The following is a 57,085-nucleotide window of genomic DNA, read 5'->3' on the forward strand; positions in this document are numbered from 1 at the left end:
GATGTGTATAAGAGACAGCCCCCGATGCACTCGGGCCCGTCGGCCGGCGCGCCCCCGCCGCCACGACTGGCGCCGCCGCCCGCTCCGGAGCAGGCGCCCCGGCACGGCGGTGACCCGCAGCAAGAGGACCCCGATGGCACGGGAGAAGGCACCTCCACGGGCGGCCAGTCAGTGGCCGACCTGTTGGCCCGCCTGCAGGTGCAGCCCTCCGAGGGCGGCCGGCGACGCCGCCGCGAAGGCTGAGCTGGGAGCTTCCTCACATTGGGTAACGCCTGGTAATCGACTACAGTCGTAGTGACCGAACGGTACCCACGAAGTGGGACCGGAACGAAACAAGATATCTGTGAGGTCGTCTGCGATGGTGCAGTTCGACGGTCTGCGCCCCGCTCGGCTCAAGGTGGGAATCATCTCGGCCGGCCGGGTCGGCACCGCCCTCGGTGTCGCGCTGGAGCGTGCGGACCATGTCGTGGTGGCGTGTAGCGCCATCTCCCACTCGTCGCGGCAGCGCGCACAACGCCGGCTGCCCGATACGCCGGTGGCGACACCGCCGGACGTGGCGGCCGGTGCCGAGCTGTTGCTGCTCGCGGTCCCCGACAGCGAACTCGCCGGCCTGGTGTCCGGGTTGGCCGCGACGTCGGCCGTGCGGCCCGGAACCATCGTGGTCCACACGTCCGGCGCGAACGGCATCGGCATTCTCGAGCCACTGGCCCAGGACGGCTGCATCCCGCTGGCGATTCACCCGGCGATGACGTTCACCGGCTCTGACGAGGACATCAGCCGGCTGTCGGATTCCTGCTTCGGCGTCACAGCCGCCGACGAAATCGGCTACGCGATCGGGCAATCGCTGGTCCTGGAGATGGGCGGCGAACCGTTCTGCGTGGCTGAGGACGCCCGCGTGCTGTACCACGCCGCGCTGGCCCACGCCGGCAACCACATCGTGACCGTGCTCGCCGACGCGCTCGACGCGTTGCGCGCCGCGCTGCGCGGCAGCGAACTGCTCGGCCAACAGTCCGTCGACGACCAGCCGGGCGGCATCGCCGAACGGATCATCGGGCCGCTGGCCAGGGCCGCGCTGGAGAACACCCTGCAACGCGGGCAGGCCGCGCTCACCGGTCCGGTCGCGCGCGGCGATGCGGCCGCGGTCGCGGGGCATCTGGCCGCGCTGGGTCAGGTCGGGCCGGAGTTGGCCCAGGCGTACCGGGTGAACGCCCTGCGGACCGCCCAGCGCGCACACGCCCCCAAGGACGTCGTGGAGGTTCTGGCGCCATGAGACCTGGCAAGCCACCTGCCTTCAGGGCGGGCGACCTCAATGTCTACTCCGCACCGCGCGATGTCGCCGACGTCAGCCGCGCCCTGCGCCACACCGGGCGCCGGGTGATGTTGGTGCCCACCATGGGCGCGCTGCACGACGGGCACCTCTCGTTGGTGCGCGCGGCCAAGCGGGTGCCCGGCGCGGTGGTGGTGGTGTCGATCTTCGTCAACCCGCTGCAGTTCGGCGCCGGTGAGGACCTCGACGCCTACCCGCGGACCCTGGACGACGACGTCGCACTGTTGCGCTCCGAGGGCGTCGAGATCGTCTTCACGCCAACGGCCGCCGCGATGTATCCCGACGGTCTGCGCACCACCGTGCAGCCGGGGCCGCTGGCGGCCGAGCTGGAGGGCGCCGTCCGGCCGACCCATTTCGCCGGGATGCTCACCGTCGTGTGCAAGCTGCTGCAGATCGTGCGACCGGACCGGATCTTCTTCGGCGAGAAGGATTATCAGCAGCTGGTGATGGTCCGCCAGATGGTCGCCGACCTCAACATCGACGCGCAGGTGATCGGGGTGCCGACGGTCCGGGAATCCGACGGCTTGGCGATGTCGTCGCGCAACCGCTACCTGGACCCCACGCAACGCGAGCTGGCCGTGACACTTTCGGCCGCGCTCACGGCCGGCGCGCACGCCGCGCACCACGGGGGCACGGCCGCGCTGGCCGCGGCGCGCGCGGTGCTCGACGCCGTGCCCGACCTCACCGTGGACTACCTCGAGTTGCGCGACGCCGGGCTCGGCCCGGCGCCCGCCCACGGTTCGGCCCGGCTGCTGGTTGCGGCCCGGCTGGGCACCACCAGGCTGCTGGACAACATCGAAATGCAGATCGAAACACCCGCCGGCACCGCTGGGCCGGACGGACACCACGAATACGCCCAATCACAGTGGAGGAATTGATGTTACGGACGATGCTCAGGTCGAAGATCCACCGCGCCACCGTCACGCAGGCCGACCTGCACTACGTCGGCTCGGTGACCATCGACGCCGATCTGATGGATGCCGCGGACCTGCTCGAGGGCGAACAGGTCACCATCGTCGACATCGACAACGGCGCCCGGCTGGTCACCTACGCGATCACCGGCGAGCGCGGCAGCGGTGTGATCGGAATTAACGGTGCGGCAGCACATCTCGTCCACCCGGGCGACCTGGTGATCCTGATCGCCTACGGGACCATGGAAGAGGCGGAGGCGCGGGCGTACCAGCCGCGGATCGTCTTCGTCGACGCCGACAACAAGCCGATCGACCTCGGCCACGATCCGGCATTCGTGCCCGCCGACGCGGCCGAACTACTGGATCCCCGGATCGTTGCGCGGTAGCCGTGCTGCTCGCGATCGACGTCCGTAACACCCACACCGTCGTCGGGCTGATTTCGGGATCCAAGGAGCACGCAAACGTCGTGCAGCAATGGCGGATTCGCACCGAAGCGGAGATCACGGCCGACGAATTGGCGCTCACCATCGACGGTCTCATCGGCGACGACTCCGAGCGGCTCACCGGCGCCGCGGCGCTGTCCACCGTCCCGTCGGTGCTGCACGAGGTGCGGCTGATGCTCGACCAGTACTGGCCGTCGGTGCCTCACGTGCTGATCGAGCCCGGGGTGCGGACCGGCATCCCGCTGCTCGTCGACAACCCCAAGGAAGTGGGCGCCGACCGAATCGTCAACTGCCTGGCGGCCTTCCATCGGTTCAACAGCCCCGCCATCGTCATCGACTTCGGATCCTCGATCTGCGTGGACGTCGTGTCGGCCAAGGGCGAATTCCTCGGCGGGGCGATCGCGCCCGGATTGCAGGTGTCCTCCGACGCCGCCGCGGCCCGCTCGGCCGCGCTGCGCCGGGTGGAGCTGACCCGCCCCCGTTCGGTGGTCGGCAAGAACACCGTCGAATGCATGCAGGCGGGCGCGGTGTTCGGTTTCGCCGGGCTGGTCGACGGCTTGGTCGGGCGCATCCGCGAGGACGTGGACGGCTTTGCCGGCGATGACGTCGCGATCATCGCCACCGGCCACACCGCGCCGCTGCTGCTGCCCGAGCTGCAGACCGTCAGCCATTACGACCAGCACCTGACCCTGCACGGGCTGCGGCTGATCTTCGAGCGCAACCGCGACGCCCAGCGCGGACGGCTGAAGACGGCGCGCTGACACACCGGCTATTCGCCGCAGCGTGCAGGCAAAGCCGTCGGCGCGGCCTCAAAGCCCAGTCCTTTAAGCTGGCACGTCGTGAGTGCCGACGATCTGGATATTCCCGAGCAGTACCGAATTCGCCGCGATAAGCGCGCTCGGCTGCTCGCCGAGGGGCACGACCCCTACCCGGTCGCCGTCGAACGCACCCACACGCTGGCCCAGGTCCGTGCCGCCCATCCCGATTTGCCGGTCGACACCGCGACCGACGACCTCGTCGGCGTCGCCGGCCGGGTGATCTTTGCCCGCAACTCCGGCAAACTCTGCTTCGCCACGCTCCAGGAGGGTGACGGCACCAGCCTGCAGGTGATGATCAGCCTCGACAAGGTCGGCCAGGAATCCCTCGACGCGTGGAAGGCCGACGTCGACCTCGGCGACATCGTCTACGTGCACGGCAACGTGATCAGCTCACGGCGCGGCGAATTGTCCGTGCTGGCCGACTCCTGGCAGATGGCGTCCAAGTCGCTGCGTCCGCTGCCCGTCGCGCACAAGGACATGAGCGAAGAGGCGCGGGTGCGGCAGCGCTACGTCGACCTGATCGTGCGCCCGCAGGCGCGCACCGTGGCGCGGCAGCGGATCGCCGTCATCCGCGCCATCCGCAACGCATTGGAACGGCGCGGGTTTCTCGAAGTCGAAACCCCGATGTTGCAGACGCTGGCCGGTGGCGCGGCGGCGCGGCCGTTCATCACGCATTCCAATGCACTAGACATCGATCTCTACTTGAGGATCGCACCGGAACTGTTCCTCAAGCGGTGCGTGGTCGGTGGTTTCGACCGGGTTTTCGAACTAAATCGAGTGTTCCGAAACGAAGGTGCGGATTCGACCCATTCTCCGGAATTTTCCATGCTGGAGACCTACCAGGCGTACGGAACCTATGATGATTCGGCAGTAGTGACGCGCGAGCTTATTCAAGAGGTGGCCGACGAGGCGATCGGAAGCCGACAACTACCGCTGCCCGACGGCGGTGTCTACGACATAGACGGCGAATGGGCTTCGATACAAATGTACCCGTCACTGTCGTCGGCACTCGGTGAAGAGATCACGCCCGAGACGTCTGTCGAACAACTGCTCGCAATCGCCGATCGGCTCGGCGTCGAGATTCCCGCCGACCGGGGCTATGGACACGGAAAAATCGTCGAGGAACTGTGGGAGCACACGGTGGGCAACGCGCTTGCCGCTCCCACGTTCGTAAGGGATTTCCCGGTCGAGACAACGCCTTTGACGCGTCAGCACCGCAGCATCGCGGGTGTCACCGAGAAGTGGGACCTGTATGTGCGTGGTGTCGAACTCGCCACCGGGTATTCCGAATTGAATGATCCCGTGGTGCAGCGCGAGAGGTTTGCCGCGCAAGCGCGTGCCGCCGCCGCGGGCGACGACGAAGCTATGGTGCTCGACGAGGATTTCCTTGCCGCACTCGAGTATGCGATGCCGCCATGTACCGGAACGGGAATGGGTATCGACAGGTTGTTGATGACATTGACTGGACTGTCAATTCGAGAGACAGTTTTGTTCCCGATTGTTCGGCCGCAGTCGTAGTTGAAAGATTTCATCTGTGCGGCTTCCGTACAGATTGAGTATGCTTCGCTGTTATGGCAGATTGGTGACCGGGGAGGTCCGATCCAATCTGCTCAGTAACCGCTCAGGACGAAATGCGAGGGTAAGCCAATGGCAAAAAAAGTGACCGTCACCTTGGTCGATGATTTCGACGGTGCCGGCGCGGCCGACGAAACGGTGGAATTCGGGCTTGACGGGGTGACCTACGAGATTGATCTTTCGTCCAAGAATGCCGCGAAACTCCGCGGGGATCTGAAGCAATGGGTGGAAGCCGGTCGCCGCGTCGGCGGCCGTCGCCGTGGGCGTTCCGGCACGGGCCGCGGTCGTGGCGCGATCGACCGTGAGCAGAGCGCGGCCATCCGCGAATGGGCCCGCCGTAACGGGCACAACGTGTCGACCCGGGGGCGCATCCCGGCCGACGTGATCGACGCATTCCACGCGGCCACCTAGCAGACCTCAAACCGGCGTCCGGGGCTCCAAGCCCGGGCGCCGGTTTGTCATTTCGCTGGACGCGAAACAATCGACTGGCGGCTTGCGGAAACGAAATGGAAGTCCGCGACGTTTCTTCAGTTACGGCGCGCAACGCCGCTGGCAGTCGCAGGTGAGATTGGCCCCGGAAACACCGAGTGGGTCCGTAGCGGAGAACGCACGGCAAGGTTAGGCCCGCTGGCAAGCCGACCATTACAGTGGAGACAGGTACGCGATTCCGGCCACAGGGGACCGGCACTGGGCCGCCAACAGGTTTGTACCGATGTGAGGGAGAGCAGGTAACCCGATGTTTGAAAGATTTACCGACCGTGCACGGCGGGTGGTCGTCCTGGCGCAAGAAGAGGCCCGGATGCTCAACCACAACTACATCGGCACCGAGCACATCCTGCTGGGTTTGATTCACGAGGGCGAAGGCGTCGCGGCGAAGTCGCTGGAGTCGCTGGGCATCTCGCTCGAGGGCGTTCGCAGCCAGGTCGAGGAAATCATCGGCCAGGGCCAGCAGGCCCCGTCCGGACACATTCCGTTCACGCCCCGCGCCAAGAAGGTGCTCGAACTGAGCCTGCGCGAGGCGCTGCAGCTCGGCCACAACTACATCGGTACCGAGCACATTCTGCTGGGCCTGATCCGCGAGGGTGAGGGCGTGGCCGCGCAGGTGCTGGTGAAGCTGGGTGCTGAACTGACCCGGGTGCGCCAGCAGGTGATCCAGTTGCTGAGCGGCTACCAGGGCAAGGAGGCCGCGGAGGCCGGCACCGGTGGCCGCGGCGGCGAATCCGGCAGCCCGTCCACCTCGCTGGTGCTCGACCAGTTCGGCCGCAACCTGACGGCGGCCGCGATGGAAGGCAAGCTCGACCCGGTGATCGGCCGCGAGAAGGAAATCGAGCGGGTGATGCAGGTGTTGAGCCGGCGCACCAAGAACAACCCGGTGCTGATCGGCGAGCCCGGTGTCGGTAAGACCGCCGTGGTCGAGGGCCTGGCGCAGGCGATCGTGCACGGCCAGGTTCCCGAGACGCTGAAGGACAAGCAGCTCTACACGCTGGACCTGGGTTCGCTGGTGGCGGGCAGCCGCTACCGCGGTGACTTCGAGGAGCGCCTCAAGAAGGTGCTCAAGGAGATCAACACCCGCGGCGACATCATCCTGTTCATCGACGAGCTGCACACCCTGGTGGGTGCCGGCGCGGCCGAGGGCGCGATCGACGCCGCGAGCATCCTCAAGCCCAAGCTGGCCCGCGGCGAGCTGCAGACCATCGGCGCCACCACGCTCGACGAGTACCGCAAGTACATCGAGAAGGACGCCGCGCTGGAGCGCCGCTTCCAGCCGGTGCAGGTGGGCGAGCCGACGGTGGAGCACACCATCGAGATCCTCAAGGGTCTGCGCGACCGCTACGAGGCGCACCACCGCGTGTCGATCACCGACGGCGCGATGGTGGCCGCGGCCACCCTGGCCGACCGCTACATCAACGACCGGTTCCTGCCCGACAAGGCGATCGACCTGATCGACGAGGCGGGTGCCCGGATGCGCATCCGTCGGATGACCGCTCCGCCAGACCTGCGCGAGTTCGACGAGAAGATCGCCGAGGCGCGCCGGGAGAAGGAATCGGCGATCGACGCCCAGGACTTCGAGAAGGCGGCCAGCCTGCGCGACCGCGAGAAGCAACTCGTGGGCCAGCGCGCCGAGCGCGAAAAGCAGTGGCGCTCAGGCGATCTCGACGTCGTCGCCGAGGTTGACGACAACGAGATCGCCGAGGTGCTGGGCAACTGGACCGGCATCCCGGTGTTCAAGCTCACCGAAGCCGAAACGACCCGGCTGCTGCGCATGGAGGACGAGTTGCACAAGCGGATCATCGGCCAGGAGGACGCCGTCAAGGCCGTCTCCAAGGCGATCCGCCGCACCCGCGCGGGGTTGAAGGACCCCAAGCGCCCGTCGGGTTCGTTCATCTTCGCGGGCCCGTCGGGTGTCGGTAAGACTGAGCTGTCCAAGGCGCTGGCCAACTTCCTGTTCGGCGACGACGACGCGCTCATCCAGATCGACATGGGCGAGTTCCACGACCGGTTCACCGCGTCGCGGCTATTCGGCGCCCCGCCGGGATACGTCGGCTACGAGGAGGGCGGCCAGCTCACCGAGAAGGTGCGGCGCAAGCCGTTCAGCGTGGTGTTGTTCGACGAGATCGAGAAGGCGCACCAGGAGATCTACAACAGCCTGTTGCAGGTCCTCGAGGACGGCCGGCTCACCGACGGGCAGGGTCGCACGGTGGACTTCAAGAACACCGTGCTGATCTTCACGTCGAACCTCGGCACCTCCGACATCTCGAAGCCGGTGGGACTGGGCTTCACCCAGGGCGGCGGTGACAACAACTACGAGCGGATGAAGCAGAAGGTCAACGACGAGCTGAAGAAGCACTTCCGCCCGGAGTTCCTCAACCGCATCGACGACATCATCGTCTTCCACCAGCTGACCCGCGACGAGATCATCAAGATGGTCGACCTGATGATCGAGCGCGTCGGCAAGCAGCTCAAGGCCAAGGACATGGCGATGGAGCTGACCGACAAGGCCAAGGCTCTGCTGGCCAAGCGCGGCTTCGACCCAGTGCTGGGTGCCCGCCCGCTGCGGCGCACCATCCAGCGCGAGATCGAGGACCAGCTCTCCGAGAAGATCCTCTTCGAGGAGGTCGGTCCCGGCCAGGTCGTCAAGGTCGACGTGGACAACTGGGACGGCGAAAGCGCCGGCGAGGACGCGAAGTTCACCTTCACCGGAACCCGCAAGCCGCCGGCCGAGCCGGACCTGGCGAAGGCCGGAGCGCACAGCGCCGGCGACCCGGGCCCGGACGCGCAGTAGCGACCAACGGAAACGGGCGGTAGTCGATCTCGGACTACCGCCCGTTTTCGCTGCCCCCTACACTGACCGTTGTCATCGACGTGTAACGGAATCTGGTGAAAGTCCAGAACGGTCGCGCCACTGTCCAAAGTCAGACCCGAGACTCGTCATACCCAGCGGGGACGCGTTATCCCCAGAAGGAGTCGATTGTGTCCCACCCGCAGCTAACCGGCAGCCGCGCCCGATCCGTTGACCTGTCCGCGGCACGCACCGCGCTCTGGTTCGCCGCGACCGTCTTCGTCGCGTTGCTGGCGCTGTACTTCGTCGGCGTCGACCAGGGGGCGGTCTCGCTGTTCGGCAGCGACACGCACGTGCACGAGTTCGTGCACGATGCGCGGCACCTCCTCGGCTTCCCCTGCCACTGACCCGATCTCGTGGAGAAACGCCTGATCGGGGGCGGTCTTCTGGCGGGTGCTGTCGGTGCGGTGCTGGCGTTCGTCTTCGCCCGCCTGTGCGCCGAGCCCGTCATCGGCCGCGCAATCGCTTTTGAAGACGGCCGCACCGACGCCGAGAACGCGCACGGCGTGCACGAGCACGGCGCCGAGTTGTTCACCCGTGGCGTGCAGTCCGGCCCCGGGCTGGGATTCGGTGTGCTGATCTTCGGCCTCGCCATGGGCGCGCTGTTCGCCGTGCTGTTCGCCGTCGTCTATGCGCGGACGGAAACCGGTCAACCGCAAGCGCTTTCGCTGCTGTTGGCGGCCGGGGCCTTCGGGGCGGTGTACGTGGTGCCGTTCGTGAAGTATCCGCCGAACCCACCGGCGGTCGGACAGTCCGACACGATCGGTGCGCGCACCGGCTGGTACCTGGTGATGGTGCTGGTGTCGGTGGTGCTGGCGATCGGCGCGGTCTGGCTGGCGCGGCGCCTCGCCGCCCGGTTCGGCGCGTGGAACGCGCGGTTGCTGGCGGCGGGCGCGTATCTGGTGGCGATCGTTGTAATCGCGGTGTTGCTGCCGAGCGTGGACGAGACACCCGAACCGCTGCGCGACGCCGCGGGGACGATCATCTATCCGGGCTTTCCCGCCGACGTCCTCTACGAGTTCAGGTTGCTGTCGCTGGCCACCCAGCTGGTGCTGTGGGCCGGCATCGGCCTGGTGTTCGCGACGATCAGCGGGCGGCTGCTTTCGGCGCGGGCGCCGGGCGGGCAGGCATCGAGCCTTGCGGCGTGACCGAGGTCGCCCGGCTGACCCTGCTCTCGCATGGCATGACGGATGCCATGGCGGACGGGCGTTTTCCTGCCGACGAACCACTGAACGCGATCGGCCGCCGCCAGGCTGAGGCGATGGACGGCAGCGCCGGTGTCGCACAACGCCGGCTATGCGGGCCCGAGCAGCGCACCCGGCAGACCGCGAAACTGCTTGGCCTGCAAGCCGAAAGCGAGCCGCGGTTGGCCGACCTCGACTGCGGACGGTGGCGCGGCGAGGCGCCTGCGGACCTGCCGCCCGGCGAACTCGAGGCGTGGCTGGGTCAGCCGGGTGCCGCGCCACACGGCGGTGAGTCGATCACCGACCTGATCTCGCGGGCTTCGCGGTGGCTGGAGTCGTTGACCGCCAACCCAGTACGCACGGTGGCGGTGACGCACCCGGCGGTGATCCGCGCCGCGATCGTGGCGGCGCTGGACATCGACCCGGCGTCATTTTGGCGGATCGACGTCGAGCCGGCCACCCGGGTCGTCCTGTACTTCCGGGGCGGCCGTTGGACGCTGCGGTTGTGAGCCTCAGCGCGGGGCGATCAGCGCGAAGGCCTGCTTGGCGATCTTCAACATCCAGCTGGTCACCGTCGGCCCGTGATCGCGCGGCCAGTTCAGCTGAAAGCTGACCACCCATGGCTGCCGCGTCTTGTCGACGGCATACCAGCTGAACGTCAGATCACCGGGCAGGCCACCGGCTTTCGCGCCGATATACGGCCACACGTTGCGGTCCAGCTGGATGCCCGCGACCGCGGAGAGGATGTCGCGCACCGGTGCGGCCTTGCCGACCGCGTCGGCCTGCAGCGCGGCGTGGACCCGGCAGATGTCCTCGGCGTTGCCATACCACTCCACGCCGTAGGAGGATGCCGGCGAGTGGGCCCGCATCGGATCCGGGTCATACGAGGTCGAATTCGCCTGCTCCAGCAGCCGCTCGCGGACTTGCGGCGATCCGTGTTCCCACTGGTCACGCAGGTCGGGCCTGCCCCAGCCGACCGAGAACAACTCGTACATGGTGGGGAACGGGGTCATGCTGGCCGGGTCGTGGTGACCCGCGGTCGCCAGCGCTTCGGAGATGGCGTGCGTGCCCATCTTCCCGATCAGCAGGTCGGTCGCCATGTTGTCACTGGTCGCGATCATCTTCTCGGCGGCGGTGCGCACCGAAACGTGCGCTCCGGTGGGCAAAGCCAACCCCGACGAGCCGACGGCCCGGCTCTTGTCGGTGACCGTCAGCTGGTCGTCCCAGGACACCGTCCCGTTCTTGACCGCACCCGCCAGCGCATGCAACACGTACAGCTTGAAAATGGATGCCAGCGGCAAAGATTCGTGTGTGTTGGTGCCCGCCACCGCGTCGCAATGCCCGTCGTCGACCTTGGCGACCTGATAGGAGTAGCGCGCACCGGTCTTGCCCAACACCGCGTCGATGTCGTGCCACGACTTGATCGTGGGCGCCTGGGTGTCGAGGTCGAATCGATCGACCGAGCCGCCGTCGTCGGTGTGAATCCGGATGTCTTGCCGGGCACCGTAGGACGAGGTCAGGTGCAGGGTCGCCACGCTCGCGCCGAGGTCGACGCCGTTCAGCGTGAACGGACGGTCCCACCACAGCGCCTCCATGGTGGTTTGCACCGACTCGACCTTGTCGGGTGCGGCCAGGGTGCCAACCCCGACCGGGCCGATGGGCCAGTCCGAGTTGAGCATGTCCAACGTCTGCTGCGCCCGGATCCCGGGCGGGGTGCGGGTGTCGATCTGCCGTCCCGGATTCGCCGCGTTCGCCTGCGGGGAGGGGTTGGGGGCGCACCCGGGCGCCGATATCACTACCAGTGCGGCGGCCGCGCTCAGCGTCAATGCGCGGCGCCAGGCCGACAGCCCGCTAGCCAGCCTGCTTGTTGCCGGCAACGTCCATCACAACCTCGAATTCCAGCAGCGAGGCCCCGGTAGCCACCGGCTTCGCCCGCTCACCGGAGTGCGCCTCGATCGCGGGCCCCTGCGCCCATGCCTGGAATGCCTCTTCGGACTCCCACTGGGTCACCACGAAGTAGCGATTCTCGCCCTTGATCGGGCGGAGCAGCTGAAAGCCGAGGAAGCCGGGCTGGTTGTCGACGGCGTGCGCACGGTGGGCGAACCGCTTCTCCAGCTCCGGGCCGGCGTCGGCGGGTACTTCGATTGCGTTGATCTTCACCACTGGCGACATGCCGCTAGGCTACCCCGCCGATCCCAGTGCTCGAGCCGAGGGCAGTGCACGCAAGATGGTGCTATGCCCAGCCATCTGTTGACTTGCCGCGGGGGAGACGGCGAGCCGCTGGTGCTGGTGCACGGCCTGATGGGACGGGGGACCACCTGGCCGCGGCAGCTGCCCTGGCTGACCCGGCTGGGCACCGTGTACACCTACGACGCCCCGTGGCACCGGGGTCGCGACGTCGACGACCCGCACCCGATCAGCACCGAACGGTTCGTGGCCGACTTGGCCGACGCGGTGGGCTCGTTGGCGGTGCCGGCCCGGATGGTCGGGCATTCGATGGGAGCCCTGCACTCGTGGTGTTTGGCGGCCGAGCGCCCCGAACTGGTGTCCGCCCTGGTACTCGAGGACATGGCGCCGGACTTCCGCGGCCGCACCACCGGCCCCTGGGAACCGTGGCTGCACGCCCTTCCGGTCGAATTCGATTCCGCCGAGCAGGTTTTCGCCGAATTCGGGACCGTCGCCGGCCAGTATTTCCTGGAGGCCTTCGACCGCACCGAAACCGGTTGGCGACTGCACGGTCACACCGCGCGTTGGATCGAGATCGCCGCCGAGTGGGGCACCCGGGACTACTGGACGCAGTGGCGCGCGGTGCGCGTCCCCGCGCTGCTCATCGAGGCCGGCAATTCGGTGACCCCGCCGGGGCAGATGCAGGAGATGGCCGAAACGGGTTGCGCTACAACATATTTACGGGCCCCGGAGGCCGGTCATCTGATTCACGACGAGGCGCCCCGGCTGTACCGCGAGGCGGTCGAGTCGTTTCTGGCGGCGCCGCACCCGCCGGCCTGACCGGCTACTCCTCGCCGGCCAGCGCGAACCGGCCGTCGCGCGTCTGTGTCACCAAGCCGTCGGCCAGCAGCGAATACAGCGCGCGGTCGCGCTGCGCGGTATCGGTCAGCCAGGCCACATCCAGCTCGGCGCGGGGCACCGGAGAGTCGTTGGCGCGCAACACATCCATCAGCCGCCCGCGGACCTGACGGTCGGTTCCGGCATAGGTCTGAACACGGCGGGCCGGCCCCTGCGCGGGCGGATGGCCGGCGTCCCGCCACGTGCATCGGGCCAGCGGGCACAGCCCACAGCGCGGCGCGCGCGCCGTACAGACCGTCGCGCCCAGTTCCATCAGGGCGACGGAAAACTTCGGTGCCGTTCCGTCGGCGGGCAGCAGCGCCGACACGTCGGCGTGGTCGCGCGTCGCCGACGGCGCGCCCGCGTCGGCCAGGCCGTGCACCACGCGCGCCACCACCCTGCGCACGTTGGTGTCTACCACCGGTACCGACTGGCCGTAGGCGAAGCAGGCGATGGCGCGGGCGGTGTAGCTGCCGACACCGGGCAGCGTCAGCAGGGTGTAGACGTCGTCGGGCACGACGTCGCCGTGGTCGCGCGCGATCACAACGGCGCACTCGTGCAACCGCTTGGCCCGGCGCGGATAGCCGAGCTTGCCCCAGGCGCGCAGCACGTCGGCGGCGCTGGCCGCGGCCGTGGCCGACGGCGTGGGCCAGCGCTGCACCCAATCCGTCCAGATCGGCAGCACCCGCGATACCGGCGTCTGCTGCAGCATGAATTCGCTGACCAGGATCTGCCAGGCGCTCACCCCGGGCTCGCGCCAGGGCAGATCGCGGCGCGAAGTTTCGTACCATCCCAGAAGTTCATCGGCCGGGATTCGAGGTCGGCTATTCACGGGCGACCCCGGCACAGCACAATGTGTGCCATGCCCAACACCACTCCGGCAACAGCATGGAAAACACTCAAAGATGGTAACGAGCGATTCGCTGCCGGCCGTCCCGAGCATCCGAACCAAAGCGTCGAGCGCCGCGCGAGTTTGGCGTCCGGCCAGGCGCCGATCGCGGCGGTGTTCGCCTGCGCGGACAGCCGGGTGGCCGCCGAGCTCCTCTTCGACCAGGGCCTGGGCGACATCTTCGTGGTACGCACCGCGGGGCAGGCGATCGACTCGGCGGTGTTGGGCTCCATCGAGTACGCGGTGGCGGTACTCAACGTTCCGCTCGTCGTTGTCGTGGGCCATTCCGGCTGTGGCGCGGTCAAGGCGGCCGTGGGAGCGATCGACGACGGCGCGGTACCCGGCGGTTTCGTGCGCGATGTGGTGGAGCGCGTGGCCCCGTCGATCCTGGTGGGCCGTCGCGACGGCCTGAGCAGTGTCGACGAGTTCGAGAAGCGCCACGTAGCCGAAACCGTCGCGCAGCTCGCGTCTCGATCGACGATCATCGCCGAGCGGTTGGCCGCGGGCACGCTGGCAATAGCCGGCGTCACTTATCAACTCGCCGACGGACGGGCCGAGCTGTCCGACCGCGCCGGCGACCTGGGCGAGTAAACAGCGGCAAACACGGGTCGGGAAACCCCGGCCGCAGGTCGCCACTACACGCCGGTCGCCCAGCAAACCTGGCGACACGCCGAGGCGGGTCAGCCGAATCGATATGACCTGGGCCTACGCTGCGAACGTGCTCGATCTGGAACCGCGTGGACCGCTCCCCACCGAGATCTATTGGCGGCGCAGAGGCCTGGCCATTGGTATCGCGGTCGTCGCGATCGGGATCGTGGCCGCCATCGTCATCGCCTTCATGGGGCATAACGCGGGAGCCAAGCCCGCCAATGCCGACAAAGCCAGTGCCGCTCAGAACAAGCCGGGATCGCCTGCGCCGCAAGCACCCCCACCGCCGGGACCCGAGGGCCCCGCGCCGGCGGCACCGCCGGCGCAGGGTCAGAACCCCGAGACCCCCACACCCACCGCCGCGGTCCAGCCGCCGCCGGTGCTCAAGGAGGGTGACGACTGCCCCGATTCGACGCTGGCGGTCAAGGGTCTGACCAACGCGCCGCAGTACTTCATCGGTGACCAGCCGAAGTTCACCATGGTCGTCACCAACATCGGCCTGGTGGCCTGCAAGCGCGACGTCGGCGCCGCGGTGCTGGCGGCCTACGTCTACTCGCTGGACAACAAGCGGCTGTGGTCGAATCTGGACTGCGCCCCGTCCAACGAGACGCTGATCAAAACCTTCACGCCGGGCGAGCAGGTGACCACCGCGGTGACGTGGACGGGTATGGGCTCGGCGCCGCACTGCCCGCTGCCGCGGCCGGCGATCGGGCCGGGCACCTACAACCTCGTCGTGCAGCTGGGCAATCTGCGCTCGATGCCGGTTCCGTTCATCATGAACCAGCCGCCGCCGCCACCGGGCCCGGTGCCCGGGCCGGGTCAGCCGGGCGCCGTGCCCCAGCCGGAGGCGCCGCCGATGCCCCCGCCGGCCGGCTGAGGCCGTACACGCATCAGCGCACCTAGCTCAATGAGTCGGTAATCGTCGACTCCGCCAGCTGCGACAGCCCCTCCCGCACGTGGCGGGCCCACATCGCGCCGATGCCGTCGACGGATTGCAGGTCGCTGGCGCTGGCCGCCAGCACGTTCTGCAGCGTCCCGAACGAGCGGACCAGTAGGTCGGCGTGGGCGAACTGCAGCCGCGGAATGCCGGCCAGCGCCTGGTAGCCGCGCGGGCTGACCGCCGAGTCCTGCGCCTCGGTGGTGGTCGGATACCCGAAAACCTTTGCCAGGATGGTGAAGTCGAGCAGCTCGGTATCCGAGAGCGCGTCCAGCTCGTCCAGTGTGGCCGTCGTCTGCACCTCGGTCAACGGCTCCGGGCTGGCGTGATAGTCACGCACGATCAGTTCGCGGGCGTTGTCGTTACCGCCCAGCAGTTCGTCGAGCTGCAGCCGCAGTTGGCGCCCGTCGGTGCCGAGTTCGACGACGTCGTTGTCGATCACCCGGCCGATCCGGCGGACCAGCTCCAGCCGCTGCACCACGGTCATGACGTCGCGCAGCGTCACGAAGTCCTCGATCTCCGCCCGCGACAGCTGCCTGCTGACCTCGTCGAGGCGGATCTTGTACCGCTCCAGGGTGGCGATGGCCTGGTTCGCCCGCGACAGGATGGTCGCCGAGTCGGCGACCACATGGCGCTCGCCGCCCACGTAGACGGTCACGATGTTCATCGAGTGGCTCACCGAGATCACCGGGTAGCCGGTCTGGATCGCGGCGCGCTCCGCGGAGCGGTGCCGGGTCCCGGACTCGTCGGTGGCGATCGACGGGTCCGGGACCAGCTGCACGTTGGCCCGCACGATGCGGCTGCCGTCCGTGGACAGCACGACGGCGCCGTCCATCTTCGCCAGCTCGCGCAGCCGGGTGGGCGCATAGCGCACGTCCAGAGCGAAGCCGCCATCGCAGATGGCCTCGACGGCCTCGTCGTTGCCGAGGACGATCAGCGCGCCGGTGCGGCCACGCAGGATGCGTTCCAGGCCGTCGCGCAGCCCGGTGCCCGGAGCCAGGCGGGCGACAGTTTCACGCAGCGTCGGACGGCTCACAGCTTGTCATTCTTCCGGCCCAACGCGTCATGCGTCCAGCTGTCGCGGGTTTGCGGGCGCGCCGCCGCGGTGGTCGGCGATGTCGATCATGTGCTCCAGCGCCGCCACGATGGTGGGCGCGCGCAACGCCCGCATCCCGTTCGGCACGATCTCGCGCCGGGGATCGTCCCCGTCCGGGATGAGCGCGATGCTGAAGCCCTGGCGCGCGGCTTCGGACAGGCGCCGCTCCATGCCGCTGACCCGCCGAAGGTCTCCGGCCAGTCCCACCTCGCCGATCATCACCGCCGTGGTGGGCAGGGGCAGGTCGGCCACCGCCGAAGCGAGCGCGACCGCGACCGCCAGGTCCGACGACGGATCGGTCAGCCGCATGCCGCCGACCGTGGACAGGTAGATGTCGTTGGCGCCGACGGGCAACTTGGCGTGCTTTTCCAGCACCGCGGTGATCATCGCGGCCCGGGAGTGGTCGATGCCGCTGACGGCGCGCCGCGGCGAGCCGCCGGTCGGCGTGGCCAGCAGCGCCTGCACCTCGCCGATGAGCGGCCGTTTGCCGTCGAGCGTCACCGTGATCGCGGTGCCGGGGACCGGGGCCGGACGCTGATCCAGGAACAGGTTCGATGGGTCGGCGACACCCTCGATCCCGTTGTCGTGCAACAGGAAACACCCGACCTCGTCGGCGGCCCCGAACCGGTTCTTGACCCCCCGGACCATGCGCAGCGAGCCGTTGCGGTCGCCTTCGAAGTGCAGCACCACGTCCACCAGATGCTCGAGGGAACGCGGCCCGGCGATGGCCCCGTCCTTGGTGACGTGCCCGACCAGGATCAGCGCGACCGCATTGGTTTTGGCCGCGGCGGTCAATGCCGCAGTCACCGCGCGCACCTGCGTGACGCCGCCCGCCACACCGTCGGCCTCGGTGGTGGACATGGTCTGCACCGAGTCCACGATCACCAGCGCGGGCCGGACCGTGGCGATGTGCTCGAGCACGGTGTGCAGGTCGGATTCGGCGGCCAGATAGAGCTCGTCGCTGCCGCAGCCGATGCGGTCGGCGCGCAGCCGGATCTGGCCCGCGGACTCCTCACCGGAGATGTACAGCGCGCGGCGGCCGGATTGCGCCCAGCGATGCGCGACCTCGAGCAGCAGCGTGGACTTGCCCACCCCCGGATCACCGGCCAGCAGCGTGACCGAGCCGGGCACCACACCGCCGCCGAGCACGCGGTCGAGTTCGTCTACACCCGTCGTGCGGTGCCGGCTGGCGTTGGGTGCGATGGAGGTGATGGGCACGGCCGGTGACGCCGTGGCCAGGCCGCTGCGCCGACCCGCGACCGCACTGAGTACCGGGACCTCGTCAACGGTGCCCCAGGTGCCGCACTCCATGCAGCGGCCGACCCACTTGGCGGTGATGTGCCGGCATTCCGAACACCGGTATTGGGAGCGCGCAGTTGCCACGCCATGACGGTATCGAGCCGCTACGACAAGCCCGCGTCACGACAGGCGGTTACCCCGCCTGGTTTTGCTGCGGCGGCAGCAATCCGGCCGAAACCGGCACGGCGACGGTGGCCTGCCCGGCCTTCTCGAAGTTGAAGGTGAAGTTGTAGGTGAGGCCGTTGGAGATCGGCTTGGCCAGATTGATGGTCGCCTTGGCCGCCGCGGTGTTGGAGCCGACCGGGCCGGGAGCCACCTTCTGACCTTCCGGCGTGCCGATGAACAGCGAACCGCCGGCGGGGAGTCGGGGGTCGCCGCTGACCGTCACCGTGCCGATGTCGGTGGTGATGCCGACCAGCCGGTCCGCGGAATTCGGCGACTGGTTCACGGCCACCAGCACCAGGTCCACGGTCCGGCCCGGCTGCAGATAGTCGCCGGTCTGGTTGGCCTGGATCCGGATGTCGCGCAACGCCACGTTGTTGAACGTGATCTTGTTGCCGTTGATGGCGGGCTCCTGGACCGCCATCTGCGACACCTGACCGGCTCCGCAACCGCTCAGCAGGGCTGCCAGAACGGCCATCACCCCAGCGACGGCGAGCGCGGGAAGGCCGAGGCGGATCTTGAAGCGGTTCACTCTCTCAGGCCTCCTGCTGAGCCGGTCCGACTGATGCAACTATGCACAGTAGTAGGAACGTCCCGCGGGCGATAGCGCGGGGCGCCAGACCAGCGCAGGAGCGGCCAAATGGGCCGCCGCACGGCCGCTTTCGGGGCGTTGGTAATGTGCTGCACTGCACGACTTGATCCCCATGTCAACCCCTAATCTGCGCGTGTTGTGCCCCTGACCTGCATCGTTGCTTCGCGCGTAGCTAGGCGGCCGTGTTAGGATGAAGTAACGAAAGGGGCTCGAATCAGATGATCTTCAAGGTCGGCGACACCGTTGTTTACCCGCATCACGGTGCGGCGTTAGTCGAGGCGATCGAAACCCGGACGATCAAAGGGGAACAAAAAGAATATCTCGTCTTGAAGGTGGCGCAGGGAGACCTGACAGTTCGAGTTCCCGCCGACAACGCTGAGTACGTTGGTGTCCGCGACGTCGTCGGACAAGAAGGTTTGGACAAGGTTTTCCAGGTGCTGCGCGCGCCGCACACCGAAGAGCCGACGAACTGGTCGCGCCGCTACAAGGCCAATCTCGAAAAGCTTGCTTCCGGCGATGTCAACAAGGTCGCCGAGGTAGTCCGCGACCTGTGGCGCCGCGACCAGGAGCGCGGTCTGTCGGCCGGAGAGAAGCGGATGCTGGCCAAGGCCCGTCAGATTCTGGTGGGTGAATTGGCGTTGGCCGAGAGCACCGACGACGCCAAGGCGGAGACCATCCTCGACGAGGTTCTGGCCGCCGCTTCCTGAAGGGCCTGACATTTCGGTGGCCCCGGAGACGGGCACCTCAGGCAAAGTAGTCGCAGTCGTCCCCGCCGCAGGTTCGGGCGAACGGCTGGCCGCAGGAGTTCCCAAGGCATTCTGTGTGGTCGACGGCAGCACGCTGCTGCAGCGCGCCGTCGCCGGTTTGCTCAATTCCGGGGTCGTCGATCACGTCGTGGCGGCGGTTCCCGCCGACCGCGTCGGCGAGGCCAGGCAGGTGCTGGGCGGCCACGTCGGCGCCGGGCAGGCCACCGTGGTCGCCGGCGGGCCCGACCGCACCGAATCCGTCCACCTCGCCCTGGCGGCCCTGCCGGCCGCGCCGCCCGAGTTCGTGCTGGTGCACGACGCCGCACGGGCGCTGACGCCCCCGGCGCTGATCACCCGCGTGGTGGAGGCGCTGCGGGCCGGCCACGACGCCGTGGTGCCCGCGCTGCGCCTGCATGACACCATCAAGGCCGTGGACGCCAACGGGGTGGTCCTGGGGACGCCGGAGCGCGCCGGGCTGCGTGCCGTGCAGACCCCGCAGGGCTTCGCCACCGAACTGCTGTTGCGCGCCTACGGGGCCTATCAGGCCAGGGGCGGATCCGGTTTCACCGACGACGCGTCGCTGGTCGAGCATGTCGGCGGCCGGGTCCAGGTGGTCGACGGCGATCCGCTGGCCTTCAAGATCACCACCCAGCTCGATCTGTTGCTGGCCGAGACCGTGGTACGCCGGTGAACGCGCTGCCTCCCCTGCCCAGGGTCGGGTTGGGCATCGACGTGCACCCGATCGAACCCGGGCGGCCGTGCTGGCTGCTGGGTCTGCTGTTCGCCGACGCCGACGGCTGCGCGGGTCATTCCGACGGCGACGTCGGAGCGCACGCGCTGTGCGACGCGGTGCTCTCGGCGGCCGGGCTGGGCGACGTGGGGGCGGTATTCGGGGTCGACGATCCGCGCTGGAAGGGCGTCAGCGGAGCCGACATGCTGCGCCACGTCGCGGATCTGGTGTCGCACCAGAGCTTTAGGGTCGGCAACGCCGCCGTGCAGGTCATCGGGAACCGGCCGAAAGTCGGTCCGCGTCGCGACGAGGCGCAGCGGGTGTTGTCGGAATTGCTCGGCGCGCCGGTCTCGGTGTCGGCGACGACGACTGACGGGTTGGGGCTGACCGGACGCGGTGAGGGCCTCGCCGCCATCGCCACCGCGCTGGTGGTCCCCGCCGGGTAAGCCCGCGCAGCGCCAGGCGCCGGGGAACTACCCGGTAAGCTGGCACGTCGTGACCGATCACGCCCGCTTGCGGCTACACGACACGGCGGCCGGTGCCGTGCGTGATTTCGTTCCGCTGCGCGAGGGTCAGGTCTCCATCTACCTGTGTGGCGCCACCGTCCAGGGCCTGCCGCACATCGGCCATGTCCGCAGCGGCGTGGCCTTCGACATCCTGCGCCGATGGCTGATCGCGCGCGGCTGTGACGTCGCGTTCATCCGCAACGTCACCGACATCGACGACAAGATCCTCAACAAGGCCGCCGCGGCGGGTAGGCCGTGGTGGGAGTGGGCGGCCACCTACGAGCGTGCCTTCAGCGCCGCCTACGACGCCCTGGACGTGCTGCCGCCGTCCGCCGAGCCGCGAGCCACCGGGCACATCACCCAGATGGTCGAATTAATGGGAAGGCTGATCGAAACCGATCACGCCTACGCCGCCGGCGGTGACGTCTACTTCAACGTGCTCAGCTACCCGGAGTACGGGCAGCTGTCCGGGCACAGGATCGACGACGTCCACCAGGGCGAGGGCGTGGCCACCTGCAAACGCGATCAACGTGACTTCACGCTGTGGAAGGCCGCCAAGCCCGGCGAGCCGTCCTGGCCCACCCCGTGGGGCCGCGGACGCCCGGGCTGGCACCTGGAATGCTCCGCGATGGCCCGCACGTATCTGGGGCCGGAATTCGACATCCATTGCGGCGGAATGGACTTGGTCTTCCCGCACCACGAGAACGAGATCGCCCAGAGCCGCGCCGCCGGCGACGGCTTCGCCCGCTACTGGCTGCACAACGGCTGGGTGACGATGGGCGGCGAGAAGATGAGCAAGTCGCTGGGCAACGTCCTGGCCATACCGGCGTTGCTGCAGCGGGTGCGTGCCGCCGAACTGCGCTACTACCTGGGCAGCGCCCACTACCGATCGATGCTGGAATTCTCCGAGGTCGCCCTGCAAGACGCGGTGAAAGCCTATGTCGGCGTTGAGGAATTCCTGCACCGCGTGCGGGTTCGGGTCGGCGGCGTCGAGCCCGGGCAGTGGACGCAGAAGTTCGCCGACGCGCTCAACGACGACCTGGCGGTGCCCGCCGCGCTGGCCGAAGTGCACCAGGCCCGCGCCGAAGGCAACCGGGCGCTGGACTCCGGCGATCACGAAGGCGCGCTGCGGCACGCCGGCGCGATCCGCGCGATGATGGGCATCCTGGGCTGCGACCCGCTGGACGAACGCTGGGAAACCCGCGACGAGACGTCGGCGGCGCTGGCCGCCGTCGACGTGCTGGTCCAGGCGGAGCTGCAGAACCGGCAGAAGGCGCGCGAGGAACGCAACTGGGCGCTCGCCGACGAGATCCGCGACCGGCTCAAGTACGCCGGCATCGAGGTCACCGATACCGCCGACGGGCCGCAATGGGAGCTTTTGGCCCCCGAAGAAAAGCGCGACAAGTAGATGGCCGGCAACTCGCGTCGCCGTGGGGCGATCCGCAAAGAGGGCACCAAGAAGGGCCCGACCGTAGGTTCGGGCGGCCAGCGCCGCCGCGGCCTGGAAGGACGCGGCCCCACCCCGCCCGCGCATATGCGCCCGAACCACCCGGCAGCCAAGCGCGCCAAGGCCCAGAGCCGTCGGCCGGCGCGGGGCCGAACCGACGAAGCCGAGACCGTGCTGGGCCGCAACCCGGTGCTTGAATGCCTGCGCGCGGGGGTGCCGGCCACCGCGCTCTACGTGGCGCTGGGCACCGAGGCCGACGAACGGCTCACCGAATCCGTCACCCGCGCAGCCGATTTGGGAATCTCCATCCTCGAGGTACCGCGTACTGATCTGGACCGGATGACCAGCAACCACCTGCATCAGGGGATCGCATTGCAGGTGCCGCCCTACAACTACGCTCACCCCGACGATCTGGTTGCCGCCGCGCTCGCCTCGCCGCCGGCGCTGCTGGTCGCGCTGGACAACATCTCTGACCCCCGCAACCTGGGCGCCATCGTCCGTTCGGTGGCGGCGTTCGGCGGCCACGGGGTGCTGATCCCGCAGCGCCGGTCGGCCTCGGTGACGGCGGTGGCCTGGCGCACCAGCGCCGGGGCCGCGGCCCGCATCCCCGTGGCACGCGCCACGAATCTGAACAGGACACTGACGGATTGGGCCGGCCGCGGCCTGCGGGTGATCGGTCTGGACGCCGGCGGTGACACCACGCTCGACGACATCGACGGCACCGATCCGTTGGTGGTCGTCGTGGGCTCGGAAGGCAAGGGGCTGTCGCGGTTGGTGCGGCAGAACTGCGACGAAGTCGTGTCCATCCCGATGGCCGGAAACACCGAATCGCTGAACGCGTCGGTGGCCGCCGGGGTGGTGCTCGCCGAAATCACGCGCCAGCGCAGGGGTTAACGCCGGTGCCCGGCCGGCCCGCGCGCCTCGGTGCCGCGCTGGTAGTGGTGCTGCTGGCCGTCGCGCTGTGGCCGGCTGGCGTCGCCCGGGCCCAGGCGACCGACTTCGACTTGCAGGCCCACCGCGGGGGGCGGGGCGAGACCACCGAGGAGTCCCTGCGCGGGTTCGCTAAGGCGCTCGAATTGGGCGTCAGCACATTGGAACTCGACGTCGTCCTGACCAAGGACGGGCAACCGCTGGTGTGGCACGACCCGACGATCCAGGCCGAGAAGTGCGCCGACACGGCGCCCGCGTTGGCCGGCGACCTGCAGTACCCATACGTCGGCAAGCTCGTGCACGAGCTCACCCTGGCGCAGGTCGACACCCTGGACTGCGGCCGCCTGCTCGATGAGTACCCCCGGGCCGAGGTGGTGCGGGGCAACAAGATAGCGACGCTGCCGCAGGTTTTCGCGCTCGCCGACTCCTACCGCGCCGACGGGATCCGCTACAACATCGAAACCAAGGTGGAGGCCGACCGGCCCTGGACATCGGCCGAGCCGCAGGAGTTCGTCGACGTGATCCTGGCCGCGGTCAGGTCCGCGGGCAAGGTCGACCAGGTGGAGATTCAGAGCTTCGACTGGCGCACCCTGCCGCTGGTGCGGCGCGCCGACCCGTCAATTCCGTTGGTGGCCCTGTACGACGGGCACACCTGGGCGCCGGACTCGCCCTGGCTGGCCGGCGAAAACCCCACGCTCATCGGTGATCCGCTGATCGGCGCGCGGATGGTGGGCGCCTGCATCGTCTCACCGGATTATCAACTGGTCACCGCCCGGGAGTACGTCGACCGCGCACATGCGTTGGGGCTCAAGGTGATTCCATGGACGGTGGATGATGCCGCCGCCATGCGTCAGCAGATCGGATACGGGGTCGACGGCATCATCACGGACTATCCGACGCTGCTGCGCGGCGTGCTCGCCGAACTGGCGATGCCGTTGCCGCCCGCCTACCGGCGGGGCTAGCGGGCGACGCTGCCGGCCAGGTCGCCGTTGTCGACAGCCGGCTGTTCGTCGCCGCGTCGCGGTCGGCGAAGGTTCGCGCACGCGGCCCGCCACATCATGCCCGGGCGCAGCAGCCGGGAAGCGGGATCGATGAGCGCGGTGACCTTGAAGAACCGATCGGCGGCGACGGGGTCGTATTCGGTCGCGGTGAGTATGCGGTCGATGTACGCGTTGAGCAGCCGGGTGAGCAGCGGTGGCGTGCCCTCGATCTCGGGCAGGCACAGGTCCGGGTTGGCCGACAGCTCCCACGCCTGGCGGATCGGCACCGCGGCGGCCCGGAAGAATCGCCGCGCCAAATCCTCTGTGCCCTCAGACAAGCAGTCGCGCAGCGCCACCGCCTCCAGCGCGGCGACCGTCATGCCCTGACCGTAGATCGGGTTGAAGCTGCATATCGCGTCGCCCATCACCAGCAGGCCTTCCGGGAAGCGTTGCATCTTGTCGTAGCGGCGCCACTGGCTGGTCGGCTGACCGTGCCGGGTGGGCTCGCCGATGGGTTCGGCGGCCCTGACCGCGGCCAGCAGATGGGCCGGTGCGCAGTCCTCGACGAACTCGCACATCGATGCCAGGTCCGGCTGCGGCCCGTGGCCCGCGATGCCGTACACGGTGAGCATCCAGGTGTCGTTCTCCGAGCGCAACATGCCCAGCCCGCGCGGACGGCCCGGCACTGCTCCGATGATGAAACCGAATTCATGCACGGCGTCCGGCGCCATGCGCAGGCGCTGGCTCACGTAGGTCAGCTGAACCGGCACATGTACCTCGGCCGGGCGCTGGTAGCCCAGGGCGGTCAGCCACGCCGGGGTGCGCGCGCCGCGCCCGGTGGCATCGAGCACCAGGTCCGCGCTCAGCGTGACGTCGTCGCGGGTGCGACGGTCGACCACCCGGGCGCCGGTCACCCGGCGGCGGTCTGATGTCGTGGTCAAGTCCACGATGTCGTGCTCGTCGAGCAGCGTGACGGTGGGGATCCGGCGCAGTCGCGCTCGGACATGCTCTTCGAGGAACGGCCGGGTGGCCAGATAGGCGGCGAACGAGGGGGCGACCCCCGAACGCACCATCAGGTGGTCGCCCAAGCGGTAGTACAGCTGCGAGAGATCACGGCCATCCAGGTGATGTGCGCCGTCGATGACCATCGCATCGAGGACGCCGGGGAACAATTCCTCGAGCACCAGGGCACCACGGGGCAGCAGGCCGTGCAGGTGACGACCCTGCGGCACACCGCGGCGAGCGCAGGCCGTGTCGGGAGGGATGTCGGGCAGCGGATCGCGCTCCACCACCGTGACCGTGCCGAAGAACTCGCTGAGCGATCGCGCGGCCACCAGACCGGCCATGCTCGCTCCCAGTACCACCGCGTGATTGCCGATCCTTGCCATAGCCCACCGCCTGTGCTGAGCGCGTACCCGACGAAAACCATGCTCATGGCCCGGAACGGAGGCTGGCAGCGTAGTCGACTACGCCATTGCCACGGGGCGGCCACTCGCGAGACCGGCGAACGCCGGCAAAGCGGCCCGGGCGGTGCTCGCGCCCCGTTATATTCGCCGAATGATCTGCGCCGAGCCGCTGGCCGGGCGCGCCAGCGAATTGGGAATCATTCGCCGCGCCCTGGGTGCGGGCGCCAAGCACGCGGGCGTGGTGATCGCCGGGGCCCCCGGAGTGGGCAAGACCTGGCTGGCCCACGAAGTGCTGCGGCGCGCCGAGACGTCCGGGGAGCGGACCAGGTGGATCGTCGGCACCGACTCGGCGCAGGCGCTGCCGCTCGGCGCGTTCATCGGGTCGATGACCGAGGCTCTGAATGAGGTGCAGTCGGATCCGCTGGCCGATGTGCGACGGGTGATCAATTCATTTGTCGCGCAGCAGCGTCAACGCCGTGTGCTGATCGGGGTCGACGACGCGCACCTGTTGGACGGATTGTCCGCGATGGTCGTCCACCAGTTGGCGCAGTCGGGTGGGGTCCGGCTGGTGGTCACCGTACGCATCGGCCTCGACGAACCGGACGCGGTGACGGCGCTGTGGAAAGACGGGCTGTTGGAAAGGCTTGATCTCAAACCGTTTTCGGCCGCGACGACACGCGAGGTCATCGAGAGCAAGCTGGACGGTCCGGTCGATGCGCGCAGCGCGGCGCGGTTCCAGAAGCTGACCGGTGGCAACGCGCTGTTCCTGCGGCAGCTGCTGGCGGACCAGGTGGCCGCCGGGCGGATGCATAAGACGGCCGGGGTATGGATGTGGGACGGCGACGTTGCGGTCTCGGCGAGCCTGTCCGACACGGTGGGCCGTCAGATGGGGCGGCTCAGCCCGGAGGTGGCGATGGTGATCGACACGTTGTCGCAGTGTGAGCCGCTGGCCGTCGAGGTGCTGTGCGATTTGGCGCGGCGCAGCGACCTGGCGGCGGCCGAGCGGATGGGCCTGGTCAGCATCGAACGCACCGGCGCCGGGTTGACGGCCAGACTTGCCCACCCGCTGTTCGGTGAGCTGCGCCGGGCGAGCGCCGGCGAGCTGTATCTGTCGGAAATTCGCGGCAGGCTGGCGGCGCGGCTATGCGACGCCGGCGACGCCGACATACAGGCCACGGTGCGCCGCGCGTTGCTGCGCCTGGAGTCGGACCTCGATCCCGACCCCGGGCTGTACCTGGAATCGGCGCGGCATGCGATGACCCTGCTGGATCTGGACCTGGCCGACCGGTTCGCCACCGCCGCAACGGAAGCCGGTGCGCCCGGGGCGGCGGGGGTGCGCGCCATGAACCTGGCGCTGCTGGGGCGGGGCGAGCCGGCCGAGTCGGCGCTGCGCGCGATGGCCGACGGCGACCTGCCCGACGCCCATCACTGGGCGACCGTGCGGGCGGCCAACCTGATGTGGAATCTCTTCGATCCCAACGGCGCGGTCGAGATCCTCGATGGGCTTGCCGCGCTTGATTCCGAGACCCCCGCCCAGCGAGCGGAGCGGTTGGCCGTGCAGGCGTGCCTGGATGCGGTGGCGGCGCGCTGCGAAACCGCGGCCGCAAATGCCCGGGCCGCCTTGGGTTTCCCTGACCTGCCCGGCTTCCATAGGATGATGGCCTCGCTCGCGCTGATCATGGCGATGGGGGCGCTGGGTCAGGTCGATGAGCTCACCGGCGTGGCGGAGCAGACGCTGCGGCGTGCGACGACGTCGTTTCAGGCATCGCATATGCGGTTCTGGTTCGGCGCCGTCTACGGCCGCGCCTGCCGGCTGACCGGTCGGATCGACGAATTTGTCAGCACGGCAGGGCAACTGGCCGAATCATCCCGTGACATCCCCGGCCTGGCGTACGCCAACCTGGCGCTACTTTCGGGCACCGCCGAGCTGGCTCGCGGCGCCGTCGCCGAGGCGGCCCGGCTGGTGCACGAGGCGGTGGCCGGGGTGCAAACACACTATGTGACAACCGGTTTGCGACCAGCGAGCTATTTCGCGTTGGCCGAGGCGCACGCCAAGCTCGGGCAGGCCTTCGATGCGAACGACGCGGCCGCCGCGGCGCGGTCCTGCGTGCCCGCCGACTTTCTGTTCATGCACACCGGCCTGTCCCTGGCCGAGGGGTGGGCGATGGCGGCGAGCGGCCGGCTGGGCGAGGCCGTGGCATCCGTAACGGAAGCGGCGCGACTGGCCCGCGACCGTGGCCAGCCCACCCACGAGCTGGCCTGCATCCAGGCGGCGGCGCAATGGGGCGACGGCGCGCAGGCGCCGCGGGCGCGGGAGCTGGCCGGCGCGTTGTCGCTGCCGCTGGCCGACGCCGTCGCATCGCACGCGGTGGCGTTGTCGGCCCGCGATGGGGACGGCCTGCTGGCGGCCTCGGCGGCGTACCGGGGGATCGGTGATCGGGTCGCGGCCGCCGATGCGGCGGCGCAGGCTTCCGTGGTGTTCGACGAACACCAACACCATCGCCGCGGGCTGTACGCCGCGGCGGTGGCCAGGGAACTGGCCGATGAGTGCGGTGGCTTGCACACGCCGGCGCTGCACACCCCGACGGGCCTGAAGTTGTCCGGCCGGCAGCGCGCCGTCGTCGAACTCGTGGTGGCCGGCCTGTCCAATCGTGAAATCGCGGAGAAGCTGGTGATGTCGGTGCGCACCGTGGAGGGCCACGTGTACCGGGCCTGCCAGCGGGTGGGGGCGCAGTCGCGCGAGGAGCTGGCGTCCATCATCCGATCGGGCCCCTGCGGCTCGCCCGCGATCTAGAGACCCAGCAGCCGCGCCGAGGCCCACAGCGCGAGCACCGCCACCGCGAGCGAGGCGGGCACCGTGCACACGCCGAGGCGGGTGTATTCGCCGACACCGGCGTCGACGTCGTGCTGCCGTAACACGCGCCGCCACAACAGGTTTGACAGCGAACCGACGTAGGTCAGGTTGGGGCCGATGTTCACCCCGATCAGCACGGCCAACACCGCCACCGGCCCACTCGGCGCCACCAGCGGCAGCAGCACCAGCGTCGCGGGCAGGTTGTTGACGACGTTGGCCAGCACGGCGGCTATCGCGGCGATGGCGAGCAACGCCGGCAGGGCCGAACCCGACGGCAGCACCGCCGACATCGCCCGGTCCATCCCGTTGAGCATGACCGCTTGCACCACGACGCCCAGCGCCAGCACGAACACCAGAAAAGACACATTCACCGAGCGCACGATGTCGGACACCGAGGTGTGCCGGTGGCGCAGGCTGCGCACCGCCAGGACGACGGCGCCGCACAGCGCCACCCAGGCCGGCGCGATCCCCACTGACTGGGCGACCGCGAACCCGGCCAGCGTCAGCGCGACGACCACCAACACGAACACTGGCGGGCGCGGCGGCGCGCCCAGCTGCTCCGGGTCCGGCTGCACCCGCAGGTCCTTGGCGAAGAACCACCGGAAGATCAGGTAGAGGACGGCCACCGCGCCCACCCACGGCGCCGCCATCACCAGAGTGAACTTGGTGAACGAGATGTTGGCGGTGTGGAAGGCCAGCAGGTTGGTCAGGTTCGACACCGGCAGCAACAGCGAGGCGCCGTTGGCCAGATGCGCCGTGGCGTAGGCGTACGGCCGCACCCGGGTGCGCTGTCGCCGCACGGCCGCCAGCACCACCGGGGTCAGCAACACCACGGCGGCGTCCAGGCTCAGCACCGCGGTGATCACCGAGGCGATGACGAACACCCGCCGCAGCAGGCCGCCCGACCCCACCCGTCCCCGCGTGATCGCCGCGCCGGCGGCCTCGAACAGGCCCTCGTCGTCGCACAGCTTGGCCAGCACCAGCACCGCACCCAGGAACGCCACCACGCCGGACAGGTCGGCGACCTGTCTCGCCGCCTGGTGCACCGAGATCGCGCCGACCGCGACCAGGATAAGGGCCGCAGGGACGGCCGCCAGCGCCTCGGGCCAGCCCCCGGGGCGCACGACGGCGAACGCCAGGACAACAGCAAGCAGCAACAGCGCAAGCGTCAGGGCCAACGTCAGAACCGCTTCACTGCCAAGGGTTTTCGCGCCGCCAGACCGTGGGCAGGTGCACCGCGACGCCGTCCTGTGCGGCCAGCTCGTCGAGGATGCCGACGGAGACGTCCAGGTCATCACCCGCATAGGGCAAGGCGCGCAACGGTTTTGTCAGCGGGCGGAAGAAGTCGTCCCAGTGGATGAGGATCACCCGGCGCGCCCCCACCGCGCGCACGGTCTCGGTCCAGTAGTCGACCAGGTATGACCGCGGCTGCAGCCCCAGCTGCCCGACGGACAGGTACACGGCGTCGGCGCGGTGGCCGGCCAGGGCGCCCCTGACGAAGCCGGCACTGCCCTGGATCAGCAGCCGCCGGTCGGTGGACAGGTGGTGCACCAGCGTCGACCAGGATTCCCCGCAGCGGTACGCCGACGCCTTCACCGGCGGGGTCACCGGCTCGTCGATGACGCCGGGGAACCGGTCGGGCGGGCAGTGATGCGATTCGATCAGGGTGACGTCGTAGGCGCCCAACCGAATCGGTTCGCCGTCGACCGCGACGACGATCCGGTTCTCCGGCAGCCCGTACCCGCGCCCGACGTTGGCCGCGGACTGCCCGCCGACCAGCTGCGCGCCGGTGCGATCGGCGACCAGGGCGGAGTCCAGCACGTGGTCGATGTGGGTGTGCACCGGAATGACCGCCGCCAGCCGCGAGACCTTGGCCCGGGCAAGGCATCCGTCGACGCGCGCCGGCGAGGGCGCCACCTTGCCGGCCGCGATCCTGGCCAGGCTCGGCCGGGAGAAGTAGCCGTCGGTCATCAACGCCGACGAGCCGTCGTCGATCAGCAGGGTCGCCACACCCATCCAGGTCACCGAGGGCGCGTTGGCCTGGGCGGCGGGCGCGTTGAACCGGTCCGCATACCGCGCGATGTCGGGCCGCCCAAGTTTCAGCCGCATCAGCAGAAGGCCCCGATCTCGATGCCGGACGCCTCGAGGCGGTCGCGAACGGCGGTGGCGATCTGCACGGCTCCCGGCGAATCACCATGCACGCAAACGGATTCCGCCGTCATAGCAAGCTGCGTGCCGTCGGTCGCGGTGATCTGCCCCGAGGTGACCATGGCGGCCACCCGGTCGGCGATCTCCGCCGGGTCGTGCAGCACCGCGCCCTGCTCCCGGCGGGAAACCAGCCGGCCGTCGGGCCGATAGGCCCGGTCGGCTAAAGCCTCTGCCACCGTGCGTAACTCGCGGCGGGCGGCTTCGTCGAAAAAAGCCGAGCCCGCCATGCCCAGCACCGGCAACCCGGCGTCCACCAGACGCACCGCCTCGGCCACGGCGGCGGCCTGTTCGGGATGGGTCACGATTGTGTTGTACAGCGCGCCATGTGGTTTGACGTAGGACACCGACGAGCCGGCCGCGTGCGCCAGCGCCTGCAGCGCGCCGATCTGATACACCACGTCGGCGATAAGGTCCTCGGCGGCGACGTCGATGAAGCGCCTGCCGAACCCGGCCAGGTCGCGATAGCTCACCTGCGCCCCGATGCGGACCCCACGCGCGGCGGCCGACCGGCATACCCGCAGCAGGCCCGCGGGGTCGCCGGCATGAAAGCCGCACGCGACGTTGGCGCTCGTGACGATGCCGAGCATGGCGTCGTCGTCACCCAGGCGCCAGACGCCGAAGCCCTCGCCCAGGTCGGCGTTAAGGTCGATACCGGCCACCCGCCCAGCTTATGGGGGCGCAGTCGCGCCGGCCTAGGCGAGGAGGCCGTGCGGCGCCCGGCTACTGCGTGGTGACCTTGGCCGCGATCTGCTGGGCGAGGTCGACCGCGGACCCGCCGGGCAGGAAGGAGCCGCAGGTGGCGACGTCGATGACGACGTTGTTGCGCGCGGTCAGCGCCCGCTGGCAAGTCCAGCCGTCGCTGCTGTCCTGAACTTCGGACGTGCTGAGGGTGCCCTCGACCTTGTGGGCCTCGCCTACCGCCCACACGATTTCGGGCTTGCCCGTGGGACGTTCGGAAAACTTGCGATTGGCGCAGGCGAACCACCGTCGCACCGAGGCGTCGTAGAACGTGTTGGCCTTCCGCGCGGACGGGTAGGCGATCACGGCCTGGATGGCGGAGTCGTTGCGGACCGCCGGGTCATCGAAGTTGTCGTCGAAGCGCTGGCCACGCATCGCGGTCCAGCCGGTGTCCGCGTAAACGGCCGCCTGGGCCGGGCCGTCCATTGCCAGGCAGTTCTTGTCGCTGAACGTCGAGCTCCAGTCCCACATGTCCTGCACGCCGTAGCGGAGCCGCATCCCCGCGCTGAGCAGGGAGTTGATCTGGTCCTTGTCGAGCAGCAGCCCATCGAGAGCCGCGGCGGTCAGCGGGGTCTGGGGCACTGGGCCGGAGGTGTCCGCGGGCGACGCGCGGCCGCCGACGACGGTGGTGCAGCCGGCCGTGAGGGCGCACACCGCCGCAAGCGCCAGGAACGCGATTCGCCCGCGCACCACTGCCTCCCGGACGTGGGGCCAATGTGTGCAACCAGCTTATGCGGCGGACTCTCGCCGGCGCCCGATCATCCAGCAGACCGGATAGATCAGAAACGAGATGCTCGCGACGAAGACCGACACCGGCACGCCGGGGCCCCACACGTCGGTGGAGGCGACGACGGAGATGGCGCGCGAGTGCGCGGTGCCGCTGCAGCCGGTGAGGATCGCCCCGCCGGTCAACACCAGAGCGCCGCCAGCCACCGCGTCGCATCGGCGGTTCTGGCCTTGGCCGTTCGCTGCCGCGTCGGTGCCATGCGCACGTCCGATTTCCTCCCGCCGGCCAGTCAGCCGATCCATAATATTAATGAAAACCGTTTCCATTACAAAGCCGCAAGCGGTAGCCCGTACGCGCGGGCCGCGATCCGCTGTAGCCTCACCGAACGTGAGTCCCACACCGCGCCGGCGTGCGACTCTGGCGTCGTTGGCGGATGAGCTCAACGTTTCGCGCACGACGATCTCGAATGCCTTCAATCGGCCCGATCAGCTCTCGCCGGGCCTGCGTGAGCGCGTGCTCGCGACGGCCAAGCGGCTCGGGTACGCCGGCCCCGACCCGGTGGCGCGATCGTTGCGCACCCGCAAGTCCGGCGCGGTCGGGCTGGTGATGGCCGAACCCCTCACCTACTTCTTCAGCGACCCCGCCGCGCGGGACTTCGTCACCGGGGTGGCGCAGTCGTGCGAGGCGCTGGGGCAGGGGCTGCTGCTGGTGGCCGTCGGGCCCAGCCGCAGCCTCAAAGACGGGACGGCCGCGGTGCTTTCGGCCGGCGTGGACGGCTTCGTGGTGTATTCGGTGTGCGACGACGATCCCTACCTGCAGGTGGTGCTGCAGCGCCGGCTGCCGGTCGTGGTGGTCGACCAACCCAAGGGGCTCGCCGGGGTCTCGCGGGTGGGCATCGACGACCGCGCCGCAATGCGCGAGCTCGCCGACTACGTGCTGGGCCTGGGGCACCGCGAGATCGGGCTGCTGACCATGCGGCTGGGCCGGGACCGGCGCCAGGGTCTGGTGGACGCCGACCGGCTGCGCTCACCCGCCTTCGACGTGCAGCGCGAGCGCATCGTCGGCGTGTGGGAGGCGATGACGGCGGCCGGCGTCGACCCCGATTCCCTGACCGTGGTGGAAAGCTACGAGCACCTGCCCGAATCGGGTGGGGCGGCCGCCAAGGTGGCCCTGGAGGCCAATCCGCGGATCACCGCGCTGATGTGCACCGCGGACATCCTGGCCCTGTCCGCCATGGATTACCTGCGCGCGCACGGCATTTACGTGCCCGGCCAGATGACCGTCACCGGATTCGACGGCGTGCCCGAGGCCATCAACCGCGGCCTGACCACGGTGTCGCAATCCAGCCTGCAGAAGGGCCGCCGGTCCGGGGAGCTGTTGTTGAAGCCGCCGCGTTCGGGTCTGCCGGCCGTCGAGCTGCTGGACACCGAGCTGGTCCGGGGCCGCACCGCCGGCCCGCCGGCGTGAGCCGGGCTACTTGGAGTCCTGGTCGCCGATCAGCAGCCGCACGGCCAGGTCCAGCCGCTTGCTGACGTCGGTGGCCGAGGCCCGCCGGGTGAGCCACGCCAGCAGGTTCGACAGCCACACGTCCGAGATCACCCGGGCGATGTGGTACTGGTCCTCGGTCGGTTCGCCGTCGGCCATCGCGCGCGCGAACATCGAATCGATGAGCTTCTCGACCTGGTCGACCTCGCTGGCCGCCGACGCGTCGGCGAACACGTAGGCGCGCGTCATCGCCTCGGTCAGCAGAGGATTGCGTTGCATCGCGCGGTTGAGCTTGCCCACCATGAAGTTGAGCCGCTGGAAGGGCGTGCCACCGGTCATCGCCGTGCGGTCCGTCTTGGCGTCGATGCGGCTGAACTCGCGGCCCAGCGCCGACACCAGCAGGTGCACCTTCGACGGGAAGTACCGGTACAGCGTCCCCACCGCGACATCCGCGCGATCGGCCACCGCCCGCATCTGAACTGCCTCGTAGCCGCCCTTGGAGGCGATGGCCATGGTGGCGTCCAGGATGCGCTTGCGGCGTTCCCGCTGCGCCTCGGACCCCAGTTCGGATTCCGCCAGTACCGCCACGTTTATGACCTCGCGCGGCTGCGCGTCAGACACGCGGCTCGGATTTGCGTTGGCTGGCATGTGACGGTTTGCTCCTGTTCCCGGCGGTTCGTTTGCAAACGATACGCATTCTGCGTGTGAATTTCCCACCTCCATACCGCCGTGGACAAGCGCTGTGCTGCTGTAATGGCGTTCGACTTGACGGTCGATCACTGGCACTATTAGAACACGTTCTAGTCTCCGGAGAGCGGGTTGCGTGCCAACACGTGATGGAGATACCCGCTTGGCGGGCAGATCGGACAATCAGGACAGGGATTCAACCCCCTTGTCACGTCGAGTCAAGGACGCGGAGGTCCTCAGGGTGGTAGCGACCGTCACCGACGAGCAGTTCGCCGCGCGGGCCCTGGTGCGCGACTGGGCCCGCAACACGACGTCGGGGCCGGGCGGCACCGCGGCGATCCGCGACGTGGAGCAGGGCAAGTCCGACGCCTGGCGGCCGGTGTTCTCCCGGCTGGCCGACCTGGGGATCTTCGGCGTCGCGATCCCGGAGGAGTTGGGCGGCGCGGACGGCAGCATCGAAGACCTGTGCGCGATGGTCGAGGAAGCGGCTAAAGCGCTGATCCCCGGGCCGGTGGCCACCACCGCGCTGGCCACGTTGGTGGTCTCCGACCCCGAGTTGTTGGGCGCCCTCGCCTCCGGTGAGCGCTTCGCCGGGCTGGCGCTGGAAGGCGACATCGAGTTCGACGGCGCGACGTCAAAGGCGTCGGGCACCCTGCCGTTCGCGCTGGGTGTCGCCGAGGGCGCCGTGCTGCTGGCACCGGCCGACGGGAAGTGGCTGCTGATCGACACCGGCGGTGAGGGCGTGCAGATCGAGTCCCTGCCTGCCGGCGACTTCTCCCGGCCCTTGGCCCGGGTGCTGTTGAACGCGGCCCCGGCCACCGTGGTGTCGAACACCCGCGCACGGGTCGAGGAGCTGGCCGCGACGGTGCTCGCGGCCGAGGCGGCCGGCATCACCCGCTGGTCACTGGAGACCGCCGTCGACTACGCCAAGGTCCGCGAGCAGTTCGGCAAGCCGATCGGCAGCTTCCAGGCCATCAAGCACATCTGCGCCGAAATGCTGTGTCGCGCCGAGCAGGCCGAGGTGGCCGCCGCCGACGCCGCCCGCGCCGCCGCCGAGGGCGAGGAATCCCAGTTCTCCATCGCCGCGGCCCTGGCCGCGAGCACCGGCATCGCCGCCGTGAAGGCCAACGTCAAGGACTGCATCCAGGTGCTCGGCGGCATCGGCTGCACCTGGGAGCACGACGCGCACCTGTACCTGCGCCGGGCGCATGCCATCGGCCGATTCCTGGGCGGGGCCGAGACCTGGTTGCGCCGCATCACCGCGCTGACTCAGGCGGGTGTGCGGCGCCGGCTGGGGATCGACCTGACCGAGGTCGAGGACCAGCGGGCGGAGATCGCCGCCACCGTCGCCCGGATCGCCGAGCTGCCCGAGGAGAAGCGGCAGGCGGCCCTGGCCGAGGCGGGCCTGCAGGCGCCGCACTGGCCGCCGCCTTACGGGCGCGGCGCGGGTCCGGCCGAGCAGCTGCTGATCGATCAGGAGCTGGCGGCGGCGGGCGTGACCCGGCCCGACCTGGTGATCGGCTGGTGGGCGGCGCCGACCATCCTCGAGCACGGCACGCCGGAACAGGTGGAGCAATTCGTGCCGGGCACGCTGCGTGGTGAATTCCTTTGGTGCCAGCTGTTTTCCGAGCCCGGCGCGGGCTCCGACCTGGCCTCCCTGCGCACCAAGGCGGTGCGCGCTGATGGCGGCTGGCTGCTGACGGGGCAGAAGGTGTGGACGTCGGCCGCGCACAAGGCGCGCTGGGGTGTGTGCCTGGCGCGCACCGATCCCGACGCACCGAAGCACAAGGGCATCACCTACTTCTTGATCGACATGAAATCGCCCGGCATCGACATCCGGCCGCTGCGCGAGATCACCGGTGACTCGCTGTTCAACGAGGTGTTCCTGGACAACGTGTTCGTGCCCGACGAGATGGTGGTCGGCGAGGTTAACGACGGGTGGCGGTTGGCCCGAACGACATTGGCGAACGAGCGGGTCGCGATGGCGAACGGAACGGCGCTGGGCAACCCGATGGAAGAGCTGCTGAAGTTGTTGGCGGCTAGGGATCTCGACGTCGCCGAGCAGGACCGGCTCGGGCGCCTGATCATCCTGGCGCAGACCGGCGCGCTGCTCGACCAGCGGATCGCCCAGCTGGCCGTCGGCGGCCAAGACCCCGGGGCGCAATCGAGCGTGCGCAAGCTCATCGGTGTCCGCTACCGCCAGGCCCTGGCCGAATTCACGATGGATGTCGCCGAGGGCGGCGGACTCGTCGACCGCCGGGCGGACAACGACCGAGCGGTATTCGACTTCCTCAACACCCGCTGTCTGACCATCGCCGGCGGCACCGAGCAGATCCTGCTGACCGTCGCGGCCGAGCGGCTCCTCGGCCTGCCCCGCTAGCCGAGATCGGCCGCGGCGGCGTGCAATTCGCGTAGCTCCTCGCACGCCATCGTGCCCAGCTCGCCGCTTTCGCCGGGTTCGGCCCAGCGGGCGTAGGCCTTCTTGAAAGCCAGCGCACCGAGCTCGGCGGCCAAAACGGCGGTCGACTCCGGTACGCCGCGGACCTGCAGCGCTTCGACCATCGCAAGCGCTAGCCCAATCTGCTTGAGCGCGTTGCGCTCTTGAAGTTCGGCGCTGGCCGCGATCGCGGCCTTGAGCCTCGGCGCGAGTTCCCGGTTGAACGATGTGAACGCCGAAGCCGCCGACTTCAAGCCGGAGCACACGGCGGCCAGCGGTGTCGCATCGGCGGGCGCCGTGGCGATGCCCTCGCGGAGTAGCTGCGCGATCGCGTCCTGGCCGGCCGCCAGCACGTCACGCTTGTCCGGGAAGTGCCGGAAGAACGTGCTTTTCGTAAGCCCGGCGCGCTCGGCGATCTGCGCGACGGTCGTCTGGTCGTATCCGCGCTCGTTGAACAGGTCGAGTGCCGCGGCGACCAAGCGTTCGCGCGCGTCGGGTTGCCAACGGGCCATAGCCTCACCTTAGTGATGCGACCATGGTCCCGTCACTGCTGTATGGTGATGGGACCATGGTCGCATCACTTGAAGGAGCTGCTCGTGCGCGTATTCGTCACCGGTGCCAGCGGAGGAATCGGCTCAGCCGTCGTCTCGGAACTGCTCGCCGCCGGCCATCGCGTCGTGGGCCTGGCCCGCTCCGAGGCGTCGGCTGAGACCATCAGCGGACTCGGCGCCGAGCCGCTGCGCGGCGACATCAACGAACTCGACGTCTTGCGGGAGGCTGCCGGCAACACCGATGGCATTGTCTACCTGGCGTTCTCGCACGACTTCACCAGTACCGGAGACGCGATCGGCGACGAGTCCCGCGCGGTCGCCGCGATCGGCGCCGCGCTCGTCGGCACCGATAAACCGCTGGTGCTGGCGAACGGTACCCCCGCGGTTGCCGGACGTACGAGCACCGAAGACGATCCCTTCAATGTCGACGGGCCGATGGCCGGACGCGGTCGCACCGGGCAATCCGTGATCGAGCTGGCCGAGCGCGGCGTCCGATCTGCCGTGGTGCGGCTACCGCGGTCGGTCCACGACGCCGGCGGGCGCTATGGGTTCGCCGGCCTGCTGATCCAAGCCGCACGCCAGCGCGGCGTGTCGGCATTCGTCGGCGACGGCGCGCAACGCTGGCCTGCTGTACATCGCAACGATGCGGCGTCGTTGTTCCGGCTCGCCCTCGAACAGGCCCCGCCCGGCTCGGTACTGCACGCGGTGGGTGACGAAGGTGACCCCATGCGGGCAATCGCCGAGGTGATCGGTCGCCGGCTCGGGGTACCCGTCGAATCCGCCCCGGCCGGGGCCTTCGGGCCGCTCGGAACGATGTTCGCGGTCGACCAGCCCTCGTCCAGCACCCTGACCCGCCTGCGATTCGGCTGGAACCCCACTGGTCCGAGCCTGCTCGACGACCTGGAGACCGGCGACTACCCGGAGTAGGGGTTAGGAGAACGTGGTGACCGCGCAGGTGCTCGGCGACGTGATGTTGACCCCGGAGTAGACCACCTGGATGTGGCTGCAGGCGATGACGTTGTTGTCGGTTTTGGGCTGGCCGGTCTGCCAATCGGTGGAGTCGATGCGCCCGTTGGTCTGGTACTTCTCCGGCGGGCCCTCACCCATGTAGATGGTGGTGATCTCGTCGGAACCCATCGACTTCATCACCCGCTCGTACTGGCCGTCGGCGTGCGCGTCGAGGTAGGCCAGCCGGTTCGAGGAGCGGATCTCGGTGGTCTGCCGGGCCCACAGGCCGGGCGGAAAGCCGGTCACCCCACCGGGCGTCAGCATGTCCGCCCCGGCGGTGAAGTCGCAGTGGCCGTCGGCCTTGAAGCAATTGAGGATGACGCGCGTCTCCAGTTGATTGGGCCCGTCGAGCGGGAACAGTGTGGTGGCGGTGTTGCTCGACGCCGCGCACACCGCGGCGGGCAGAAACATCGGCATCACTGCGACGACTGCGAATCCCGATACCAGCCGCATCATCGATGCTTCCCTTCCCTCTGACCCCAGGGTGAACTCAACCGCGCGACTATTCGTCGTAGGTGACTTCTACCGAATCAGATTCCGGGTGAGATTGACAGGCCAGAATCAGGCCCTCGTCCAGATCCTGCTGCTCGAGCACGTCGTTGACCTCCATGCTCACGTTGCCCTTGCGCAGCGTGCACGCGCACGCGCCGCAGTGACCCTCGCGGCAGGAGAAGGGCGCGTCGAGGCCCTTGGCCAACAGGACGTCGAGCAGCTTGGCGTTGCGCGGCCATGACACGGTGTGGGTTTCGCCGTCCAGCTCGACCACCGCGGTCGCCGGCGGCTCGTCACCTTCGGCGGTGTCCTCGATCTTCACCGCCGCGAACGGGTCCGACTCCAGCGACTTGAACACTTCGATATGTATCTGCGGCGCAGGCACTTTCAGCATTTCCAGCGCTTCTCTCGCCGAGTCCATGAAGGCGCCCGGGCCGCAGATGTAGACGGGCCGATCCGTGTAGGGGGCGGCCAGCTTGGCCAGCGCGGCCACGCTGGGCAGGCCCTGCAGCGATTCCAGCCAGTGCAACACCGTGAGCCGGTCGGGATATTTGGCCGACAGCTCGCGCAGGGCGTCGGAGAAGATCACCGACCGGTCGTCGCGGTTGGCGTAGACCAGCGTCACCTGCCCGCTGCCCTCGGCCAGCGCCGACTTGCAGATCGACATGATCGGCGTGATCCCGCTGCCCGCGGCCATCAGCAGGAAGTCGTCGCCCAGCGTTTTGGGGACGAAGTTGCCCGACGGGGCGAGCACGTGGATCCGCATGCCCTTGTGCGCGTGGTCGCACAGCCAGTTGGACGCGTAACCGTCCGCGGTGCGTTTGACCGTGACGGTGAGCGCGTCGTCGGTGAACGGCGAGCTGCACAACGAGTAGCAGCGGGCCACCGAGCCGGTGCGCTCGCTGGGAACGCGCAGCGTCAGGAACTGGCCCGGTGCGTACCGTAGCCGCTCGGGCGGGACGGCGGGGTCGCCCGCGTCGTCGGGTACCGCGAACACCAGGGACCGCGCATCGTCGGTCTCGGCGATGACCTCGGCGACCTGTAGTTCAAGGACGTGGTCACCGAGTGGCTCGTCGGGAATCGCCTCGGTCAAGGCCCGTCCCTTCCTTTCGTTGCAACTAGAACATGTTACAGAAAAGTGGATTCGTATCGCTACCAGCCGCAGGAATACCCTGCTCGACACAAATCGGAACGTGTTCTAGTCTCTGGTGTAAGTCCGCTGAGTAAGTCTGGCGCAGGAGGCAAACGTAAGTGACGTCCATTCAACAGCGTGATGCCCAGTCGGTTTTGGCTGGCATCGATGATCTGCTCCCGCAGATTCGCGAGCGCGCTCAGGCGACGGAGGACCTGCGGCGGCTGCCCGACGAGACCGTTCAGGACCTTCAGGATGTGGGCTTCTTCACCCTGTTGCAGCCCGAGCAGTGGGGCGGGCTGCAGTGCGATCCGACGCTGTTCTACGAGGCGGTGCGGCGGCTGGCCAGCGCGTGTGGTTCCACCGGCTGGGTGAGCTCGATCATCGGCGTGCACAACTGGCACCTGGCGCTGTTCGACCAGCAGGCGCAGGAGGAGGTCTGGGGCGAGGACCCCAAGACCCGGGTCTCGTCGTCGTATGCCCCGATGGGTGCCGGCGTGGTGACCGACGGCGGCTACCTGGTCAACGGTTCGTGGAACTGGTCGTCGGGATGTGACCACGCCACGTGGGCGTTCCTCGGCGGTCCGGTGATCAAGGACGGCCGCCCGGTCGATTTCGGCAGCTTCCTGATCCCGCGCAGCGAGTACCGCATCGACGACGTGTGGCATGTCGTCGGCCTGCGCGGCACGGGCAGCAACACCGTCGTCGTCAAGGACGTCTTCGTGCCGCGGCACCGGTTCCTGTCCTACAAGGCGATGAACGACGGCACCGCGGGCGGATACGAGAACAACACCGCCGCGGTATACAAGATGCCTTGGGGCACAATGCATCCCACCACGATCTCGGCGCCGATCGTCGGCATGGCCTACGGCGCGTACGACGCGCACGTCGAGCACCAGGGCAAGCGGGTGCGCGCCGCGTTCGCCGGTGAGAAGGCCAAGGACGACCCGTTCGCCAAGGTCCGCATCGCCGAAGCGGCCAGCGACATCGACGCGGCCTGGCGCCAGCTCAGCGGCAACGTCGCCGACGAGTACGCGCTGCTGTCGGCCGGCAAGGAGATCCCGTTCGACCTGCGTGCCCGCGCTCGCCGCGACCAGGTGCGCGCCACCGGCCGCGCGATCGCCTCCATCGACCGGCTGTTCGAGGCTTCCGGTGCCACGGCTCTGGGCAATGACCAACCGGTGCAACGGTTCTGGCGCGACGCGCACGCCGGTCGGGTGCACGCGGCCAACGACCCCGAGCGGGCCTACCAGATCTTCGGGAACAACGAGTTCGGGTTGCCGCCCGGCGACACCATGGTCTGATCCATGACGGTCTCTCAGTCCAAGACCGAGGAATTGACCTTCGAGTCCACCTCGCGCTTCGCAGAGGTGGACGTGGATGGGCCGCTGAAGCTGCACTACCACGAGGCGGGCGTGGGTAACGACCAGACGGTGGTGCTGCTGCACGGCGGCGGCCCGGGCGCGGCGAGTTGGACCAACTTCGCGCGCAACATCCCGGTGCTGGCGCAGCGCTTTCACGTACTGGCCGTCGACCAGCCCGGCTACGGCCACTCCGACAAGCGCGCCGAGCACGGGCAGTTCAACCACTACGCGGCGCGGGCGCTCAAGGGCCTCTTCGACCAGCTCGGTCTGGGACGTGTTCCGCTGATTGGGAATTCGCTGGGCGGTGGCACCGCGGTCCGCTTCGCGCTCGACTACCCGGACCGGGCCGGACGCCTGGTGCTGATGGGGCCGGGCGGGGTGAGCGTCAACCTGTTCGCGCCCGACCCGACCGAGGGCGTCAAGCGGCTGGGCAAGTTCTCCGCCGAGCCCACCCGCGAAAACCTCGAGGCGTTCCTGCGGGTGATGGTCTACGACCAGAAACTGATCACCGACGAATTGATCGACCAGCGGTTCGAATTGGCCAGCACGCCCGAATCGCTGACGGCGACGCGCGCGATGGGAATGTCGTTCGCCGGAGCCGATTTCGAGCTCGGCATGATGTGGCGCGAGGTGCATCGGCTGCGTCAGCCGGTGCTGCTGATCTGGGGGCGCGAGGACCGGGTCAACCCGCTGGACGGGGCGCTGGTCGCGCTGAAAACCATTCCGCGCGCGCAGCTTCACGTTTTCGGGCAATGTGGGCACTGGGCGCAGGTGGAGAAGTTCGACGAGTTCAACAAGCTCACCATCGATTTCCTGGGAGGTGCGCGATGAGCATCCGCTCTCTGGGTTACCTGCGTATCGAGGCCACCGACATGGCGGCCTGGCGCGAGTACGGCCTGAAGGTCCTCGGCATGGTCGAGGGCAAGGGCGCGACCGAAGGTGCGCTGTATCTGCGGATGGACGATTTCCCGGCCCGGCTGGTCATCGTGCCCGGGGAGCAGGACCGGCTGATCGAGGCGGGCTGGGAGTGCGCGAATGCGGCTGGCCTGCAAGAGATTCGTAACCGGCTGGACGTCGAGGGCACGCCCTACAAGGAGGCCACCGCCGCCGAACTGGCCGATCGCCGGGTCGACGAGATGATCCGGTTCTCCGACCCGTCCGGAAACTGCCTGGAGGTCTTCCACGGCGCCGCCTTGGAGCACCGCCGCGTGGTCAGCCCGTACGGCCACAAGTTCGTCACCGCCGAGCAGGGCCTGGGGCACGTGGTGCTGACCACCCGCGACGACGAAGAGACACTGCACTTCTACCGCGATGTGCTGGACTTCAAGCTGCGCGACTCGATGCGGCTGCCGCCCCAGGTGGTCGGCCGGCCCGCCGATGGCCCGCCGGCCTGGCTGCGGTTCCTGGGCTGCAACCCTCGCCACCACAGCCTGGCCTTCATGCCCGGACAGACCCCCAGTGGCATCGTGCACCTGATGGTCGAGGTCGAAGAGGCCGACGACGTCGGGCTGTGTCTGGACCGGGCGCTGCGTAAGAAGGTGCCGATGTCGGCGACCCTGGGCCGCCACGTCAACGACCTGATGCTGTCCTTCTACATGAAGACACCCAGCGGATTCGATATCGAATTCGGCTGCGAGGGACGGCAAGTCGAAGACGATGACTGGATCGCCCGGGAGAGCACCGCGATCAGCCTGTGGGGCCACGACTTCAGCGTCGGCTTCAAGGGGTAATTTCGAGGTTATGACTGCCGCGCCGATCGACCCGCGCACGTTCCGTAGCGTGCTCGGCCAGTTCTGCACCGGGATCACCATCATCACCACCGTGCACGACGACGCCCCCGTCGGCTTCGCCTGCCAGTCCTTTGCGGCGCTGTCTTTGGACCCGCCGCTGGTGCTGTTCTGCCCCACCAAGGTGTCCCGGTCGTGGAAGGCCATCGAGGCCAGCGGCCGGTTCTGCGTCAACATGCTGACCGAACAGCAGAAGCACGTCTCGGCCCGATTCGGCTCCAAGGAGTCCGACAAGTTCGCCGGAATCGACTGGCACCCCTCCGAGCTCGGCTCGCCGATCATCGACGGGTCGCTGGCCTACATCGACTGCACGGTGGCTTCCGCGCACGACGGGGGCGATCACTTCGTGGTTTTCGGTGCGGTGCAGTCGCTTTCGGAGGCACCAAAGATCAAGCCCCGGCCGCTGTTGTTCTATCGCGGCGAATACACCGGGATCGAGCCGGACAAGACGACGCCGGCGCAGTGGCGCGACGATCTGGAAGCGTTCCTGACCACCACCACGCAGGACACCTGGCTCTGAGCTGTCCCGGTCGTATCCCGTGTCTGACGACTGGTAAGCCGGGGTATGTAATACGACGAGGTCGGTAGATCACCCCAGCCCGGGAAGGCGGGTCGTCGTTGATTCGGTTCGGATGCGTGGCTTTGCTCGTCGCCGTTTCGGCGGTATCGGCATTCCTGGCGATCACGGGATCGTGGGGTTGGTGGATCGTCGCGACGATGGTTGCGGCGGTAGCCGCCGTAGGCTCTTACGACCTCATCCAGCGTGAGCACTCCGTTCTGCGGAACTACCCGGTGCTGGGGCATCTGCGGTTCATGTTGGAGGCGCTGCGCCCGGAAGTGCAGCAATACTTCGTTGAACGCAACTTCGACGGCCGGCCATTCGACCGCGACGTCCGCTCGCTGATCTACCAGCGCGCCAAGGGGACAGTCGCCGAGCAGTCATATGGCACCGAGCGCGACATCGATTGGGACGGCTACGAATACCTGGTTCACTCGACGGCCCCGGTCGAACCGCCGCCGGAACCCTATCGGGTTCGAATCGGTGGACCCGACTGCACGCAGCCCTACGACATCGCGCTGATGAACATCTCGGCGATGAGTTTCGGTTCGCTGTCCGGTAATGCGCTGCGGGCGCTGAACAACGGCGCACGCAAGGGTCGCTTCGCGCATGACACGGGCGAAGGTGGGCTGACGCCGTACCATCTCGGCGGTGCGGACGTGATCTGGGAAATCGGATCCGGTTACTTCGGAACCCGGACCAAGGACGGTGCGTTCGATCCAGTTCAGTTCGCGGACAAGGCCGCTCACGAGTTGGTGAAGTGCATCTCGATCAAGCTGAGTCAAGGCGCGAAGCCTGGCATCGGTGGCGTCCTTCCAGCCGCGAAGGTCAGCAGGGAGATCGCCGCCTACCGCGGTGTGCCGATGGGTGAGAAGTGCATCAGCCCGGCGGCACACTCGGAGTTCGCCACTCCGCGCGAGCTGATCAGCTTTGTGGCGCGGCTGCGTGAGTTGGCCAAGGGCAAGCCGGTGGGCTTCAAATTGTGTGTCGGGTCGAGGACCGACGTGCTGGGAATCTGCAAGGCGATGCTCGCGGAGCGGGTGACGCCCGATTTCATCATTGTCGACGGCGCCGAAGGCGGTACCGCCGCCGCGCCGCTGGAATACGAAGACCACGTTGGTCTGCCCCTCACCGATGGGCTGATGATCGTGCACAACGCGCTGGTCGGTACGGGCCTGCGCGACCGCATCCGAATAGGCGCGAGCGGCAAGGTCGCAACCGGAAACGACATCGTCAAACGTCTCATCCAGGGCGCGGACTACACCAACTCCGCCCGGTCGATGATGATGGCGGCAGGCTGCATCCAATCCCAGCGATGCCATACCAACCGCTGCCCGGTCGGGGTGGCAACCCAAGACCCGGCCCGGGCGCGCGCACTGGACGTCGCGGACAAAAGCGAGCGCGTATACCGCTACCAGCGGGCGACCGTCGCACAGGCGATGCTGATCATGGGGTCGATGGGTGTCTCCGACCCGTCCATGTTGAACCCCCACATGCTGCGCAAGCGCGTCTCGGCCGTCGAACAACGCTCGTATGCCGAGCTTTACGAATGGCTGCCGACCGGCGGGCTGCTGGATCATGCCCCTGCCACCTGGCGGTCAGATTGGGACGCGGCCGATCCCGACTCGTTCGCTCCGGCCGGGACTTCGCGTCCAACGATCTGCTAGAGACGCCCTGCTCTGCCTCCGATGTTTCGCACGCGCTCGGGCGGGAATGCGTGACGCATGCACGCGACCGCGCCTTCACAGGTCCGTACGGCCCGGGGCACCCGGACGCTGGTCGACTATCTCAATACGCAAATCGATCGGACAGAGGCGGGCGACGTCGCTCTGCGCCATGGTGAAGGCGACGACACCATTCACGACACCCGGGTGGCGATCCGGCGGTTGCGCAGCACACTGCGAGTGTTCGCCAAGGCGCTGGACGCATCGGAAATCGAGGGTATGGAAACCGAACTCAAGTGGTTTGCCGGACTGCTCGGCGATGTTCGCGATTGCCAAGTCCAACGCGCCCGGTTCGACCGGGTGCTCGACGCCATGCCCGACGAACTGATACTGGGTCCAGTCAGATCGCGGATCGGCAGTCATTTTGCGTCCATCGAGCTTCCGGCACGCGAACACGTGAGGGAGACAATGGAATCCGCGCGCTACCAGAGCATGATGGCCGCGCTACGACGCTGGCGCACCGAACCTCCCATTGCCGGGGCCGTGACGGCCGGAACGCTGCGACAGCGGGCGCGCCGTGCACAGCGCAAGGCCGACCGGCGGTTGGCGGCCGCGCTCGAATCGGAAGAAGCCGCACTGCTGCACCGTGCGCGCAAAGCGGCCAAGCGTGCCCGGTACGCCGCCGAACTCTGCGATTCTTTGGGCAAGCGAAATCGCGCCAAACGAACCATCAAGCGTTACAAGCGGATACAAAGCACGCTGGGCGACCATCAGGACTCCGTGGTCGCCGCGGAAGCGCTCCGCAGGATGGGATCGGCGGCGGGAACCACGGTCGGAGAGAACGGCTTTACCTTTGGCATGATGTATGCGCGCGAACAGCAGATCGCTCGCCAATGCCGTCGCGATGCCCGGCAGCTCTGACGGGCGAACGGGGCCGTGGCAAAAGCGGCAATGATTATCGCGTGTCGCGATAGTCGGAGGATTTGCCGTGCCGGGGCAGGTCGGCGTCGGTTGGCTGCTCCCCCCTCCACCCGGTATCGCGCTCGGCGCCGGATTGATCCGTAGCCGCGCCCCGGTCGGCGTCAACCCTCGGGTCGACCTTGTCGGCGCGCTCCCATTGCTCTTGGACCTCTTCGCGCGATGTCGCGGCTTCGCTTTGGTGCGCTCCCGCCCGGCTCTGCAGTCGCGCCGCCTCCGCGGCCTTGGCATCGGCCTCCGCCTGCGCGGCACGCGCCTTTGCTGCCGTCTCCGCGGCAAGCGCTTCACGGCGTTCGACTTTCTCCGTCTGCACACTGGCCTCTTGACGGATCTGTGCGGCTTGGCGCTGACGGCGCTGGATCGTGGCCCTCCTGGCCACGATGATCAGGACAACAATCAACACGACTGCTACTGCGGCGATGACAATCCAGGCGATCTGGTTGGTACTCATGGCGAGCTCCGTTTGATGAATCGATCTTTGCTATTTACGGGCTGGCCCGTCCTAGCCGATTGCCCTCTTCGGCACGAATCAAACAAGTTCGACGATTACCGCGAGGCCAGCCACGTCTCGCCGAGGGCCTCCTGATCGCAATCGGCCTTAGGAAAATTCGAACCCACCAGGATGTTGAGACTCGCCCGCTCGGACAGAATGGTGTCATGACGCTGGACCTGGACGGGTACTTCGACCGGATCAACTACCGCGGCGCCGCCGAGCCGACCCTCGAGGTGCTGCAGGACCTGATGACCGCGCACACGGGGTCGATCCCGTTCGAGAACCTCGATCCGCTGATGGGCGTACCGGTCGACGACCTGAGCCCGGAAGCCCTGACCGACAAGCTGGTCCGCCGGCGCCGCGGCGGTTACTGCTACGAGCAAAACGGCCTGATGGGGTACGTGCTAACCGAGATCGGGTTCCGCGTGCGGCGGTTGGCCGGCCGGGTGGTCTGGATGCTGGCGCCCGACAGCCCCGTGGGCGCCCAGACACACACGGTGCTCGCGGTGACGTTCCCGGGATCGCAGGGTTCGTTCCTGGTCGACGTCGGGTTCGGTGGCCAGACGCTGACCTCACCCATTCGCTTGCAGACCGGGAACGCGCAGCAGACCACGCACGAGCCGTACCGGCTCAACGACCGCGGCGACGGCCTGGTCCTGCAAGCCCTGATCCGGGACGAGTGGCAACCGCTCTATGTGTTCGGCACCCAGACCGCGCCGCAGGTCGATCTGCGGGTGGGCAGCTGGTATGTGTCCACGCACCCGTCGTCGATCTTCGTGACCGGCCTGACGGTCGCGCTGACCACCGACGACGCCCGCTACAACCTGGCCGGGCGGAACCTGACCATTCACCGCGCCGACGGCAGCGAGAAGATCCGCCTGGATGACGCGGCGGCGGTCGTCGACGTGCTCGGCGAGCGGTTCGGCATCGATGTGGCGGCCATCGGCGACCACGGTGCGCTCGAGGCGCGCATCGCGCAGGTGCTCGACGCGTAGGCGTCCGCCGCTCTGGCTAGCGGGCCGGGAGCCAGGGACCGAGGCGCCGCACCGCTTCCTCGATGTCGTTCGTCGGCCCCGCGAAGGACAGCCGCACGTACGAATTGCCGCGCGCGGTGTCGAAGTCGATGCCCGGTGCGATCGCAACGCCGGTCTCTGCCAACAACTTTGAACAGAACTCCATCGAGTTGTCGGTAAAGTCCGAGACGTCGGCGTACACGTAGAAGGCGCCGTCGGTCGGGGCCAGCCGTTCGATGCCGATGCTGCGCAACCCGTTTAGCACCAGCGAGCGATTGGTCGCGTAGTGATGCAGGTGGCCGTCGGCCTCGGCGGTGGCCGCCGGGGTGAAGGCCGCCACCGCGGCGAGTTGGGACAGCACGGGCGGGCAGATGGTGAAGTTGCCGGTGAGGCAATCCACCGCGCGGCGCAGCTCGGGCGGCACCAGAAGCCAGCCCAGCCGCCAGCCCGTCATCGCGTAGTACTTGGAAAAGCTGTTGACGACCACCGCATTTCGCGAGGTCTGCCACGCGCAGCTGGTCTGGGGTGCCCCTTCGTAGACCAGGCCGTGGTAGACCTCGTCGCTGATCAGCCGCGCTCCGGACGCGTCGCACCAGGACGCGATGGCGGCAAGCTCCGCGGGCTCGATGACCGTGCCCGTCGGGTTGGCCGGGCTCGCCACGATGACGCCCTGCACCGGCCGGTCGAGCTCGGCGAGCATCTGCGCGGTCGGCTGGAAACGCGTCTCCGGGCCGCAGGGGATCTCCACCACCTCGCACCCCAACGCCGACAAGATGTTTCGGTAGCACGGGTAGCCGGGGCTGGCCAGCGCCACCCGGTCACCGACGTCGAAGCACGCCAGGAAGGTGAGCAGGAAGCCGCCCGAGGAGCCCGTGGTGATCACCACCGCGTCGGGTTGGACGTCGAGCCCGTGCTGGCGCTGATAGTCCGCGGCGATCGCGGTGCGGAGCTCGGGGGTGCCCAACGACACCGAGTAACCCAGGTCGTTGGAATGCACGGCGGCGGCCGCGGCCGCGCGCACCGGCTCGGGCGCCCCCACGCTGGGCTGGCCCGCCGACAGGTTTACCAGGTCGCCGTGGCTGCGCTGGCGTTCCGCGGCCGCCAGCCAGACATCCATCACATAAAACGGTGGGATGCCGGCGCGCAGCGAGACACGGTCGGTCACGGCGTCTTGAGTACCTCGGATTCCAGTCGCCTAAGCAATTCTTGCGACGAATCCAGCAGGTGCGCACTGCCGTGGGCACGCTTGAAGTACAGGTGCATGTCGTGTTCCCAGGTGATCGCGATGCCGCCGTGCAGCTGGATGCCCTCGGCGGCCACCGTGTTCAGCGCCTCGGTGGCGGCCAGGCGGGCGGCGGCGGCGTTGGTGGGAGTGGGGTCATCGCACGCATCGGCGACGACGGTCTTCGCGGCGGCGACGGTGACGTACAGGTCGGCCATCCGATGCTTGAGGGCCTGGAAGCTGCCGATCGGCCGGCCGAATTGCACTCGGTCCTTTGCGTATTCGACGGTCAGTTCCAAACAGCGCTCGGCGGCGCCGATCTGCTCGGCGGCCAGCAGGACGGCCGCCATGTCCGCCAGCCCCGGGTCGGTGCCGATCGACTCGGTCTCCTCTGGTGTCAGTCGCGCCAGGTGCCGGGTCGGGTCCATGGTGGTGACGGGCTCCGCACCGAATCGCGTCCACCTGCTCACCTTGCCGTCCTGGACGGCGACCACGACGTCGGCGACATCGCCGTTCACCACGTAGTCGGCATCGAGCACCAGGGCGCCGATCGAGGTTCCCTCGGCGAGGCCTTCCAGCGTCGTGGCGTCCGGCTCGGTTGCGCTCAGCAGCGCCAGCTCGGCCAGCGTGGTGCCCAGCAGCGGGGAGGGCACCAGGGCGCGGCCGAGCTCCTGCAAAACGGCTGCGGCGTCGGCTAATTCGCCGCCCGCGCCGCCCAACTCCTCGGGTATCACCAGGGCCGCGGCGCCGACCTGCTCGCACAGCAGCTGCCACAGTGATTCGTCGTAGCCGCGGTCGGATTCCATGGCCGCGCGCACGGCCGCCGGGCCGGCGTGCTTGGCTACCAGGGCGGCGACGGTCTCGTGGAGTAGCTCGCGTTCTTCAGTCATGGGCGCCGCTCCTCCATTGCTACGTTCTGCATCGTCGCGGCGCGAGTGGTACTCATAGCGCCTCCAGCACTCGCCGCCGATGCTCCTCCGGTGTCCCCCAGGCCGACCGCAATGCCTGCACGCGCAGCAGCAACAGCGACAGGTCGTGTTCCTGGGTGAAACCGATTGCGCCGTGGGTCTGCAACGCCGAGCGCGCCGCCAGCAGCCCCGCCTCGGAGGCGGCCGCCTTGGCCGCGCTGACGTCGCGCGGGTTCATCGTCAGCGCCGCGCCGTAGATCAGCGGCCGGGCCAGTTCGATGGCGATGTGCACGTCGGCGAGCTTGTGCTTGATCGCCTGATACGAGCCGATCACCCGGCCGAACTGGGTGCGTTGCTTGGCGTACTCGACCGCGCCGTCGCGCAGCGCCTCGGCCGCACCGATCAGCTGGGCCGCGGTGGCCAGTGCGCCGAATTCGTAGGCGCGCTTGACGTCTGCCTGCCACGCCGTGCCGGTGGCGGTCACGTCGGAAAGCGTCCGGCTGGGGTCGACCGACTCGTGGACCTCGCCCGGTGTCGCTTCGGTGACACCGTCCTCGCCGGCCAGTAGCACCAGGCCGGCGACGTCGGCGTCGACGGCACGCGGTGTCTGCGGCGGCAGCGCGACGGTGGCGATCAGCTCACCGGACGCCAATCCGGCGCAGCGCTCGGCGTGATCGTCAGAGGCGAGCAATAGCGGTGCCACGGCGATGGATTCGGCCACCGGTCCCGGCACGCACCAATGCCCGAGGCGCTCGATCGCGACGACGAGGTCGACCGGATCGGCCTCGATGCCGTCGAACTTCTCCGGCACGGCCAGGGCGGTGACGCCGAGGTTGGCCAGCTGCTCCCACACCTTGCGGCCCGGCGCCGTATCGCCCGCGGACCACGCGCGCACCGCACCGGGCAGATCCGCCGCGCCGAGCGCGGCGTCGATGCTGGCCGCGAAGTCGCGCTGCTGTTCGTCTAGCGCAAATTTCACTTCTTGCCCCCGGACTTCTCGCGCGGCAGGCCCAGCAGCCGCTCGGAGATGATGTTGCGCTGAATCTCGTTGGTGCCGGCGTAGATCGGGCCGCCCAACGCGAACAGCAGGCCCTCGGTCCACCGGCTGGTGAGCTCGCCGTCGGCGGCGAGCAGGTCGAGCGCGGTCTGGTGCAGTTCGACGTCGAGGTCAGACCAGAACACCTTGGTCACCGACGATTCGGCGCCCAGCTCGCCGCCGAGGGCCAGCCGGGTCACCGTGCCGAGGGTCTGCAGCCGGTAGGCCTGCGCCTTGATCCAGCCGTCGGCGACCCGGTCGGCGAACGCGTCGGGAGAGCCACTGTCCTTCCACAGCTGCACCAGTCGCTCCGCGGTGGCCAGGAAGCGGGCCGGGCTGCGCAGTGACATGCCGCGCTCGTTGCTCGAGGTGCTCATGGCCGCCCGCCAGCCCTCGTGCGGGGTGCCGATCACGTCCGCGTCGGGCACGAAGACGTCGTCGAGGAAGATTTCGCCGAACCCGGTGTCGCCGCCCAGCTGGACGATGGGCCGCACCGTGACGCCCTGGGCCTTCAGGTCGAACATGAAGTAGGTCAGCCCGTTGTGCCGCTCGGCGCCGGGGTCGGAGCGGAACAGCCCGAAACCGCGCTCGGCGAACGGTGCCCGCGAGCTCCAGATCTTCTGCCCGTTGAGCAGCCAGCCGCCGTCGGTCTGGGTGGCGGTGGACCGCAGCGACGCCAGGTCGCTGCCCGACTCGGGTTCCGACCACGCCTGCGCCCAAATCTCCTCGCCGCTGGCCATTTTCGGCAGGATGCGGTCGCGCTGTTCCTCGGTGCCGTGCGCGAACAGCGTCGGCGCCAGCATCGAGGTGCCGTTGGCGCTGGCCCGGCCGGGCGCCCCGGCGCGGAAGTACTCCTCCTCGAATACCACCCAGTGCAGCAGCGGCGCGTCACGGCCCCCGTACTTCTTCGGCCAGGTAATCACCGAGAGCCCGGCGTCGAACAGCACGCGATCCCAATGCCGGTGCTGTTCAAAGCCTTCAGCGTTGTCGTATGACTTCGTCGGGATCGAATCGGCGTTGGCCGACAAGAAGTCCCGCACCTCGGCCTGGAAGGCCAAGGTGTCTTCGTCGAGTTCCAGATCCATTAGTCCTGCTCTCGCAGTTGTGGTTTGACCACCTTGCCGCCCGCATTGCGCGGCAACGCGTCGACGAACCGCACCGACCGCGGTGCCTTGAAGTTCGCCAGATGCTCACGGGTGTAAGCGATCACGGATTGTTCGTCGAGTTGGGCGCCGGGACGGGTCACCAGGTACGCCCGGCCTACTTCGCCGAGCCGCTCGTCGGGAACCCCGATCACGGCGGCGTCGGCCACGCCGTCCATGCGCGCCAGCACCTGCTCGACCTCGGCGGGGTAGACGTTGAATCCACCGCAGATGTACATGTCTTTCAGCCGGTCGGTGATCCGCAGGTTGCCGGCGGCGTCGACGGCGCCGATGTCACCGGTGTGCAGCCACCCGTCGGCGTCGATGGCGGCCGCGGTGGCCTCCGCGTCTTCGAGGTAGCCCAGCATCACGTTCGGTCCGCGCAGCAACACCTCGCCCGATTCCCCGGGTGGGTCGGCGTCGATGCGCAGTTCGAAGTCGGCGAACGGGCGTCCGCAGGTGGTGGCCACGGTGACGGCGTCGTCGTCGGCGCGGCACATGGTTCCCATGCCGTTGGCCTCGGTCAGCCCGTAGGCGGTCAGCACGATGTCGATGTCGAGTTCGGACTGCATGCGCTCGACGAGCACGACCGGCACGGTCGCGGCACCGGTCACCGCGAACCGCAGTGAGCTCAGGTCGTAGTCGTTGCGTGCCGGGTGGTCCAGCAGCGTCTGGTAGATGGTGGGCGGCCCGGGCAGCACCGTGATGCGGTGTCGCTCAATGGCTTGCAGCGCGCGCAGCGGATCGAAGGTCAGGTGGGGGATCAGCGTCGCGCCGGTCTGCAGGCAGGCCAGGATGCCGGCCTTGTAGCCGAAGTTGTGGAAGAACGGGTTGATGCACAGGTAGCGGTCGTCACTGGTGATCTTGCCGTTGGCCGCCCAGGCCGCCGAGGCGGACAGCGACTGCCGGTGCGCGCACAGCACGCCTTTGCTGCGGCCGGTGGTACCGGAGGTGAAGAGGATGTCGCTGACGTCATCGGGTACGACGGCAGACGCGCGAGCGGCAACCGCGTCGAGGTCGCTGCCGCGCGCGACGAATTCGTCCCAGGTTCCCGGAACAGGATCGTCTGCGTCGATCGGTATCCGCACGACGTGCCGCAGCGCGGGCAGCGCCGCACGGTCCAGGTCGGCGATGCGATCGTTGCCGAGGAATCGGCCCATCCCGAAGAGCACGGGCGCGCGGGTGCGGGCCAGGATGTCGCTGGCCTCGGCGGCGGTGTAGCGGGTGTTCAACGGCACCATCGCCGCCCCGGCGTGGTGGATCGCCAGGCAGGCCACCACCCAGTGCCAGGTGTTCGGCGACCAGACGGCCACCCGGTCGCCCGCCCGCACACCGAGGTCGATCAGGGCGGCGGCGGCCCGGTGCACTTCGTCGCGCAGCGCGGCCGCGGTGAAGGACCGTTCGTCGGTGATCAACGCGTCGTGATCGGGGAGCTGGCCCGCGAAACGATCCAGCGCCGCGGGCACCGTGCGCGGATCGTTGGTCATCGAATGCTCCTAGAGAGTTCCGCCCGCGAAGCGCAGTCACCGACGGCCTAACAAAGCAAGTGCTTGGTAGGTTAGCCTACAGGGCATGCAGGAGGTCGAGGAGTTCCGGGCGGAGGTCCGTCAGTGGCTCGCCGACAATCTGGTCGGCGAATTCGCAGCTCTCAAGGGCCTCGGTGGGCCCGGACGCGAGCACGAGGCGTTCGAGGAGCGCCGGGCATGGAACCAGCACCTCGCCGAGGCGGGCCTGACCTGCCTGGGCTGGCCGGTCGAGCACGGCGGCCGCGGGCTGTCCACCGCGCACCGGGTGGCGTTCTACGAGGAGTACGCCAAGGCCGACGCCCCGGACAAGGTCAACCACTTCGGCGAGGAGCTGCTCGGTCCCACGCTGATCGCCTTCGGGACGCCCGAGCAGCAGCAGCGCTTCCTGCCGCGGATTCTCGACGTCACCGAGCTGTGGTGCCAGGGCTATTCGGAGCCCGGCGCCGGCAGTGACCTGGCCAACGTGGCGACCACCGCCGAACTCGACGGCGACGAGTGGGTGATCAACGGCCAGAAGGTGTGGACGTCGTTGGCGCACTGGGCGCAGTGGTGCTTCGTGGTCGCACGCACCCTGAAGGGGTCCAAGCGCCACGCCGGGCTGTCGTATCTGCTGGTGCCGCTGGATCAGCCGGGCGTGGAAGTCCGCCCGATCATCCAGCTGACCGGCGACTCGGAATTCAACGAGGTGTTCTTCGACGACGCCCGCACCGAGGCCGGCCTGGTGGTCGGCGAGCCCGGTGACGGCTGGCGGGTAGCGATGGGGACGCTGACCTTCGAGCGCGGCGTGTCGACGCTGGGACAGCAGATCCGTTACGCCCGTGAGCTTTCCAACCTGGCCGAGCTCGCCCAGCGCACCGGTGCGGCCGACGACCCGTTCATTCGCGAGCGGCTGACCCGGGCGTGGACCGGACTGCGCGCCATGCGCAGCTACGCGCTGGCCACCATGGACGTGGAGCAGCCCGGCCAGGACAACGTGTCGAAGTTGTTGTGGGCCAACTGGCATCGCGATCTGGGCGAGCTGGCCATGGACGTCATCGGCAAGCCGGGACTCACGCTGACCGACGGCGAGTTCGACGAATGGCAGCGGCTGTTCCTGTTCACCCGCGCCGACACCATCTACGGCGGATCCAACGAGATCCAGCGCAACATCATCGCCGAGCGGGTGCTCGGCCTACCCCGAGAGGTCAAAGGATGAGTCTGTCCGAAGCTCCGAAAGAGATTGCCGGACACGGGCTTCTGCAGGGCAAGGTGGTGGTCGTGACCGCGGCCGCGGGCACCGGCATCGGCGCGTCAACGGCACGACGGGCGCTGGCCGAGGGTGCCGACGTGGTGATCTCGGATCACCACGAACGCCGGCTGGGGGAGACCGCCGACGAGCTCGCCGCACTGGGACAGGGCCGGGTCGAAAGCGTGCTGTGCGACGTGACATCCACCGCGCAGATCGATGGGCTGTTCGCGTCGGCCACCGCGCGGATGGGACGCATCGACGTCCTGGTCAACAACGCCGGGCTGGGCGGGCAGACACCGGTGGTCGACATGACCGACGAGGAATGGGACCGCGTCCTGGACGTCACCCTCACGTCGGTGTTTCGCGCCACCCGTGCGGCGCTGCGCTACTTCCGCGAGGCGCCGCACGGCGGGGTGATCGTCAACAACGCCAGTGTCCTGGGCTGGCGGGCCCAGCACTCGCAAGCGCACTATGCCGCCGCCAAGGCGGGCGTGATGGCGCTGACCCGTTGCAGCGCAATCGAAGCCGCGGAGTACGACGTGCGGATCAATGCGGTGTCGCCGAGCATCGCGCGGCACAAGTTCCTGGAGAAGACGTCGTCGTCGGAGTTGCTCGACCGGCTGTCGGCCGGCGAGGCCTTCGGGCGGGCCGCCGAGCCGTGGGAGGTGGCGGCCACGATTGCGTTCCTCGCCAGCGACTACTCCAGCTACCTGACCGGCGAGGTCATCTCGGTGTCCAGCCAGCACCCGTGAGCTGCGACATCGCTGACGTCGTGGTCTCGCTGCGCTGACGCTTGCGGCGGCTCCGGCGACCGGAAACCACACCTCGGTGGCCAAGCAAGCGCTTGGTTGATACGCTGATCGGGTGGACCGAGTGCCCGGTCAGGCCAACAGCCGGCGAGACGAGCTACTGGAGCTTGCCGCGACCATGTTCGCCGAGCGTGGATTGCGTGCCACCACCGTGCGCGACATCGCCGACAGCGCGGGCATCCTGTCCGGCAGCCTGTATCACCACTTCTCCTCCAAGGAGGAGATGGTCGACGAGCTCTTGCGCAGTTTCCTGGATTGGTTGTTCGCGCGCTACCGCGAGATCGTGGAAAGCGAGGCCAATCCGCTGGAGCGGCTCAAAGGATTGTTCATGGTGTCGTTCGAGGCGATCGAGCACCGGCACGCGCAGGTCGTCATCTACCAGGACGAGGCCCAGCGGCTGCTGTCCCAGCCCCGGTTCTCCTACATCGAGGACATGAACCGGCAGCAACGCAAGATGTGGCTCGAGTTGCTCAATCAGGGCGTGGAGGAGGGCTGCTTTCGGCCCGACCTCGACGTCGACCTGATCTACCGCTTCATCCGGGACACCACGTGGGTGTCGGTGCGCTGGTATCAGCCGGGCGGGCCGCTCACCGCGGAGCAGGTCGGCCAGCAATACCTCGCCATCGTTCTCGGCGGAATTACTGCGGAATCAAAGAAGATCGAAGAAGGAGTCTGAAATGCCAGAGGCGTACGTCATCGACGCTGTGCGTACCGCGGTCGGCAAGCGCGGCGGATCACTGGCCGGGGTCCACCCGGTGGATCTGGGTGCCCTGGGCTGGCGCGGACTGCTTGACCGGGTCGACGTCGATCCCGCCGCCGTCGACGACGTGATCGCCGGCTGTGTCGATGCCATCGGCGCGCAGGCCGGCAACATCGCCCGCCTTTCGTGGCTGGCGGCCGGCTATCCCGAAGAGGTTCCCGGCGTCACCGTCGACCGGCAGTGCGGTTCCAGCCAGCAGGCCATTTCCTTTGGGGCGCAGGCTGTTATGTCCGGCACGGCCGACCTGATCGTCGCCGGCGGCGTGCAGAACATGAGCCAGATCCCGATCTCGTCGGCCATGACGGTGGGCGAGCAATTCGGATTCACCTCGCCCACCAACGAGTCCAAGCAGTGGCTGCACCGCTACGGCGACCAGGAGATCTCGCAGTTCCGCGGGTCGGAGCTGATCGCCGAGAAGTGGAACCTGTCTCGCGAGGAGATGGAGCGGTACGCGCTGACCAGTCACGAGCGCGCGTTCGCGGCCATCCGCGGCGGCCACTTCGACAACGAGATCATCACCGTCGAAACGGAATCCGGGCCGTTCCGGGTCGACGAGGGCCCGCGTGAGTCGTCGCTGGAAAAGATGGCCGGCCTCAAGCCGCTGGTCGAAGGGGGCCGGCTGACGGCGGCCATGGCCAGCCAGATCTCCGACGGTGCCAGTGCCGTGCTGCTGGCGTCCGAAAAGGCCGTCAAGGAGCACAATTTGACGCCGCGGGCGCGCATCCACCACATCAGCGCCCGCGCCGCCGACCCGGTCTTCATGCTGACCGGGCCGATCCCGGCGACCCGCTATGCGCTGGACAAGGCCGGGCTGTCCATCGACGACATCGACACCGTGGAGATCAACGAGGCCTTCGCGCCGGTGGTGTTGGCGTGGCTCAAGGAGATCAAGGCCGACCCGGAGAAGGTCAACCCCAACGGCGGCGCGATCGCGCTCGGCCACCCGCTGGGCGCCACCGGCGCCAAGCTGTTCACCACCATGCTCAACGAGCTGGAGCGCATCGGCGGGCGCTACGGCCTGCAGACGATGTGTGAAGGCGGCGGCACGGCCAACGTCACGATCATCGAGCGTCTGTAGCCGTCTGGAAGGCGCGAGCGATCAACCCCGGGTCGGATCGAACTCGAGTACTTGGGTGAGCCGAATGTTGTTGCCGGACGGGTCACGGAAGGAAGTGTCGACGCCGTACGCCTGCCGGGTGGGAGGATCGTTGAATGTAACGCCGCGAGCGGACAATTCGTCGTAAAGAG

56 protein-coding genes and 2 pseudogenes (1 of these 58 cut by a window edge) are annotated in these 57,085 nt (G+C 68.5%); 35 read left to right on the forward strand and 23 right to left on the reverse strand.

The window, feature by feature from the left end; all coding sequences use genetic code 11:
* From A5760_RS14835 to A5760_RS14885, 11 genes and pseudogenes are all read left to right on the forward strand, one after another.
* Positions 1–243 (forward strand): annotated as a pseudogene (locus tag A5760_RS14835) (hypothetical protein); the annotation flags it as partial.
* Between the two features lie 115 nt (positions 244–358).
* A complete protein-coding gene (locus tag A5760_RS14840) occupies positions 359–1,270 on the forward strand; it encodes a Rossmann-like and DUF2520 domain-containing protein (protein WP_064882018.1) in 912 nt (303 codons plus the stop codon).
* Entirely contained in the window at positions 1,267–2,205 is a 939-nt protein-coding gene (panC, locus tag A5760_RS14845; protein ID WP_064882021.1) for a pantoate--beta-alanine ligase, read from the forward strand. Before A5760_RS14840 ends, panC begins: the two co-directional genes overlap by 4 nt.
* Complete coding sequence (gene panD, locus A5760_RS14850; RefSeq protein WP_064882023.1) at positions 2,205–2,624, forward strand: aspartate 1-decarboxylase; 420 nt, start codon at positions 2,205–2,207, stop codon at positions 2,622–2,624. The genes panC and panD overlap by 1 nt, the downstream gene beginning before the upstream one ends.
* Before the next feature lie 2 nt (positions 2,625–2,626).
* The gene (locus tag A5760_RS14855) at positions 2,627–3,442 is read left to right on the forward strand and encodes a type III pantothenate kinase (protein ID WP_064882025.1); all 816 of its coding nucleotides are present in this window, start codon (positions 2,627–2,629) and stop codon (positions 3,440–3,442) included.
* A 78-nt stretch (positions 3,443–3,520) separates the two neighbouring features.
* Positions 3,521–5,017, forward strand: coding sequence for a lysine--tRNA ligase (gene lysS, locus A5760_RS14860; RefSeq protein WP_064882027.1), 1,497 nt, complete (start codon positions 3,521–3,523; stop codon positions 5,015–5,017).
* A gap of 129 nt (positions 5,018–5,146) precedes the next feature.
* A complete protein-coding gene (gene lsr2 / locus A5760_RS14865; protein WP_007772320.1) occupies positions 5,147–5,485 on the forward strand; it encodes a histone-like nucleoid-structuring protein Lsr2 in 339 nt (112 codons plus the stop codon).
* Between the two features lie 325 nt (positions 5,486–5,810).
* The gene (gene clpC1 / locus A5760_RS14870) at positions 5,811–8,357 is read left to right on the forward strand and encodes an ATP-dependent protease ATP-binding subunit ClpC (protein WP_064882030.1); all 2,547 of its coding nucleotides are present in this window, start codon (positions 5,811–5,813) and stop codon (positions 8,355–8,357) included.
* 188 nt (positions 8,358–8,545) lie between these two features.
* Positions 8,546–8,761, forward strand: coding sequence for a CbtB domain-containing protein (locus A5760_RS14875; protein ID WP_064882032.1), 216 nt, complete (start codon positions 8,546–8,548; stop codon positions 8,759–8,761).
* 9 nt (positions 8,762–8,770) lie between these two features.
* On the forward strand, positions 8,771–9,562 hold the full coding sequence (locus A5760_RS14880) for a CbtA family protein (protein WP_064882034.1): 792 nt from the start codon (positions 8,771–8,773) through the stop codon (positions 9,560–9,562).
* On the forward strand, positions 9,559–10,107 hold the full coding sequence (locus A5760_RS14885; RefSeq protein ID WP_064882035.1) for a histidine phosphatase family protein: 549 nt from the start codon (positions 9,559–9,561) through the stop codon (positions 10,105–10,107). Before A5760_RS14880 ends, A5760_RS14885 begins: the two co-directional genes overlap by 4 nt.
* A 3-nt stretch (positions 10,108–10,110) precedes the next feature.
* On the opposite strand, the gene A5760_RS14890 is transcribed toward A5760_RS14885, so the two are convergent.
* Both A5760_RS14890 and mhuD read right to left on the reverse strand, forming a co-directional pair.
* Positions 10,111–11,475, reverse strand: a complete 1,365-nt coding sequence (locus A5760_RS14890; protein WP_064882037.1) for a serine hydrolase — start codon at positions 11,473–11,475, stop codon at positions 10,111–10,113.
* Positions 11,450–11,770, reverse strand: coding sequence for a mycobilin-forming heme oxygenase MhuD (mhuD, locus tag A5760_RS14895; RefSeq protein ID WP_007772332.1), 321 nt, complete (start codon positions 11,768–11,770; stop codon positions 11,450–11,452). The genes A5760_RS14890 and mhuD overlap by 26 nt, the downstream gene beginning before the upstream one ends.
* 63 nt (positions 11,771–11,833) lie before the next feature.
* Between mhuD and A5760_RS14900 the strand changes: the two genes are divergently transcribed.
* On the forward strand, positions 11,834–12,604 hold the full coding sequence (locus A5760_RS14900) for an alpha/beta fold hydrolase (protein ID WP_064882038.1): 771 nt from the start codon (positions 11,834–11,836) through the stop codon (positions 12,602–12,604).
* 4 nt (positions 12,605–12,608) lie between these two features.
* On the opposite strand, the gene A5760_RS14905 is transcribed toward A5760_RS14900, so the two are convergent.
* Positions 12,609–13,508: an A/G-specific adenine glycosylase gene (locus A5760_RS14905; protein ID WP_064882040.1), complete on the reverse strand. Its 900-nt coding sequence runs from the start codon at positions 13,506–13,508 to the stop codon at positions 12,609–12,611.
* Positions 13,509–13,523: 15 nt separating this feature from the next.
* Between A5760_RS14905 and A5760_RS14910 the strand changes: the two genes are divergently transcribed.
* Together A5760_RS14910 and A5760_RS14915 are read left to right on the forward strand one after the other, a co-directional pair.
* Positions 13,524–14,141, forward strand: coding sequence for a carbonic anhydrase (locus tag A5760_RS14910; protein ID WP_064882773.1), 618 nt, complete (start codon positions 13,524–13,526; stop codon positions 14,139–14,141).
* A gap of 127 nt (positions 14,142–14,268) precedes the next feature.
* Positions 14,269–15,075 carry a hypothetical protein gene (locus A5760_RS14915; protein WP_155764343.1) on the forward strand — a complete coding sequence of 269 codons (807 nt, stop codon included), beginning with the start codon at positions 14,269–14,271 and terminating at the stop codon, positions 15,073–15,075.
* A 22-nt stretch (positions 15,076–15,097) separates the two neighbouring features.
* Here the strand turns inward: A5760_RS14915 and disA are convergent, their stop codons facing one another.
* From disA to A5760_RS14930, 3 genes are read right to left on the reverse strand one after another with little or no spacing between them, the layout of a single operon-like run.
* Positions 15,098–16,171 carry a DNA integrity scanning diadenylate cyclase DisA gene (gene disA, locus A5760_RS14920; RefSeq protein ID WP_064882043.1) on the reverse strand — a complete coding sequence of 358 codons (1,074 nt, stop codon included), beginning with the start codon at positions 16,169–16,171 and terminating at the stop codon, positions 15,098–15,100.
* A 27-nt stretch (positions 16,172–16,198) separates the two neighbouring features.
* Positions 16,199–17,614, reverse strand: coding sequence for a DNA repair protein RadA (gene radA / locus A5760_RS14925; protein WP_064882045.1), 1,416 nt, complete (start codon positions 17,612–17,614; stop codon positions 16,199–16,201).
* Between the two features lie 49 nt (positions 17,615–17,663).
* Complete coding sequence (locus A5760_RS14930) at positions 17,664–18,224, reverse strand: hypothetical protein (protein ID WP_064882047.1); 561 nt, start codon at positions 18,222–18,224, stop codon at positions 17,664–17,666.
* Positions 18,225–18,502: 278 nt separating this feature from the next.
* Here A5760_RS14930 and carD point away from each other — a divergent pair, with 278 nt between their 5' ends.
* The 6 genes from carD to A5760_RS14960 are packed head-to-tail and all read left to right on the forward strand — an operon-like array spanning position 18,503 to position 23,605.
* Complete coding sequence (carD, locus tag A5760_RS14935) at positions 18,503–18,991, forward strand: RNA polymerase-binding transcription factor CarD (RefSeq protein ID WP_007166539.1); 489 nt, start codon at positions 18,503–18,505, stop codon at positions 18,989–18,991.
* Between the two features lie 16 nt (positions 18,992–19,007).
* Positions 19,008–19,721 (forward strand): 2-C-methyl-D-erythritol 4-phosphate cytidylyltransferase, encoded by a 714-nt coding sequence (gene ispD / locus A5760_RS14940; protein WP_064882049.1) that lies wholly within the window; start codon positions 19,008–19,010, stop codon positions 19,719–19,721.
* Between the two features lie 5 nt (positions 19,722–19,726).
* Entirely contained in the window at positions 19,727–20,206 is a 480-nt protein-coding gene (ispF, locus tag A5760_RS14945) for a 2-C-methyl-D-erythritol 2,4-cyclodiphosphate synthase (RefSeq protein ID WP_155764351.1), read from the forward strand.
* A gap of 49 nt (positions 20,207–20,255) precedes the next feature.
* Complete coding sequence (gene cysS / locus A5760_RS14950) at positions 20,256–21,674, forward strand: cysteine--tRNA ligase (protein ID WP_064882053.1); 1,419 nt, start codon at positions 20,256–20,258, stop codon at positions 21,672–21,674.
* Positions 21,675–22,607 carry a 23S rRNA (guanosine(2251)-2'-O)-methyltransferase RlmB gene (gene rlmB / locus A5760_RS14955; protein WP_064882055.1) on the forward strand — a complete coding sequence of 311 codons (933 nt, stop codon included), beginning with the start codon at positions 21,675–21,677 and terminating at the stop codon, positions 22,605–22,607. It abuts the gene before it with no gap.
* Positions 22,608–22,651: 44 nt separating this feature from the next.
* The gene (locus tag A5760_RS14960) at positions 22,652–23,605 is read left to right on the forward strand and encodes a glycerophosphodiester phosphodiesterase (protein ID WP_419538250.1); all 954 of its coding nucleotides are present in this window, start codon (positions 22,652–22,654) and stop codon (positions 23,603–23,605) included.
* Here the strand turns inward: A5760_RS14960 and A5760_RS14965 are convergent.
* On the reverse strand, positions 23,602–25,011 hold the full coding sequence (locus tag A5760_RS14965; protein WP_064882059.1) for an FAD-dependent oxidoreductase: 1,410 nt from the start codon (positions 25,009–25,011) through the stop codon (positions 23,602–23,604). The genes A5760_RS14960 and A5760_RS14965 overlap by 4 nt on opposite strands.
* A 169-nt stretch (positions 25,012–25,180) precedes the next feature.
* Here A5760_RS14965 and A5760_RS14970 point away from each other — a divergent pair, with 169 nt between their 5' ends.
* Entirely contained in the window at positions 25,181–27,823 is a 2,643-nt protein-coding gene (locus A5760_RS14970; protein WP_064882061.1) for a LuxR C-terminal-related transcriptional regulator, read from the forward strand.
* On the opposite strand, the gene A5760_RS14975 is transcribed toward A5760_RS14970, so the two are convergent.
* The 5 genes and pseudogenes from A5760_RS14975 to A5760_RS26705 all read right to left on the reverse strand — a co-directional run.
* The gene (locus tag A5760_RS14975; protein ID WP_064882063.1) at positions 27,820–29,061 is read right to left on the reverse strand and encodes an SLC13 family permease; all 1,242 of its coding nucleotides are present in this window, start codon (positions 29,059–29,061) and stop codon (positions 27,820–27,822) included. The genes A5760_RS14970 and A5760_RS14975 overlap by 4 nt on opposite strands.
* A gap of 13 nt (positions 29,062–29,074) precedes the next feature.
* Complete coding sequence (locus A5760_RS14980; protein ID WP_064882065.1) at positions 29,075–29,992, reverse strand: MBL fold metallo-hydrolase; 918 nt, start codon at positions 29,990–29,992, stop codon at positions 29,075–29,077.
* Positions 29,992–30,750, reverse strand: coding sequence for a LamB/YcsF family protein (locus A5760_RS14985; protein ID WP_064882067.1), 759 nt, complete (start codon positions 30,748–30,750; stop codon positions 29,992–29,994). Before A5760_RS14985 ends, A5760_RS14980 begins: the two co-directional genes overlap by 1 nt.
* A 61-nt stretch (positions 30,751–30,811) precedes the next feature.
* Positions 30,812–31,522: a sensor domain-containing protein gene (locus A5760_RS14990; protein WP_064882069.1), complete on the reverse strand. Its 711-nt coding sequence runs from the start codon at positions 31,520–31,522 to the stop codon at positions 30,812–30,814.
* Positions 31,523–31,558: 36 nt separating this feature from the next.
* Positions 31,559–31,657: pseudogene (locus A5760_RS26705) on the reverse strand (metal ABC transporter permease); the annotation flags it as partial.
* A 286-nt stretch (positions 31,658–31,943) separates the two neighbouring features.
* On the opposite strand from A5760_RS26705, the gene A5760_RS15000 reads away from it, so the two are divergent.
* On the forward strand, positions 31,944–33,023 hold the full coding sequence (locus A5760_RS15000) for a LacI family DNA-binding transcriptional regulator (protein WP_064882073.1): 1,080 nt from the start codon (positions 31,944–31,946) through the stop codon (positions 33,021–33,023).
* Between the two features lie 6 nt (positions 33,024–33,029).
* Here A5760_RS15000 and kstR read toward each other — a convergent pair whose 3' ends face one another.
* Complete coding sequence (gene kstR, locus A5760_RS15005) at positions 33,030–33,629, reverse strand: cholesterol catabolism transcriptional regulator KstR (protein WP_064882776.1); 600 nt, start codon at positions 33,627–33,629, stop codon at positions 33,030–33,032.
* 340 nt (positions 33,630–33,969) lie between these two features.
* Here kstR and A5760_RS15010 point away from each other — a divergent pair, with 340 nt between their 5' ends.
* Positions 33,970–36,108, forward strand: a complete 2,139-nt coding sequence (locus A5760_RS15010) for an acyl-CoA dehydrogenase (protein WP_064882074.1) — start codon at positions 33,970–33,972, stop codon at positions 36,106–36,108.
* Here the strand turns inward: A5760_RS15010 and A5760_RS15015 are convergent.
* A complete protein-coding gene (locus A5760_RS15015; RefSeq protein WP_064882077.1) occupies positions 36,105–36,677 on the reverse strand; it encodes a TetR/AcrR family transcriptional regulator in 573 nt (190 codons plus the stop codon). The genes A5760_RS15010 and A5760_RS15015 overlap by 4 nt on opposite strands.
* 84 nt (positions 36,678–36,761) lie before the next feature.
* Here A5760_RS15015 and A5760_RS15020 point away from each other — a divergent pair, with 84 nt between their 5' ends.
* Complete coding sequence (locus A5760_RS15020) at positions 36,762–37,643, forward strand: SDR family oxidoreductase (protein ID WP_064882778.1); 882 nt, start codon at positions 36,762–36,764, stop codon at positions 37,641–37,643.
* A 3-nt stretch (positions 37,644–37,646) separates the two neighbouring features.
* On the opposite strand, the gene A5760_RS15025 is transcribed toward A5760_RS15020, so the two are convergent.
* Positions 37,647–38,180, reverse strand: a complete 534-nt coding sequence (locus A5760_RS15025) for a hypothetical protein (protein ID WP_064882079.1) — start codon at positions 38,178–38,180, stop codon at positions 37,647–37,649.
* A gap of 46 nt (positions 38,181–38,226) precedes the next feature.
* Positions 38,227–39,309, reverse strand: coding sequence for a ferredoxin--NADP reductase (locus tag A5760_RS15030; protein WP_064882080.1), 1,083 nt, complete (start codon positions 39,307–39,309; stop codon positions 38,227–38,229).
* A 158-nt stretch (positions 39,310–39,467) separates the two neighbouring features.
* On the opposite strand from A5760_RS15030, the gene hsaA reads away from it, so the two are divergent.
* From hsaA to A5760_RS15060, 6 genes are all read left to right on the forward strand, one after another.
* Positions 39,468–40,652 carry a 3-hydroxy-9,10-secoandrosta-1,3,5(10)-triene-9,17-dione monooxygenase oxygenase subunit gene (hsaA, locus tag A5760_RS15035; protein ID WP_064882082.1) on the forward strand — a complete coding sequence of 395 codons (1,185 nt, stop codon included), beginning with the start codon at positions 39,468–39,470 and terminating at the stop codon, positions 40,650–40,652.
* Positions 40,653–40,655: 3 nt separating this feature from the next.
* Positions 40,656–41,543, forward strand: coding sequence for a 4,5:9,10-diseco-3-hydroxy-5,9,17-trioxoandrosta-1(10),2-diene-4-oate hydrolase (hsaD, locus tag A5760_RS15040; protein WP_064882084.1), 888 nt, complete (start codon positions 40,656–40,658; stop codon positions 41,541–41,543).
* Positions 41,540–42,442, forward strand: coding sequence for an iron-dependent extradiol dioxygenase HsaC (gene hsaC, locus A5760_RS15045; RefSeq protein WP_064882086.1), 903 nt, complete (start codon positions 41,540–41,542; stop codon positions 42,440–42,442). The genes hsaD and hsaC overlap by 4 nt, the downstream gene beginning before the upstream one ends.
* A 10-nt stretch (positions 42,443–42,452) precedes the next feature.
* Positions 42,453–43,019 carry a 3-hydroxy-9,10-secoandrosta-1,3,5(10)-triene-9,17-dione monooxygenase reductase subunit gene (hsaB, locus tag A5760_RS15050; RefSeq protein ID WP_064882088.1) on the forward strand — a complete coding sequence of 189 codons (567 nt, stop codon included), beginning with the start codon at positions 42,453–42,455 and terminating at the stop codon, positions 43,017–43,019.
* Positions 43,020–43,117: 98 nt separating this feature from the next.
* The gene (locus tag A5760_RS15055; protein WP_064882090.1) at positions 43,118–44,725 is read left to right on the forward strand and encodes an FMN-binding glutamate synthase family protein; all 1,608 of its coding nucleotides are present in this window, start codon (positions 43,118–43,120) and stop codon (positions 44,723–44,725) included.
* A gap of 57 nt (positions 44,726–44,782) precedes the next feature.
* A complete protein-coding gene (locus A5760_RS15060) occupies positions 44,783–45,643 on the forward strand; it encodes a CHAD domain-containing protein (protein ID WP_064882091.1) in 861 nt (286 codons plus the stop codon).
* Between the two features lie 34 nt (positions 45,644–45,677).
* Here the strand turns inward: A5760_RS15060 and A5760_RS15065 are convergent, their stop codons facing one another.
* Positions 45,678–46,151: a hypothetical protein gene (locus A5760_RS15065; protein ID WP_064882093.1), complete on the reverse strand. Its 474-nt coding sequence runs from the start codon at positions 46,149–46,151 to the stop codon at positions 45,678–45,680.
* Positions 46,152–46,357: 206 nt separating this feature from the next.
* Here A5760_RS15065 and A5760_RS15070 point away from each other — a divergent pair, with 206 nt between their 5' ends.
* Positions 46,358–47,188 (forward strand): arylamine N-acetyltransferase family protein, encoded by an 831-nt coding sequence (locus A5760_RS15070; protein ID WP_064882095.1) that lies wholly within the window; start codon positions 46,358–46,360, stop codon positions 47,186–47,188.
* A 16-nt stretch (positions 47,189–47,204) separates the two neighbouring features.
* Here the strand turns inward: A5760_RS15070 and A5760_RS15075 are convergent, their stop codons facing one another.
* From A5760_RS15075 to fadD3, 5 genes are read right to left on the reverse strand one after another with little or no spacing between them, the layout of a single operon-like run.
* Positions 47,205–48,371 carry a pyridoxal phosphate-dependent aminotransferase gene (locus A5760_RS15075; RefSeq protein ID WP_064882097.1) on the reverse strand — a complete coding sequence of 389 codons (1,167 nt, stop codon included), beginning with the start codon at positions 48,369–48,371 and terminating at the stop codon, positions 47,205–47,207.
* Positions 48,368–49,318, reverse strand: a complete 951-nt coding sequence (locus tag A5760_RS15080) for an acyl-CoA dehydrogenase family protein (RefSeq protein WP_064882099.1) — start codon at positions 49,316–49,318, stop codon at positions 48,368–48,370. Before A5760_RS15080 ends, A5760_RS15075 begins: the two co-directional genes overlap by 4 nt.
* A gap of 52 nt (positions 49,319–49,370) precedes the next feature.
* Positions 49,371–50,315, reverse strand: a complete 945-nt coding sequence (locus A5760_RS15085) for an acyl-CoA dehydrogenase family protein (RefSeq protein ID WP_064882102.1) — start codon at positions 50,313–50,315, stop codon at positions 49,371–49,373.
* Positions 50,312–51,457, reverse strand: coding sequence for an acyl-CoA dehydrogenase family protein (locus A5760_RS15090; protein ID WP_064882104.1), 1,146 nt, complete (start codon positions 51,455–51,457; stop codon positions 50,312–50,314). The genes A5760_RS15085 and A5760_RS15090 overlap by 4 nt, the downstream gene beginning before the upstream one ends.
* Positions 51,457–53,001, reverse strand: a complete 1,545-nt coding sequence (fadD3, locus tag A5760_RS15095) for a 3-((3aS,4S,7aS)-7a-methyl-1,5-dioxo-octahydro-1H-inden-4-yl)propanoate--CoA ligase FadD3 (RefSeq protein WP_064882106.1) — start codon at positions 52,999–53,001, stop codon at positions 51,457–51,459. The genes A5760_RS15090 and fadD3 overlap by 1 nt, the downstream gene beginning before the upstream one ends.
* Before the next feature lie 85 nt (positions 53,002–53,086).
* Between fadD3 and ipdE1 the strand changes: the two genes are divergently transcribed.
* From ipdE1 to fadA6, 4 genes are all read left to right on the forward strand, one after another.
* On the forward strand, positions 53,087–54,235 hold the full coding sequence (gene ipdE1 / locus A5760_RS15100; protein ID WP_064882107.1) for an acyl-CoA dehydrogenase IpdE1: 1,149 nt from the start codon (positions 53,087–53,089) through the stop codon (positions 54,233–54,235).
* The gene (gene ipdF, locus A5760_RS15105) at positions 54,232–55,020 is read left to right on the forward strand and encodes a (5R,7aS)-5-hydroxy-7a-methyl-1-oxo-2,3,5,6,7,7a-hexahydro-1H-indene-carboxyl-CoA reductase (protein WP_064882109.1); all 789 of its coding nucleotides are present in this window, start codon (positions 54,232–54,234) and stop codon (positions 55,018–55,020) included. The genes ipdE1 and ipdF overlap by 4 nt, the downstream gene beginning before the upstream one ends.
* A 112-nt stretch (positions 55,021–55,132) precedes the next feature.
* A complete protein-coding gene (kstR2, locus tag A5760_RS15110; RefSeq protein WP_064882110.1) occupies positions 55,133–55,753 on the forward strand; it encodes a TetR family transcriptional regulator KstR2 in 621 nt (206 codons plus the stop codon).
* Between the two features lies 1 nt (position 55,754).
* Positions 55,755–56,915 carry a steroid 3-ketoacyl-CoA thiolase FadA6 gene (gene fadA6 / locus A5760_RS15115; RefSeq protein ID WP_064882112.1) on the forward strand — a complete coding sequence of 387 codons (1,161 nt, stop codon included), beginning with the start codon at positions 55,755–55,757 and terminating at the stop codon, positions 56,913–56,915.
* Positions 56,916–56,936: 21 nt separating this feature from the next.
* On the opposite strand, the gene A5760_RS15120 is transcribed toward fadA6, so the two are convergent.
* Positions 56,937–57,085: the 3' portion of a VOC family protein gene (locus tag A5760_RS15120; protein WP_064882113.1), read on the reverse strand. The gene runs 283 nt beyond the window's last position; 149 of the gene's 432 nt are visible here — the last part of the coding sequence; its start codon lies off the right edge, out of view; the stop codon is at positions 56,937–56,939.

Source organism: Mycobacterium colombiense (assembly GCF_001665835.1).
GTDB lineage: Bacteria > Actinomycetota > Actinomycetes > Mycobacteriales > Mycobacteriaceae > Mycobacterium > Mycobacterium colombiense_A.

Bases quoted from the DNA above. Each gene is read 5' to 3' on its own strand.
- A5760_RS14840 (WP_064882018.1), top strand. From the start codon at position 359: ATGGTGCAGTTCGACGGTCTGCGCCCCGCTCGGCTCAAGGTGGGAATC.
- panC (WP_064882021.1), top strand. From the start codon at position 1,267: ATGAGACCTGGCAAGCCACCTGCCTTCAGGGCGGGCGACCTCAATGTC.
- panD (WP_064882023.1), top strand. From the start codon at position 2,205: ATGTTACGGACGATGCTCAGGTCGAAGATCCACCGCGCCACCGTCACG.
- lsr2 (WP_007772320.1), top strand. From the start codon at position 5,147: ATGGCAAAAAAAGTGACCGTCACCTTGGTCGATGATTTCGACGGTGCC.
- clpC1 (WP_064882030.1), top strand. From the start codon at position 5,811: ATGTTTGAAAGATTTACCGACCGTGCACGGCGGGTGGTCGTCCTGGCG.
- mhuD (WP_007772332.1), bottom strand. From the start codon at position 11,770: ATGTCGCCAGTGGTGAAGATCAACGCAATCGAAGTACCCGCCGACGCC.
- A5760_RS14900 (WP_064882038.1), top strand. From the start codon at position 11,834: ATGCCCAGCCATCTGTTGACTTGCCGCGGGGGAGACGGCGAGCCGCTG.
- A5760_RS14910 (WP_064882773.1), top strand. From the start codon at position 13,524: ATGCCCAACACCACTCCGGCAACAGCATGGAAAACACTCAAAGATGGT.
- carD (WP_007166539.1), top strand. From the start codon at position 18,503: ATGATCTTCAAGGTCGGCGACACCGTTGTTTACCCGCATCACGGTGCG.
- rlmB (WP_064882055.1), top strand. From the start codon at position 21,675: ATGGCCGGCAACTCGCGTCGCCGTGGGGCGATCCGCAAAGAGGGCACC.
- A5760_RS14965 (WP_064882059.1), bottom strand. From the start codon at position 25,011: ATGGCAAGGATCGGCAATCACGCGGTGGTACTGGGAGCGAGCATGGCC.
- A5760_RS14970 (WP_064882061.1), top strand. From the start codon at position 25,181: ATGATCTGCGCCGAGCCGCTGGCCGGGCGCGCCAGCGAATTGGGAATC.
- A5760_RS14980 (WP_064882065.1), bottom strand. From the start codon at position 29,992: ATGCGGCTGAAACTTGGGCGGCCCGACATCGCGCGGTATGCGGACCGG.
- A5760_RS15015 (WP_064882077.1), bottom strand. From the start codon at position 36,677: ATGGCCCGTTGGCAACCCGACGCGCGCGAACGCTTGGTCGCCGCGGCA.
- A5760_RS15025 (WP_064882079.1), bottom strand. From the start codon at position 38,180: ATGATGCGGCTGGTATCGGGATTCGCAGTCGTCGCAGTGATGCCGATG.
- hsaD (WP_064882084.1), top strand. From the start codon at position 40,656: ATGACGGTCTCTCAGTCCAAGACCGAGGAATTGACCTTCGAGTCCACC.
- hsaC (WP_064882086.1), top strand. From the start codon at position 41,540: ATGAGCATCCGCTCTCTGGGTTACCTGCGTATCGAGGCCACCGACATG.
- hsaB (WP_064882088.1), top strand. From the start codon at position 42,453: ATGACTGCCGCGCCGATCGACCCGCGCACGTTCCGTAGCGTGCTCGGC.
- A5760_RS15060 (WP_064882091.1), top strand. From the start codon at position 44,783: ATGCACGCGACCGCGCCTTCACAGGTCCGTACGGCCCGGGGCACCCGG.
- A5760_RS15065 (WP_064882093.1), bottom strand. From the start codon at position 46,151: ATGAGTACCAACCAGATCGCCTGGATTGTCATCGCCGCAGTAGCAGTC.
- A5760_RS15070 (WP_064882095.1), top strand. From the start codon at position 46,358: ATGACGCTGGACCTGGACGGGTACTTCGACCGGATCAACTACCGCGGC.
- A5760_RS15080 (WP_064882099.1), bottom strand. From the start codon at position 49,318: ATGACTGAAGAACGCGAGCTACTCCACGAGACCGTCGCCGCCCTGGTA.
- A5760_RS15090 (WP_064882104.1), bottom strand. From the start codon at position 51,457: ATGGATCTGGAACTCGACGAAGACACCTTGGCCTTCCAGGCCGAGGTG.
- fadD3 (WP_064882106.1), bottom strand. From the start codon at position 53,001: ATGACCAACGATCCGCGCACGGTGCCCGCGGCGCTGGATCGTTTCGCG.
- ipdE1 (WP_064882107.1), top strand. From the start codon at position 53,087: ATGCAGGAGGTCGAGGAGTTCCGGGCGGAGGTCCGTCAGTGGCTCGCC.
- ipdF (WP_064882109.1), top strand. From the start codon at position 54,232: ATGAGTCTGTCCGAAGCTCCGAAAGAGATTGCCGGACACGGGCTTCTG.
- fadA6 (WP_064882112.1), top strand. From the start codon at position 55,755: ATGCCAGAGGCGTACGTCATCGACGCTGTGCGTACCGCGGTCGGCAAG.